49 protein-coding genes, 1 rRNA gene and 1 riboswitch (1 of these 51 cut by a window edge) are annotated in these 53,994 nt (G+C 56.2%); of the genes, 26 read left to right on the forward strand and 24 right to left on the reverse strand.

Annotated elements, in window-relative coordinates; genetic code table 11:
* Positions 1 to 37, forward strand: the 3' end of a protein-coding gene (gene rhaR, locus ACOTX4_RS21720) for an HTH-type transcriptional activator RhaR (protein WP_003861996.1). 812 nt of this gene lie to the left of the window's left edge; only the last 37 of its 849 coding nucleotides appear in the window; its start codon lies beyond the left edge, outside the window; the stop codon is at positions 35 to 37.
* On the opposite strand, the gene rhaT is transcribed toward rhaR, so the two are convergent.
* Positions 38 to 1,072, reverse strand: a complete 1,035-nt coding sequence (gene rhaT / locus ACOTX4_RS21725; RefSeq protein ID WP_022652066.1) for an L-rhamnose/proton symporter RhaT — start codon at positions 1,070 to 1,072, stop codon at positions 38 to 40.
* A gap of 288 nt (positions 1,073 to 1,360) precedes the next feature.
* Here rhaT and sodA point away from each other — a divergent pair, with 288 nt between their 5' ends.
* Together sodA and yiiM are read left to right on the forward strand one after the other, a co-directional pair.
* Positions 1,361 to 1,981 carry a superoxide dismutase [Mn] gene (gene sodA / locus ACOTX4_RS21730; RefSeq protein WP_003861999.1) on the forward strand — a complete coding sequence of 207 codons (621 nt, stop codon included), beginning with the start codon at positions 1,361 to 1,363 and terminating at the stop codon, positions 1,979 to 1,981.
* Between the two features lie 66 nt (positions 1,982 to 2,047).
* Positions 2,048 to 2,722 carry a 6-hydroxyaminopurine reductase gene (gene yiiM / locus ACOTX4_RS21735; RefSeq protein ID WP_003862001.1) on the forward strand — a complete coding sequence of 225 codons (675 nt, stop codon included), beginning with the start codon at positions 2,048 to 2,050 and terminating at the stop codon, positions 2,720 to 2,722.
* Positions 2,723 to 2,774: 52 nt separating this feature from the next.
* On the opposite strand, the gene cpxA is transcribed toward yiiM, so the two are convergent.
* Positions 2,775 to 4,148: an envelope stress sensor histidine kinase CpxA gene (gene cpxA / locus ACOTX4_RS21740; protein ID WP_003862003.1), complete on the reverse strand. Its 1,374-nt coding sequence runs from the start codon at positions 4,146 to 4,148 to the stop codon at positions 2,775 to 2,777.
* Complete coding sequence (cpxR, locus tag ACOTX4_RS21745) at positions 4,145 to 4,843, reverse strand: envelope stress response regulator transcription factor CpxR (RefSeq protein WP_003862004.1); 699 nt, start codon at positions 4,841 to 4,843, stop codon at positions 4,145 to 4,147. Before cpxR ends, cpxA begins: the two co-directional genes overlap by 4 nt.
* Positions 4,844 to 4,993: 150 nt before the next feature.
* Between cpxR and cpxP the strand changes: the two genes are divergently transcribed.
* From cpxP to ACOTX4_RS21775, 6 genes are all read left to right on the forward strand, one after another.
* A complete protein-coding gene (gene cpxP, locus ACOTX4_RS21750) occupies positions 4,994 to 5,500 on the forward strand; it encodes a cell-envelope stress modulator CpxP (RefSeq protein WP_003862006.1) in 507 nt (168 codons plus the stop codon).
* Between the two features lie 153 nt (positions 5,501 to 5,653).
* Positions 5,654 to 6,538, forward strand: a complete 885-nt coding sequence (gene fieF, locus ACOTX4_RS21755) for a CDF family cation-efflux transporter FieF (RefSeq protein WP_022652064.1) — start codon at positions 5,654 to 5,656, stop codon at positions 6,536 to 6,538.
* A gap of 184 nt (positions 6,539 to 6,722) precedes the next feature.
* Positions 6,723 to 7,685, forward strand: a complete 963-nt coding sequence (gene pfkA, locus ACOTX4_RS21760) for a 6-phosphofructokinase (protein ID WP_003862009.1) — start codon at positions 6,723 to 6,725, stop codon at positions 7,683 to 7,685.
* 230 nt (positions 7,686 to 7,915) lie between these two features.
* Positions 7,916 to 8,905: a sulfate ABC transporter substrate-binding protein gene (locus ACOTX4_RS21765; protein WP_003862012.1), complete on the forward strand. Its 990-nt coding sequence runs from the start codon at positions 7,916 to 7,918 to the stop codon at positions 8,903 to 8,905.
* A 110-nt stretch (positions 8,906 to 9,015) separates the two neighbouring features.
* Positions 9,016 to 9,759: a CDP-diacylglycerol diphosphatase gene (locus ACOTX4_RS21770; RefSeq protein WP_003862014.1), complete on the forward strand. Its 744-nt coding sequence runs from the start codon at positions 9,016 to 9,018 to the stop codon at positions 9,757 to 9,759.
* Between the two features lie 73 nt (positions 9,760 to 9,832).
* Positions 9,833 to 11,137 (forward strand): SLC13 family permease, encoded by a 1,305-nt coding sequence (locus ACOTX4_RS21775; protein WP_045331518.1) that lies wholly within the window; start codon positions 9,833 to 9,835, stop codon positions 11,135 to 11,137.
* 47 nt (positions 11,138 to 11,184) lie between these two features.
* On the opposite strand, the gene tpiA is transcribed toward ACOTX4_RS21775, so the two are convergent.
* Both tpiA and ACOTX4_RS21785 read right to left on the reverse strand, forming a co-directional pair.
* Entirely contained in the window at positions 11,185 to 11,952 is a 768-nt protein-coding gene (gene tpiA / locus ACOTX4_RS21780) for a triose-phosphate isomerase (protein WP_003862019.1), read from the reverse strand.
* Between the two features lie 111 nt (positions 11,953 to 12,063).
* Positions 12,064 to 12,660 carry a DUF1454 family protein gene (locus ACOTX4_RS21785; protein ID WP_003862020.1) on the reverse strand — a complete coding sequence of 199 codons (597 nt, stop codon included), beginning with the start codon at positions 12,658 to 12,660 and terminating at the stop codon, positions 12,064 to 12,066.
* A gap of 112 nt (positions 12,661 to 12,772) precedes the next feature.
* Between ACOTX4_RS21785 and ACOTX4_RS21790 the strand changes: the two genes are divergently transcribed.
* Complete coding sequence (locus ACOTX4_RS21790) at positions 12,773 to 13,192, forward strand: DUF805 domain-containing protein (RefSeq protein WP_003862022.1); 420 nt, start codon at positions 12,773 to 12,775, stop codon at positions 13,190 to 13,192.
* On the opposite strand, the gene fpr is transcribed toward ACOTX4_RS21790, so the two are convergent.
* The 4 genes from fpr to ACOTX4_RS21810 all read right to left on the reverse strand — a co-directional run bounded on the left by fpr (position 13,193) and on the right by ACOTX4_RS21810 (position 17,545).
* Positions 13,193 to 13,939: a ferredoxin--NADP(+) reductase gene (fpr, locus tag ACOTX4_RS21795; protein ID WP_003862024.1), complete on the reverse strand. Its 747-nt coding sequence runs from the start codon at positions 13,937 to 13,939 to the stop codon at positions 13,193 to 13,195.
* A gap of 96 nt (positions 13,940 to 14,035) precedes the next feature.
* Entirely contained in the window at positions 14,036 to 15,046 is a 1,011-nt protein-coding gene (gene glpX / locus ACOTX4_RS21800; protein ID WP_023315041.1) for a class II fructose-bisphosphatase, read from the reverse strand.
* Positions 15,047 to 15,169: 123 nt separating this feature from the next.
* Complete coding sequence (gene glpK / locus ACOTX4_RS21805) at positions 15,170 to 16,678, reverse strand: glycerol kinase GlpK (protein ID WP_003862028.1); 1,509 nt, start codon at positions 16,676 to 16,678, stop codon at positions 15,170 to 15,172.
* A 21-nt stretch (positions 16,679 to 16,699) separates the two neighbouring features.
* On the reverse strand, positions 16,700 to 17,545 hold the full coding sequence (locus ACOTX4_RS21810) for an MIP/aquaporin family protein (RefSeq protein WP_003862030.1): 846 nt from the start codon (positions 17,543 to 17,545) through the stop codon (positions 16,700 to 16,702).
* A gap of 399 nt (positions 17,546 to 17,944) precedes the next feature.
* Between ACOTX4_RS21810 and zapB the strand changes: the two genes are divergently transcribed.
* Positions 17,945 to 18,184, forward strand: a complete 240-nt coding sequence (zapB, locus tag ACOTX4_RS21815; RefSeq protein WP_003862031.1) for a septal ring assembly protein ZapB — start codon at positions 17,945 to 17,947, stop codon at positions 18,182 to 18,184.
* A gap of 80 nt (positions 18,185 to 18,264) precedes the next feature.
* On the opposite strand, the gene rraA is transcribed toward zapB, so the two are convergent.
* The 7 genes from rraA to priA form a co-directional block, all read right to left on the reverse strand.
* Entirely contained in the window at positions 18,265 to 18,750 is a 486-nt protein-coding gene (gene rraA, locus ACOTX4_RS21820) for a ribonuclease E activity regulator RraA (protein WP_003862032.1), read from the reverse strand.
* 92 nt (positions 18,751 to 18,842) lie between these two features.
* The gene (gene menA / locus ACOTX4_RS21825) at positions 18,843 to 19,763 is read right to left on the reverse strand and encodes a 1,4-dihydroxy-2-naphthoate polyprenyltransferase (RefSeq protein ID WP_022652060.1); all 921 of its coding nucleotides are present in this window, start codon (positions 19,761 to 19,763) and stop codon (positions 18,843 to 18,845) included.
* 68 nt (positions 19,764 to 19,831) lie between these two features.
* Positions 19,832 to 21,163, reverse strand: a complete 1,332-nt coding sequence (gene hslU, locus ACOTX4_RS21830; protein ID WP_003862035.1) for an HslU--HslV peptidase ATPase subunit — start codon at positions 21,161 to 21,163, stop codon at positions 19,832 to 19,834.
* 9 nt (positions 21,164 to 21,172) lie between these two features.
* Positions 21,173 to 21,703, reverse strand: a complete 531-nt coding sequence (gene hslV / locus ACOTX4_RS21835; RefSeq protein ID WP_003862036.1) for an ATP-dependent protease subunit HslV — start codon at positions 21,701 to 21,703, stop codon at positions 21,173 to 21,175.
* 94 nt (positions 21,704 to 21,797) lie between these two features.
* Positions 21,798 to 22,766, reverse strand: coding sequence for a cell division protein FtsN (gene ftsN, locus ACOTX4_RS21840; protein WP_003862037.1), 969 nt, complete (start codon positions 22,764 to 22,766; stop codon positions 21,798 to 21,800).
* Between the two features lie 92 nt (positions 22,767 to 22,858).
* The gene (gene cytR, locus ACOTX4_RS21845; RefSeq protein ID WP_003862038.1) at positions 22,859 to 23,884 is read right to left on the reverse strand and encodes a DNA-binding transcriptional regulator CytR; all 1,026 of its coding nucleotides are present in this window, start codon (positions 23,882 to 23,884) and stop codon (positions 22,859 to 22,861) included.
* A 119-nt stretch (positions 23,885 to 24,003) separates the two neighbouring features.
* Positions 24,004 to 26,199, reverse strand: a complete 2,196-nt coding sequence (gene priA, locus ACOTX4_RS21850; RefSeq protein ID WP_023323887.1) for a primosomal protein N' — start codon at positions 26,197 to 26,199, stop codon at positions 24,004 to 24,006.
* Positions 26,200 to 26,399: 200 nt separating this feature from the next.
* Between priA and rpmE the strand changes: the two genes are divergently transcribed.
* Positions 26,400 to 26,612: a 50S ribosomal protein L31 gene (rpmE, locus tag ACOTX4_RS21855; RefSeq protein WP_003862040.1), complete on the forward strand. Its 213-nt coding sequence runs from the start codon at positions 26,400 to 26,402 to the stop codon at positions 26,610 to 26,612.
* A gap of 320 nt (positions 26,613 to 26,932) precedes the next feature.
* Positions 26,933 to 27,613: an oligogalacturonate-specific porin KdgM family protein gene (locus tag ACOTX4_RS21860; RefSeq protein WP_032608106.1), complete on the forward strand. Its 681-nt coding sequence runs from the start codon at positions 26,933 to 26,935 to the stop codon at positions 27,611 to 27,613.
* A gap of 42 nt (positions 27,614 to 27,655) precedes the next feature.
* Here ACOTX4_RS21860 and metJ read toward each other — a convergent pair whose 3' ends face one another.
* Positions 27,656 to 27,973, reverse strand: coding sequence for a met regulon transcriptional regulator MetJ (gene metJ / locus ACOTX4_RS21865; RefSeq protein WP_003862042.1), 318 nt, complete (start codon positions 27,971 to 27,973; stop codon positions 27,656 to 27,658).
* 275 nt (positions 27,974 to 28,248) lie between these two features.
* On the opposite strand from metJ, the gene metB reads away from it, so the two are divergent.
* The 4 genes from metB (at position 28,249) to katG (ending at position 35,286) form a co-directional block, all read left to right on the forward strand.
* Entirely contained in the window at positions 28,249 to 29,409 is a 1,161-nt protein-coding gene (gene metB, locus ACOTX4_RS21870; RefSeq protein ID WP_017383102.1) for a cystathionine gamma-synthase, read from the forward strand.
* A 2-nt stretch (positions 29,410 to 29,411) separates the two neighbouring features.
* Positions 29,412 to 31,844, forward strand: a complete 2,433-nt coding sequence (locus ACOTX4_RS21875; protein ID WP_003862044.1) for a bifunctional aspartate kinase/homoserine dehydrogenase II — start codon at positions 29,412 to 29,414, stop codon at positions 31,842 to 31,844.
* A 226-nt stretch (positions 31,845 to 32,070) separates the two neighbouring features.
* Positions 32,071 to 32,961, forward strand: a complete 891-nt coding sequence (metF, locus tag ACOTX4_RS21880; protein WP_003862045.1) for a methylenetetrahydrofolate reductase — start codon at positions 32,071 to 32,073, stop codon at positions 32,959 to 32,961.
* A 144-nt stretch (positions 32,962 to 33,105) separates the two neighbouring features.
* Positions 33,106 to 35,286 (forward strand): catalase/peroxidase HPI, encoded by a 2,181-nt coding sequence (katG, locus tag ACOTX4_RS21885; protein WP_003862046.1) that lies wholly within the window; start codon positions 33,106 to 33,108, stop codon positions 35,284 to 35,286.
* A gap of 92 nt (positions 35,287 to 35,378) precedes the next feature.
* On the opposite strand, the gene gldA is transcribed toward katG, so the two are convergent.
* The 5 genes from gldA to argE all read right to left on the reverse strand — a co-directional run bounded on the left by gldA (position 35,379) and on the right by argE (position 42,182).
* On the reverse strand, positions 35,379 to 36,482 hold the full coding sequence (gldA, locus tag ACOTX4_RS21890) for a bifunctional L-1,2-propanediol dehydrogenase/glycerol dehydrogenase (RefSeq protein ID WP_045331529.1): 1,104 nt from the start codon (positions 36,480 to 36,482) through the stop codon (positions 35,379 to 35,381).
* A gap of 12 nt (positions 36,483 to 36,494) precedes the next feature.
* Positions 36,495 to 37,157 carry a fructose-6-phosphate aldolase gene (fsa, locus tag ACOTX4_RS21895; RefSeq protein ID WP_421635427.1) on the reverse strand — a complete coding sequence of 221 codons (663 nt, stop codon included), beginning with the start codon at positions 37,155 to 37,157 and terminating at the stop codon, positions 36,495 to 36,497.
* A gap of 128 nt (positions 37,158 to 37,285) precedes the next feature.
* Entirely contained in the window at positions 37,286 to 38,050 is a 765-nt protein-coding gene (locus tag ACOTX4_RS21900) for a helix-turn-helix transcriptional regulator (RefSeq protein ID WP_023323885.1), read from the reverse strand.
* 57 nt (positions 38,051 to 38,107) lie between these two features.
* A complete protein-coding gene (ppc, locus tag ACOTX4_RS21905) occupies positions 38,108 to 40,759 on the reverse strand; it encodes a phosphoenolpyruvate carboxylase (RefSeq protein WP_045331531.1) in 2,652 nt (883 codons plus the stop codon).
* 271 nt (positions 40,760 to 41,030) lie between these two features.
* Positions 41,031 to 42,182, reverse strand: coding sequence for an acetylornithine deacetylase (argE, locus tag ACOTX4_RS21910; protein ID WP_003862050.1), 1,152 nt, complete (start codon positions 42,180 to 42,182; stop codon positions 41,031 to 41,033).
* Between the two features lie 88 nt (positions 42,183 to 42,270).
* Between argE and argC the strand changes: the two genes are divergently transcribed.
* The 4 genes from argC (at position 42,271) to oxyR (ending at position 46,760) form a co-directional block, all read left to right on the forward strand.
* Positions 42,271 to 43,275, forward strand: a complete 1,005-nt coding sequence (gene argC / locus ACOTX4_RS21915) for an N-acetyl-gamma-glutamyl-phosphate reductase (protein WP_022652055.1) — start codon at positions 42,271 to 42,273, stop codon at positions 43,273 to 43,275.
* A gap of 6 nt (positions 43,276 to 43,281) precedes the next feature.
* A complete protein-coding gene (argB, locus tag ACOTX4_RS21920; RefSeq protein ID WP_086527949.1) occupies positions 43,282 to 44,058 on the forward strand; it encodes an acetylglutamate kinase in 777 nt (258 codons plus the stop codon).
* 105 nt (positions 44,059 to 44,163) lie between these two features.
* Complete coding sequence (argH, locus tag ACOTX4_RS21925) at positions 44,164 to 45,537, forward strand: argininosuccinate lyase (RefSeq protein WP_003862053.1); 1,374 nt, start codon at positions 44,164 to 44,166, stop codon at positions 45,535 to 45,537.
* Positions 45,538 to 45,842: 305 nt separating this feature from the next.
* Positions 45,843 to 46,760, forward strand: a complete 918-nt coding sequence (oxyR, locus tag ACOTX4_RS21930; protein ID WP_008501786.1) for a DNA-binding transcriptional regulator OxyR — start codon at positions 45,843 to 45,845, stop codon at positions 46,758 to 46,760.
* On the opposite strand, the gene sthA is transcribed toward oxyR, so the two are convergent.
* The gene (gene sthA / locus ACOTX4_RS21935; RefSeq protein ID WP_003862057.1) at positions 46,743 to 48,143 is read right to left on the reverse strand and encodes a Si-specific NAD(P)(+) transhydrogenase; all 1,401 of its coding nucleotides are present in this window, start codon (positions 48,141 to 48,143) and stop codon (positions 46,743 to 46,745) included. The genes oxyR and sthA overlap by 18 nt on opposite strands.
* Positions 48,144 to 48,339: 196 nt before the next feature.
* Here sthA and fabR point away from each other — a divergent pair, with 196 nt between their 5' ends.
* Together fabR and ACOTX4_RS21945 are read left to right on the forward strand one after the other, a co-directional pair.
* Positions 48,340 to 48,978, forward strand: a complete 639-nt coding sequence (gene fabR, locus ACOTX4_RS21940; RefSeq protein WP_003862059.1) for an HTH-type transcriptional repressor FabR — start codon at positions 48,340 to 48,342, stop codon at positions 48,976 to 48,978.
* Positions 48,979 to 48,987: 9 nt separating this feature from the next.
* Positions 48,988 to 49,347 carry a YijD family membrane protein gene (locus ACOTX4_RS21945; RefSeq protein ID WP_003862061.1) on the forward strand — a complete coding sequence of 120 codons (360 nt, stop codon included), beginning with the start codon at positions 48,988 to 48,990 and terminating at the stop codon, positions 49,345 to 49,347.
* A 90-nt stretch (positions 49,348 to 49,437) separates the two neighbouring features.
* Here the strand turns inward: ACOTX4_RS21945 and trmA are convergent, their stop codons facing one another.
* A complete protein-coding gene (trmA, locus tag ACOTX4_RS21950) occupies positions 49,438 to 50,538 on the reverse strand; it encodes a tRNA (uridine(54)-C5)-methyltransferase TrmA (RefSeq protein ID WP_045331533.1) in 1,101 nt (366 codons plus the stop codon).
* Positions 50,539 to 50,642: 104 nt separating this feature from the next.
* A riboswitch (cobalamin riboswitch) is annotated at positions 50,643 to 50,818 on the forward strand.
* Positions 50,819 to 50,884: 66 nt separating this feature from the next.
* Between trmA and btuB the strand changes: the two genes are divergently transcribed.
* The 3 genes from btuB to ACOTX4_RS21965 all read left to right on the forward strand — a co-directional run.
* A complete protein-coding gene (btuB, locus tag ACOTX4_RS21955; RefSeq protein WP_003862065.1) occupies positions 50,885 to 52,735 on the forward strand; it encodes a TonB-dependent vitamin B12 receptor BtuB in 1,851 nt (616 codons plus the stop codon).
* Positions 52,680 to 53,531, forward strand: a complete 852-nt coding sequence (murI, locus tag ACOTX4_RS21960) for a glutamate racemase (RefSeq protein ID WP_032660764.1) — start codon at positions 52,680 to 52,682, stop codon at positions 53,529 to 53,531. The genes btuB and murI overlap by 56 nt, the downstream gene beginning before the upstream one ends.
* Positions 53,532 to 53,914: 383 nt before the next feature.
* Positions 53,915 to 53,994 (forward strand): 16S ribosomal RNA (locus tag ACOTX4_RS21965); the annotation flags it as partial.

Here is a 53,994-nt window from a genome sequence, read left to right on the forward strand (position 1 = left end):
GGTTCAGTGGCGTCATCGCAGTCGAAAGGCAGCGTAATCAGTTCGCCATGCCGAGGCCGACGATATTGGCCGCAATGATAATCACCACGCAGCCCAGGCTCAGCACGCCAACCGGACGACGCCCGGCGTTGTTCCACTCTTTCAGCACCAGCCCAACCAGCCCGCCGCACAGCACGTAGAAGCTCATGTGCAGCATCCAGCTCATGTAGTCATACTGCGCCGGAATACTGGCGTGACCCCAGGCGTAGAAGAAGAATTGCAGATACCACATCAGGCCGCCAAGGGCGGAGAGCAGGACGTTAGTGACGATCAGCGGTTTTGCCAGCGAGAAGTCGGCTTTTACCGACAGGTTGTTCACTTTTGCCAGACGAATAAAGCAGAAGCCGAGGTTTACCAGCGCGCCGCCGCCCATGATCACCACGTAGCTTGGCAGGGCAACGTACAGCGGATCGACGCCCAGCGCCGCAGCGGCGTCGTGCATCGGTTTGGCGGCATTCATGGCGAACGACATGCCCGCCGAGAAGACGCCGCACATCACCGCCAGCAGCAGCCCTTTCTTCAGGTTGAACTCTTCGGCTTTGATGCCCATCTTGCGTTCTTTCAGCTGGCCCGCGCGGGTGACGATGCCCACGCCGATCACCGCCACCAGCACGCCCAGCAGGGTCATTCGCCCTCCCTGGGTGTTGATCAGCACATCGAAGTTGCCGTTGAGGATTGGCGTCATCAGGGTGCCAACAATCAACGTTATGCCAATCGCGATGCCAATCCCCATCGACATGCCGAGGTAGCGCATGGTGAGGCCGTAGTTGATATTACCGATGCCCCACATCGCGCCGAACAGGAATACCGGCAGCAGGGTGGAGGCGTTGAAGGAGGAGAAGTAGCCCCAGAAATCGGGCAGCAGCATGGCGCTGATTGTCCAGGGCAAAATCAGCCAGGACACGGTACCGCCAACGGACCACATGGTTTCCCATGACCAGCCTTTCACCTTTTTAAACGGGGCATAGAAACAGGCTGCACTGGCCGCGCCTATCAAATGCCAGAAGATACCCATCGTAATCGCATGATTCATTTTTACATCCTCATCGTTTTTATAGCCGGAGGCTTCCCGCCGACTTGATGAGTGTAAAAATGAGGCGGTTTGGGAACCTTCAGAAGGTTGCCGCACTTTTGTTCAGGATGGCAATCAGCACGTTAAACACGTGAGCAGACTCACAATTTTGTCATTTATCAAAAACCGAATAACCTTATAAAAACTACGGCATTGATAATCATTTTCAATATCATTTAATTAACTATAATGAACCAACTGCTTACGCGGCATTAACAGCTGTGCCGCCCGACAATAATGGAGAGGATTATGAGTTATACACTGCCATCCCTGCCGTATGCCTACGACGCACTGGAACCGCATTTCGACAAGCAGACGATGGAAATCCATCACACTAAACACCACCAGACCTACGTGAACAACGCGAATGCTGCGCTGGAAAGCCTGCCAGAGTTCGCTAATCTGCCTGTTGAAGAGCTGATCACCAAACTGGACCAGCTGCCGGCAGACAAGAAAACCGTGCTGCGCAACAACGCGGGCGGTCACGCTAACCACAGCCTGTTCTGGAAAGGCCTGAAAACCGGCACCACCCTTCAGGGCGACCTGAAAGCGGCTATCGAGCGTGACTTCGGTTCCGTTGACAACTTCAAAGCGGAATTCGAAAAAGCCGCTGCAACCCGTTTCGGCTCTGGCTGGGCGTGGCTGGTCCTGAAAGGTGACAAACTGGCGGTCGTTTCTACCGCTAACCAGGACTCCCCGCTGATGGGTGAAGCTATCTCTGGCGCATCCGGCTTCCCAATTCTGGGTCTGGACGTGTGGGAACACGCTTACTACCTGAAGTTCCAGAACCGTCGCCCTGACTACATCAAAGCCTTCTGGGACGTGGTGAACTGGGACGAAGCAGCAGCGCGTTTCGCCGCTAAAAAATAAGGTTGCATTGACGCCTGTGAGAAGCGAGTCTGATGACTCGCTTTTTTTGTATCTGAAGGAGTGGAGATGCATTACCCGGTGAATGTGTTTACAGGCAAGGTAAGGGAGTACGAAGGCAGCCGCCCGAGTGCCATCGCCAAAGTGCAGGTCGACGGTGAGCTGACGTTGACCGATCTCGGGCTTGCGGGTGACCAGCAGGCTGAAAAGAAAATCCACGGCGGGCCCGATCGCGCGCTGTGCCATTATCCGCGCGAGCACTATCAGCACTGGAAAACCGAATTTCCTGAACAGGCTGACCTCTTCGTCGCCCCCGCGTTTGGCGAAAATCTCTCAACGGAGGGGCTGACGGAGAAGAACGTCTTTATCGGCGATATTTACCGCTGGGGCGATGCTTTGATTCAGGTCACCCAGCCGCGCTCACCGTGCTTTAAGCTTAATTACCATTTCGGCATTCAGGATATGTCGGCCCAGTTGCAAAACGCGGGTAAAACCGGCTGGCTGTATCGCGTTGTGCAGGCGGGACAGGTTTCGGCGGATGCGCCGCTTGAGCTGGCTTCGCGTTTGAGTGAGGTGTCGGTGTACGAGGCCTGCGCAATTGCCTGGCATATGCCGTTTGATGACGATCAGTATCACCGTCTGCTGTCAGCGGCGGGATTATCCACCAGCTGGACCAGAACGATGCAGAAGCGGCGGATAAGCGGCAAGATCGAGAGCAGTTCGCGGAGATTATGGGGGAAATAGTTCCCGCAGAAAGTAGGCCGGGTAAGGCGAAGCCGCCACCCGGCACATACGGTTACGAACGCTTATACAGCGGCAGCCACAGCGTTAACCTGAGCCCGCCCAGCGGGCTGTCATCGGCTTTCACCCAGCCACGGTGCTGTTGCATGGCGGTTTCCACAATCGCCAGCCCCAGTCCCGTACCGCCCGATTCCCGGTCGCGCGCCTCGTCGGTGCGGTAGAACGGACGGAATATCTGCTCGCGGTCTTCCGGGCTGACGCCAGGACCGTCGTCGTCGACGATGACGGTGATCCCGTCTTTATCCACCGAGAACGCCACCTCAATCTTCGTGTGCGAGTAGCGCAGGGCGTTACGCACGATATTTTCCAGCGCGCTTTCCAGCGCGTTGGGGTTACCGTACAGCGGCCATGGCCCCGGCGGGAAGTTAACGGTGAAGGATTTGCCCATCTGCTCCGCTTCAAACGCCGCGTTGTCCAGCACCTCATGCCACAGATGATTGGCTTTCACCGTTTCGCTCACCAGCGCGTTTTTCTGCTGATTGCGCGACATGACCAGCAGATCGTTGATCATGCTGTCCAGACGATGCGCTTCGGTTTCGATGCGCTCCAGCTCTTTGCTTTCTCCGCTGCGGCGACGCAGCAGGGCGGTACCCAGCTGTAAGCGCGTGAGCGGGGTACGCAGTTCGTGCGAGATATCCGACAGCAGGCGCTGCTGGGCCGTCATCATGCGATCGAGCGCGCTCACCATCTGGTTAAAACTGGTCCCGGCGGCCAGGAACTCCTGCGGCCCGGATTCCAGCTCCGGATGCTGCCTCAGGTTGCCCTGCGCCACTTCGTCCGCCGCATTTTTCAGCTTACGCGCCGGTTTCGCCAGGCTCCACGCCAGCCATAACAGCAGCGGGGAACTGACCAGCATCGTGACAATCAACAGCAAAAGCGGACGGTCAAACAGCAGGTTGATGAAGTCGGACTGGGAACTGCTCGCAGGGCGAATCAGGTAGAGCTGATAATTGTCTTCCCCGTCCCGAACCGAGAAAGGACCAACCATCTCTACCCGACCATATTTCTTTTTCTGTGGGTGATCGGCGTTATCCGCCTGGCCAATAAAGTTGCGGATAATCTGCATTTCATTGCGATCGGCCCCAATCACGCGGCCTTCACTGGTGACCAGTAAAAGACGTTGTCCGGGGGGCGCCCACTTGTCGATAGCGCGAAACAACCTGCGCCACCACATTAAATCGTTCGGCGGATCGTTTGCCAGCTCCGCTTCCACGTGCTGCTCGATCATCACGCCCTGACGTTGCTCGCTGTCTAGTAGCTCCGTCATCTGGCGTGAGTCGAGTTTTGGCAACATCAAAACGAGCATTAAAACCAGTGCCAGCGTCAGCCAGAAGATGGCGAAGATGCGGGCGGTTAAGCTGCCTATCATGAAGCGGAAACCATCAGATAACCACGACCACGCAGGGTTTTGAACCAGGGATGACCGTCTTTACGCTCCGGCAGCTTACGGCGCAGGTTCGAGATATGCATGTCGATGGCGCGGTCAAACGGGGTGAGGCGTTTGCCCAGCACTTCCTGGCTTAAGTGTTCACGCGACACCACCTGGCCGAGATGCTGCGCCAGCAGATACAGCAGGGTGAACTCGGTGCCGGTTAGCTCCAGCGTTTCACCGTCGAAGCTCGCTTCCTGTCGGCCCGGGTTCAGGCTCAGGGAGTCCACTTCCAGCGTAGGTGAGCTGTTGTCGGTATTCTGCTGCTGCTCGCTCCAGTGAGAGCGGCGCAGGATCGCGCGAATACGGGCCACCAGTTCACGGTCGTTGAACGGCTTAGGTAAATAGTCATCCGCACCCAGCTCAAGGCCGAGTACGCGGTCAAGCTCGCTGCCGCGTGCGGTCAGCATAATGACGGGGGTCTGGTGTGTCTGGCGAAGCTCTTTCAACGTATCAATACCGTTTTTCTTCGGCATCATGACGTCGAGCAAAAGTAAATCGATGCTGTCGTCAAGGAGACTCAGCGCCTGCTCGCCATCATGGGCAACCAGGACGTTGAAACCTTCCATGTCGAGCAACTCCTTTAAAAGAGATGTGAGCTCTCGGTCATCATCAACTAACAGGATTTTATTCATTGTTTAAATACCTCCGAGGCAGAAATTACGACATCAAGGCTATCTAATCCATGACTTTACGTTGTTTTACACCCCCTGACGCATGTTTGCAGCCTGAATCGTAGACTGTCTCTCGTTGAATCGCGACACGAAAGATTTTGGGAGCAAGTGATGCGCAAAGTTACCGCTGCCGTCATGGCCTCAACGCTGGCCTTCAGTGCGTTTAGCCAGGCTGCTGTAGCTATCATCAGTGATAACGGTTCCTCAGCAGAGGGCGCAACGCAGCACAGCAGCCAAAGCCATATGTTTGACGGCATAAGTTTAACCGAACATCAGCGTCAACAGATGCGAGATCTGATGCAGAGGGCAAGACACGACCAGCCCCCTGTTAATGTTAGCGAAATGGAGACAATGCATCGCCTTGTCACCGCAGAAAATTTTGACGAAAGCGCTGTACGCGCTCAGGCCGAAAAAATGGCGCAGGAACAGGTTGCCCGCCAGGTAGAGATGGCGAAGGTTCGCAACCAGATGTTCCACCTGCTAACGCCCGAGCAGCAAGCGGTTTTGAATACCAAACATCAGCAACGTATGAACCAGTTGCGTGAGGTTGCACGGATGCAGCGAAGCTCAGATATGACGCTTTTCAGTAGCAATAGCAGTACCCGTAGTAACCAGTAAACCCTGTTTTCCTTGCCATAGACACCATCCCTGTCTTCCCCCACATGATGTGGGGGTTTTTTTTGCCCATCGTTCCGGTTTGTTAACGCTTTATTCATCCTTTCACTCCACCACCATCCGTTATACTAGCGCCATGGCATGACAGGAGTGTTTATGAATCAATCCTATGGACGGCTGGTAAGCCGGGCCGCAATAGCCGCGACGGTGATGGCGTCGTGTTTACTGATCATTAAAATTTTCGCGTGGTGGTACACCGGATCGGTCAGTATTCTGGCGGCGCTGGTGGACTCACTGGTGGATATTGCCGCCTCGCTGACCAACCTGCTGGTGGTGCGCTACTCGCTGCAACCGGCGGATGAAGAGCATACGTTTGGCCACGGCAAAGCGGAATCGCTGGCCGCGCTGGCACAAAGCATGTTTATTTCGGGCTCTGCGCTTTTCCTGTTTTTGACAGGCATTCAGCATCTTGTTTCGCCGTCACCGATGAACGATCCGGGCGTTGGCGTGGTCGTAACGGTAGTTGCACTTATAAGCACACTTGTTCTTGTAACGTTCCAGCGCTGGGTTGTACGCAAAACACAAAGCCAGGCTGTACGGGCCGATATGCTTCATTATCAGTCTGATGTTATGATGAATGGGGCTATTCTTATTGCGCTTGGTCTGGCCTGGTATGGCTGGCATCGGGCCGATGCGTTGTTTGCGTTAGGGATAGGGATCTATATTTTATACAGCGCCTTGCGGATGGGGTATGACGCGGTACAGTCGCTTCTTGACCGTGCGCTTCCGGATGCAGAACGTGATGAAATTTATGCCATCGTGACCAACTGGCCCGGCGTCAGTGGTGCTCACGATCTTCGTACGCGGCAGTCAGGGCCGACCCGCTTTATTCAGATTCATTTGGAAATGGAAGACAACCTGCCACTGGTTCAGGCGCATATGGTCGCTGAACAGGTGGAGCAGGCGATTTTGCAGCGTTTCCCTGGGTCAGACGTCATTATTCACCAGGACCCATGCTCTGTCGTACCCAGGGCGTTTTGAGCTTTCGTAATTCGTTGTAAAAAAGTGAGCCAGAGCAGCATTTTGTGGATAAATTACCACCATATGGCCTGACCTGAATCAATTCAGCTGGAAGGGATTGATATACTATTTGCAGTATTCGACGGTTGAACAGTTTCTTCCGGCAGCAGATTTCAATTTTGCATTCCTAAGTTCAGAGGTAGTCATGATTAAGAAAATCGGTGTGTTGACAAGCGGCGGTGATGCGCCGGGCATGAACGCGGCAATCCGTGGGGTTGTCCGTGCAGCGCTGACGGAAGGTCTGGAAGTTTTTGGTATCTATGACGGTTACCTGGGTCTGTATGAAGACCGCATGGTTCAGCTCGACCGCTACAGCGTGTCTGACATGATCAACCGTGGCGGTACTTTCCTCGGTTCTGCACGCTTCCCGGAATTCCGTGACGAACACATCCGTGAAGTGGCTATCGAAAACATGAAAAAACGGGGTCTGGATGCGCTGGTGGTTATCGGCGGCGACGGCTCCTACATGGGTGCAAAACGTCTGACTGAAATGGGCTTCCCGTGCATCGGCCTGCCTGGCACCATCGACAACGACATTAAAGGCACCGACTACACCATCGGTTACTTCACCGCGCTGGGTACCGTTGTGGAAGCGATTGACCGCCTGCGTGACACCTCTTCCTCTCACCAGCGTATTTCCATTGTTGAAGTGATGGGCCGTTACTGCGGTGACCTGACTCTGGCGGCGGCAATTGCCGGTGGCTGTGAGTTCGTGGTGGTGCCGGAAGTGGAATTCAGCCGTGAAGATCTGGTCGCTGAAATCAAAGCTGGTATCGCGAAAGGCAAAAAACATGCGATCGTTGCCATCACCGAGCACATCTGTGACGTTGACGAGCTGGCGAAGTACATCGAAACCGAAACCAAACGCGAAACCCGCGCGACCGTTCTGGGTCACATTCAGCGTGGCGGTTCCCCAGGCCCGTACGACCGTATCCTGGCGTCCCGCATGGGCGCGTACGCGATCGAGCTGCTGCTACAGGGCCACGGCGGCCGCTGCGTCGGTATCCAGAACGAGAAACTGGTTCACCATGACATCATCGACGCCATTGAAAACATGAAGCGTCCGTTCAAAGGTGACTGGCTGGACTGCGCGAAAAAACTGTACTGATTGGCTCTGTTGCCCGGTGGCGGCAAGGTAAATGCAAAACGGTAACCCTTGGGTTACCGTTTTTTATGGTTGCTCCCTCTCCCGTGGGAGAGGGTTGGGGTGAGGGCATCAGGCCGCTCATTCATTTTTTTATTCCTTCACGTTATAGCCAATCTTTTTTTATTCTTTAATCATCGATTAGCTTTCTGGCACGCTGCATTCATCAAAACACTACACAAGAGAGCTGGGCGATGAATAAATGGGGCGTGGGGTTAACATTATTGCTGGCATCAACCAGCGTTCTGGCAAAGGACATTCAGTTACTGAATGTGTCGTACGATCCGACTCGTGAACTGTACGACCAGTACAACAAAGCTTTCGCGGCGCACTGGAAACAGGAAACCGGCGATAACGTGGTGGTTCGCCAGTCTCACGGCGGTTCCGGTAAGCAGGCGACATCGGTGATCAACGGTATCGAAGCCGACGTGGTGACCCTGGCGCTGGCTTATGACGTGGATGCGATCGCGGAGCGTGGCCGTATCGACAAAAACTGGATCAAGCGCCTGCCGGACAACTCTGCGCCATACACCTCGACCATCGTCTTCCTGGTGCGCAAAGGCAACCCGAAACAGATTAAAGACTGGAACGACCTGATTAAGCCGGGCGTGTCTGTCATCACCCCGAACCCGAAAAGCTCCGGCGGCGCACGCTGGAACTACCTGGCGGCCTGGGGCTACGCGCTGCACCACAACAACGGCGATCAGGCCAAAGCACAGGACTTCGTCAAAGCACTGTTTAAAAACGTCGAAGTGCTGGACTCCGGCGCGCGCGGCGCAACCAACACCTTCGTCGAGCGCGGCATCGGCGACGTGCTGATCGCCTGGGAAAACGAAGCCCTGCTGGCGACCAACGAGCTGGGTAAAGACAAGTTCGAGATCGTCACCCCGAGCGAATCCATCCTCGCTGAGCCGACCGTCTCCGTCGTCGATAAGGTTGTTGATAAGAAGGGCACCAAAGCGGTGGCGGAAGCCTACCTGAAGTACCTCTACTCACCGGAAGGGCAGGAAATTGCGGCGAAAAACTTCTACCGCCCACGCGATGAGGCCGTCGCGAAGAAATACGAAAACGCCTTCCCGAAACTGAAGCTGTTTACTATCGATGATGTTTTTGGCGGCTGGACCAAAGCGCAGAAAGAGCACTTCTCTAACGGCGGCACCTTCGACCAGATCAGCAAGCGCTAAGCGTTTTACAAAGAACAACACGGTAACCCGGTGTGAGAAATCCGCCGGGTTTTTATTTGGTCATCATTTTGCGTTACTCTTTTGCCTCTATTGAAAACAGGGAACGCGTTGTGAAAAAAATTATCTTACTGATTCTGATCGTTATCGCCCTTGCCGCAGGCGGCGTGTACTGGATGAAAGCGGGTAATCCGAATGCGTTGCGTCATATCGTTCTCGACCAGTGTGTGCCCAACCAGCTGCATAACCGTAACCCGGCACCGTGCGCGCAGGTGAAGCCAGATGCGGGCTACGTGGTGTTCAAAGACCGCAACGGACCGCTGCAATACCTGCTGATGCCTACGTACCGTATCAACGGCACTGAAAGCCCGCTGCTGACAGAGCCGCAGACACCGAATTTCTTCTGGCTGGCATGGCAGTCTCGTCATTTTATGAGCATGAAACGAGGGGCCGACGTGCCTGACAGCGCCGTTTCGCTAACCATCAACTCCCCGACCGGGCGCACGCAAAACCATTTTCATATCCACATCTCCTGTCTGCGCCCAGACGTGCGCGAGAAGCTGAACGCGTCGCAGGGGCAAATCAGCACCCAGTGGTTACCGCTTCCGGGCGGGCTGGAAGGGCATGAATACCTTGCCCGTCGGGTGACGGAGAACGAACTGGTGCAGCGCAGCCCGTTTATGATGCTGGCGGAAGAGCTGCCAGAAGCGCGCGACCATATGGGACGCTTCGCGCTGGCGATGGCGCAGCAGTCAGACGGCTCGTTTGTATTGCTGGCGACAGAGCGTAATTTGCTTACCTTTAACCGCGCGTCAGCTGAGGAATTGCAGGATCATCAATGCGATATCCTGAAGTGACCCCACCATAAATAGCGTTTACTCGCCCTGCCTGTCGCCGTAGACTTGCTGAAAAATTCTACAGGAGACAGGTATGTCGCTCTGGTTAACGCATCCTCTGCTGCTTCCCTCGCTGATCGTCGGCGTCACCATCGTGCTGTGGGCGACGTCGCTGTTGCCCGAATTTATCACCGCGCTGTTGTTTTTCACGGCGGCGATGACCGCCAGAATCGCCCCGCCGGAAGTAATCTTCGGCGGCTTCGCCTCGTCTGCCTTCTGGCTGGTGTTCAGCGGCTTTGTGCTGGGTGTGGCGATTCGGAAAACCGGCCTGGCGGACAGGGCCGCCCGGGCGCTGTCGGCAAAGCTTACCGACTCCTGGGTGCTGATGGTGGCAAGCGTTGTGCTACTGAGCTATGCCCTGGCATTCGTGATGCCGTCGAACATGGGACGTATTGCGCTGCTGATGCCGATTGTCGCCGCGATGGCGAAGCGGGCCGGCATTCCTGATGGCTCGCGGGCCTGGTTTGGCCTGGCGCTGGCGGTCGGGTTTGGCACCTTCCAGCTCTCGGCCACTATTTTGCCCGCCAACGTGCCCAACCTGGTGATGAGCGGCGCGGCGGAAGGCTCATACGGCATCCACCTGAACTATGTTCCGTATCTGCTGCTGCACACCCCGGTGCTGGGTATTCTCAAAGGCCTGATTCTGATTGGCCTGATCTGCTGGCTGTTCCCCGGCAACCCGAAACCGGCGAAGGATCTCGCGCCATCGGAACCGATGGGGCGTGACGAAAAACGGCTCGCCTGGCTGCTGGCGGTGGTGTTGACGATGTGGGTGACGGAGAGCTGGCACGGCGTGGGCCCAGCGTGGACAGGGCTGGCGGCCTCAGTCGTCGTTATGCTGCCGCGTATAGGTTTTATCACCGGGGAGGAGTTCTCGGCGGGGGTGAATATGCGTACCTGTATTTACGTCGCGGGTATACTCGGGCTGGCCATTACGGTGACGCAGACCGGTATCGGTGCGGCCGTAGGCGAGGCGTTGCTCCATATCATGCCGCTGGATGCAGATCGCCCGTTTACCAGCTTCCTGGCGCTGACGGGGATCACCACGGCGCTCAACTTCATTATGACCGCCAATGGCGTTCCGGCGCTGTACACCACGCTGGCGCAGAGCTTCTCGGACGCGACCGGCTTCCCGCTGCTGTCGGTGATCATGATTCAGGTGCTGGGGTATTCCACGCCGTTGCTGCCGTATCAGGCGTCGCCGATTGTGGTGGCGATGGGCTTAGGGAAAGTGCCTGCGAAGGCGGGGATGCTGCTCTGCCTGGCGCTGGCGATTGCGACGTATCTGGTGCTGCTGCCGCTGGATTATTTGTGGTTTAGCGTATTAGGACGTTTGTAGTGGTTTTGTAGGGCGGGTTAGCGAAGCGCCACCCGCCCCAAAGGCAATTACGCCTGCTTAGCCGCTTCTGCCGCTTTAACGATCACCGCGAAAGCGTCTGCTTTCAGGGATGCGCCGCCAACCAGCGCGCCATCGATGTCTGGCTGGGTGAACAGCTCAGCTGCGTTTGATGCGTTAACGGAACCGCCGTACTGGATGATGACCTGCTCCGCCACTTTCGCGTCTGCTTTTGCAATGTGGTCACGAATGAACTTGTGCACCGCCTGTGCCTGCGCTGGAGTTGCAGATTTGCCGGTACCGATCGCCCAGACTGGCTCGTAAGCGATAACCGCGCCTTCGAACGCTGCCGCGCCCTGGGTTTTCAGCACAGCGTCGATCTGACGTGCGCACACTTCTTCGGTTTTACCCGCTTCGTTTTCTGCTTCGGTTTCACCGATGCACAGAACCGGGATCAGACCCTGCTCTTTCAGCACAGCGAATTTCTTCGCGATGAACTCGTCAGATTCTTTGTGGTAGGTGCGACGCTCAGAGTGGCCGATGATGATGTATTTCGCGCCGATGTCTTTCAGCATTTCAGCGGAGGTTTCACCAGTAAACGCGCCAGACAGGTTAACGTCAACGTTCTGCGCGCCCAGAATGATGTGGCTGCCGTCAGCGGCACGTTTAGCCAGATCCAGGTACATATCCGGCGGAGCGATAGCAACCGCGCAGCCGGTCACGCCAGCCAGCTCTTTACGCAGGTTAGCAACCAGTTCGTTTACCATGTGGCGGCTGCCGTTCAGTTTCCAGTTACCCATCACTAAAGGATGTCGCATTTCAATTCTCCACGCTCAATAAGCGAATTAAGGAATATGGCCACCCTTAAGGGCAGCATGGTCTGTGAATCAGTATAGAGATTTTCCCTCGAAAGGCTTTGCTTTTTGTCATTAATTCGCCCCCTCGAGTGCGTCTGATAGGGCCAGCTTAATCGGTTCAACCGCGAAGGTCAGCCCCTTTTCGCCGTTATCTGCGACGACATAGCGAACGGCACCTTCCGTATCGGCGTAATAGCGTTTGTTTTTCCCCGCGGTAAGTAGTTTTTGCAGCTTTTGCTGGCTTTGTGCTTTCGTGAAGGTGGGGGTAAAGGCGCGCAGAATAGCGCTCATGTACTCCAGCGCTTTCGCTTTCGCCGCTTTCTGCTCTGGGCCCTGAATCGGCAGCCAGGTGATCTGCATGCTTTTGATTTTTAACGTTCCGCGCTCAAGGGCGGTAGAGGCATACAGATTCTCGTTAATTTTGCTGGCCGCGCGGGTCAGGGTCGGCGTATCGCGGGCGCTGTCAATCGCTCGGAACTCTCCCAACGGAAGTGAGGGGTTTTCTTTGTTGAAGGCTTCGCGGAACTGGCTGATAGATTGATCGAAAGAGGGAGCGCCCGCCAGAAGATAGGGGGCGGTGACCGGGGAAGCCGTTTCCGTGGCGTACAGGGAAAAACTGGCGCTCAGCATCGCTAAACACAAATAAAGAGAGTGTGCCGAACTTTTCATCAACATTGCCCCTGGCCGTCATTGCCCATGATTAAAACGATATCTGGTCGGCTTGTCAAAAGGTCACAACTCCAGGGTAAAATGCGGGCTAAACAATAATAAGGAACCTTACATGACCATACAGCAGTGGCTGTTTTCATTCAAAGGGCGTATTGGGCGCCGTGACTTCTGGATCTGGATTGCAACGTGGGTTGTCGCCATGCTGCTTCTGTTTTTTGTTGCCTACAACGCATGGCTGAGCACGCAAACCGCGGCATTTGCGCTGGTCTGTTTACTGTGGCCAACCGCCGCCGTGGTGGTGAAACGTCTGCACGATCGTGGCCGCTCCGGCGCATGGGCTTTCCTGATTATTCTGGCGTGGATGCTGGTGGCGGGGAACTGGTCATTGCTGCCCTCAATCCTCCCATGGGTGGTGGGCAGACTGCTGCCGACGGTTATCTTTGTAATGATGGTTGTCGAACTGGGCGCGTTTATCGGCACCCAGAGCGAGAACAAATATGGAAAAGATACCCTTGAGGTGAAGTACCGCTGATCACCAGTAGTGTTCGGCGGTCATGTGGCCCGGCCGACGGCGAAGGTGCTTCGTCATCTGCCGGGTATCCTTCAGCAACTGCTGCGTATCGCGCACCATCTGCGGGTTGCCGCACAGCATCACGTGGCTGGTTTCGGTATTCATCGGTAAACCCACCGCCTCTTCCAGCGCGCCGCTTTCAATCAACGCCGGAACGCGACCGGTTAACGAGCCAGCTGCGGTTTCGCGGCTGACCACCGTCTGAATTTTTAACTTTCCGCCATATCGCTGTTCCAGCGCCTGCATCTGCGGCAAATAGCTCAGGTCTGCGGCGTAGCGCGCGGCGTGAACCAGCACGATATTTTTAAAGCGCTCCAGATCTTTGCCGTATTGCAGAATGGAAAGATACGGGCCGATGGCCGTGCCGGTCGCCAGCATCCAGAGCGTGTCACAGTCGGGGATTTCATCCAGCACGAAGAACCCCGCCGCGTCGGAGACAATCTGCACTTCATCGCCTGGCTTCAGCGCGGCGAGGCGCGGGCTGAGCTTACCGTCCGGGACGGTGACCAGATAGAACTCAAGGTCCGGGTTATCAGGCGCATTAACGTAAGAGTAGGCGCGCTGTACGCGTTCACCGTCGATATCCAGCCCGAGTTTGGCAAACTGCCCGGCAGTAAACGGATGAACGGGAGCGTGCAGAGTGAGGCTAAATAGCGCATCGGTCCAGAACTGTACCTTTGTGACTTTACCTGTTACCCAGTCCGCCATGATCTTCTCCTGTGCTGTTTCTCTCTTCTATCTTCCGTACTTGTGGGAAACATTTCCAGCCCATTCGGGCCGGAAAGCTCTATCGATCAAACGGTTTTACAGAATGTGCGTCTGTACGTCCGGATCTTTACGATCGAGATAATGAATGGACTTAATGCGGCGAATAGTGCGGGATTTACCGCGGATCAGCAGGGTTTCAGTGGTGGCCATGTTGCCCTTGCGGGTGATGCCGTCCAGCAGATCGCCTTTGGTGATGCCGGTTGCGGAGAAGACCACGTTATCGCTGCGGGCCATCTCGTTTAGCGCGAGCACTTTATTGGCCTCGATGCCCATCGCCGCGCAGCGCGCCAGTTCGTCTGCACCAATGCGAAGGTTCTCGTCGCTGTCGCCTTTGACCTCATGGCGTGGCAGCAGACGCGCCTGCATATCGCCGTCCAGCGCGCGGATCACTGCCGCAGAGACCACACCCTCCGGCGCGCCGCCGATGCCGTAAAGCACGTCGACTTCGCTGTCAGGCATGCAGGTAAGAATAGAGGCGGCAACGTCGCCATCCGGAATAGCAAATACGCGCACGCCAAGCGTTTGCAGGTACGCGATGGTGGCGTCGTGGCGCGGTTTCGCCAGAATGGTCACGGTGAGTTCGCTGAGCGCTTTACCCAGCGCCGCAGCGATATTGCGCAGGTTGGCGTCCAGCGGCAGACTAAGGTCGATAGCGCCTTTAGCGCCAGGACCGACGATCAGCTTTTCCATGTACATATCGGGCGCGTTGAGGAAGCAGCCCTTATCGCCCACCGCCAGTACCGCCAGCGCGTTGGCCTGGCCCATCGCCGTCATGCGCGTGCCTTCGATCGGGTCGACCGCGATATCCACCGCATCGCCTTTGCCGGTCCCGACCTTTTCACCGATGTAGAGCATCGGCGCTTCGTCGATCTCGCCTTCACCGATGACGATAGTGCCGTCGATGTTGACCTGGTTAAGCACAATGCGCATGGCGTGGACGGCTGCGCCGTCTGCGGTATTTTTGTCGCCACGGCCCAGCCACTTGTAGCCTGCGAGGGCGGCAGCTTCGGTGACGCGGGAAAACTCGATAGCAAGTTCACGTTTCATGAGGTACTCGTACAATCAAAAGGAATTGCACGAAGTTTATCACAGAGTGGGGAGGGGCGAGGGGACCGGTGCGGTTGGAGCCCCTCACCCTAACCCTCTCCCCAGGGGAGAGGGAATATAGGCTTACTCGTCGTGCTCTTCCCACGCCAGGGCACGTTTCACCGCTTTCTTCCAGCCGCTGTAGCGGTAGTTGCGCTCGGTGGTTTCGATGCCAGGACGGAATTCGCGTTCGATAACCGCTTTTTCCTGAAGCTCGTCGAGGTTTTGCCAGAAGCCAACCGCCAGACCTGCCAGATACGCCGCGCCCAGCGCCGTCACTTCTCGCACCTCAGGACGTTCAACGCGAGTGCCCAGAATGTCGGACTGGAACTGCATCAGAAAGTTGTTGGCTACTGCACCGCCGTCCACGCGCAGGGCGTGCAGACGAATGCCAGAGTCAGCCTGCATCGCTTCCAGCACGTCGCGCGTCTGGTAGGCGATGGATTCCAGCGTCGCGCGAATGATGTGGTTTGAGTTCACGCCGCGCGTCAGGCCGAAAATCGCGCCGCGGGCGTACGGATCCCAGTACGGTGCGCCCAGACCGGTGAACGCTGGCACCACGTACACGCCGTTGGTGTCTTTCACTTTGGTCGCGAAGTATTCGGAGTCAAACGCGTCGCTAATCAGCTTCATCTCGTCGCGCAGCCACTGAATGGAGGCACCCGCCATGAATACCGCGCCTTCCAGAGCATAGTTCACTTCGCCGCGCGGGCCGCAGGCGATGGTGGTCAGCAGACCGTTTTCTGATTTCACCGCTTTCTCGCCCGTGTTCATCAGCATAAAGCAGCCGGTGCCGTAGGTGTTCTTCGCCATCCCTTCTTTTACGCACAGCTGGCCGAACAGGGCTGCCTGCTGGTCACCGGCGATACCGGCGATAGGAATACGCGTGCCGCCTTTACCGCCAATGTTGGTCTGGCCGTACACTTCTGAAGATTTACGCACGTCTGGAAGCATCGCTCGCGGAATGTCCAGCGCGTCCAGCATCTTGTCATCCCACTCCAGAGTGTTGATGTTGAACAGCATGGTGCGCGAGGCGTTGGTGTAGTCGGTGACGTGAACGCGTCCCTGAGTCATCTTCCAGATAAGCCAGGTATCGACGGTACCGAAGAGCAGCTCGCCACGACGTGCGCGCTCGCGTGAACCTTCCACGTGGTCGAGGATCCACTTCACTTTGGTGCCGGAGAAATAGGGGTCAACCACCAGGCCGGTGGCGCTGCGCACGTACTCTTCCATCCCGTCGCGCTTCAGCTGTTCGCAGATCTCTGACGTACGGCGGCACTGCCAGACGATGGCGTTGTAGATGGGCTTACCGGTTTCGCGCTCCCAGACCACAGTCGTTTCACGCTGGTTGGTGATACCGATAGCGGCAATCTGGTCAGAACTGATGTCGGCTTTCGCCAGCACTTCCACCAGCGTGGAGCTTTGTGACGCCCAGATCTCCATCGGGTCGTGTTCAACCCAGCCTGGACGCGGATAAATTTGCTCAAATTCGCGTTGAGACACGCTGACAATGTTCGCGTCATGATCCATTACGACAGCGCGGGAGCTGGTAGTGCCCTGGTCGAGCGCAACGATATATTTTTTTTCGGTCATGGTATGTGTCCCGTAGTCAGATTACAGCGAAGCTTTTTGTTGTGTGGTGGAAGTTGTCTCTTTTTCCTCTTCCACACAGGTGTCGCACGGTAAGTGGCGACCAATTAATTTGCGATAGCCGAATGCGCCCAGTGCCGCCCCTACAATTGGCCCGAACAGCGGAACCAGGAAGTAAGGAATGTCTTTGCCGCCCGTGAAGGCGACATCGCCCCATCCCGCAAAGAAGGCGAAGGTTTTTGGACCCAGGTCACGCGCCGGATTCATCGCAAAACCGGTCAGCGGACCCATGGATGCGCCAATCACCGCAATCAGAAGGCCAATCAGAAGTGGTGCCAGCGGGCCGCGCGGAATGCCGTTTCCGTCGTCGCCCAGCGCCATAATGACGCCCATCAGAATAGCGGTAATCACCATTTCAACTGCGAACGCCTGCACAAAATTGATATGCGGATTCGGATACGTTGAGAAAATGCCTGCCAGATCCAGACTTTCGACACTGCCACGCACCATATGATGCGTCTGTTCGAAGTCGATGAAAAGATTGTAATAAAGCCCGTAAACTAACGCCGCTGCGCAAAAGGCGCCGGCAAATTGCGAAATGATGAAAGGAACAACTTTGCGTCCGTCAAAGCACGCGAATAGCCACAACGCGATGGTCACCGCCGGGTTAAGATGTGCGCCGGAAACCCCTGCGGTCAGGTAGATGGCCATCGCCACGCCCAGACCCCAGATAATACTGATTTCCCACTGACCAAAACTGGCACCCGCCACTTTCAGTGCAGCGACACAGCCTACTCCGAAGAATATCAACAACCCGGTACCCAGGAACTCGGCAATGCACTGGCCTTTTAAGGTTGATGTCTGACTCATAATCGGAATCCTGCAAAAGAGTAATGTTTATTGTTTGCGTGACCGCCCGTGACAGTCACGATGCCCTGTAGACATAGTGTTAATTTATCGTTAACGAGCACAAACGAGAAATATCGAAATCGAAATGTGTGGTCTGTGTCAATAAAATGAGCGTTTTCGCGCCATAAGGCGCGTTTTTGCATCAGGTAATGATTGTGGGTTGAATCATTTCTTTAACTTATGGGTTAACAACTTAGGGGTATATGCGGCGAACGCACCAGGACGAGGCCGAAAAGTGTTGCAAACCGCGATCTGCGTGGCATGCCGCTGGACAGGGGCGACGGCGCTCCATACAATCGGAACATATGTTGTGCGCGTTTACGTTAAAGCGTCGCCTTGCAATTCAGGAGAGGTAGGATCATGTCTTTAGAAGTGTTTGAGAAACTGGAATCGAAAGTACAGCAGGCGATTGACACCATCACGCTGCTGCAAATGGAAATTGAAGAGCTGAAAGAGAAGAACAACTCCCTGTCTCAGGAAGTTCAGAACGCTCAGCACAGCCGCGAAGAACTGGAGCGCGAAAACAACCAGCTGCGCGAACAGCAGAACGGCTGGCAGGAACGCTTGCAGGCGCTGCTGGGACGTATGGAAGAAGTCTGATTTCCTTGGGAATGAATTGAACAGGCCGGGTAAGGCGTAGCCGCCACCCGGCTTTTTTATGCATCTCGCTTACCGATTAACTACTCAATATCCAGCGCATCCTCAGAAAGGATAATGCCGGTATTGTCAGCATAAAGGTGGTCACCCGAGAAGAAGGTCACGCCGCCGAAGTTAACGCGCACGTCGCTTTCGCCGATGCCTTCACCCGCTGCGCCAACCGGAATGGCGGCAATGGCCTGAATACCGATATCCAGATCTTCCAGATCGTCCACCTGGCGCACGGAGCCGTAGACCACAATCCCTTCCCACTCGTTTTGCACCGCAAGGCGAGCGAGGTCCGCATCGATCAGTGCACGGCGCACTGAACCGCCACCATCCACCAGCAGAACGCGGCCACGACCGTTCTCTTCGAGCAGATCGTACAGCAACCCGTTGTCCTCGAAACATTTCACCGTGATGATTTGTCCGCCAAACGACGACCGTCCACCAAAGTTGGAGAACAGGGGTTCAACGACGTTGACATCTTCCTGGTAGATGTCACAAAGCTCGGAGGTATCGTATTTCATAGGTTTAACGCTCTGTTGCTGCGAATGTGTTCAGTATATCGTGCGAAATGCGTTGTTGGCAAAATCATCAATTGTTAATTGATATTTGTCAGCTAACTCAGCGTCTGGCTTAAGACAATCCCGATGACGAACAGCAGGTTAGTCAGTAACGCGCCTTTTACCGTACGTTCCAGCATCGGTGGCATGGCGGCCGGGCTGCGTTCACGCATGACATAGCGGGCCTGCTTAATCAGCAGCGGTGCGGCGAGCACAAACAGCCAGCCCCACAGGCTGTGCAGAGAGATCAGATTGAACAGTGCCAGGCAGACCAGCGCGCCGATGAGCAGGAAGGCGTGATAGCGGCGTGCATTTACAGGACCCAGACGCACGGCCAGCGTGTTTTTACCGTTCTCGCGGTCGCTGTCGATGTCGCGCAGGTTATTGATATTCAGCACCGCCGTCGCCAGCAGACCGCAGGCGGTCGCCGGCAGGAACAGGGCAGGTATCACCGTATGCGCCTGCAAGTACCAGCTTCCCATCACGCTCAGCCAGCCGAAGAACACCAGCACGGAGATGTCGCCCAGACCAATATACCCGTAAGGACGCGTCCCGACGGTATAGGTAATGGCTGCAATAATGGCAAGCAAGCCCAGCACCAGGAAGCCAATGAAATCACTGGTGGTTTTCGACGCGACCGTCACCAGCGCCAGCCCGGACAGGCAAATCAATACCACGGTGATAATCAGCGCCCGTTTCATCTGTGCCTGGGTAATCACCCCTTTTTGCATCCCGCGCAGCGGCCCGATACGGTCAGGCTTGTCGCTGCCCTTTACCGCATCGCCGTAATCATTGGCGAGATTAGAGAGGATTTGCAGCAGCCCGGCGGTGACAAGCGCCAGGCCTGCTACCAGCGGATCGAAATGACCCTGCCACCAGGCAAGCGTGGTACCGACAATAATGGCGGCAAAAGCCAGAGGAAGCGTTTTAGGGCGCAGACTTTCGAGCCACGCCTGTGTACGGCTGATATCAGTCATAGTTATTTAGCCAATAAAAATGGGGGCCATAGCCCCCATCAACAGTGATGAAAATGCATTGAACGCGATTATAGAATAAAACGGCTCAGATCTTCATCTGCCACTAACGCATCCAGGTGTTTGCCCACATAGTCTGCGTCAATGGTAATGCTTTGACCGTTAAGGTCGCTCGCATCATAAGAGATGTCTTCCATCAGGCGTTCCAGCACGGTGTGCAGACGACGCGCACCGATGTTCTCGGTGGTTTCGTTGACCTGCCACGCGGCCTGGGCGATGCGCTTGATACCGTCATCGGTAAATTCAATGTTCACGCCTTCGGTCGCCATCAGCGCTTTGTACTGTACGGTCACAGAAGCGTTTGGCTCAGTCAGGATACGTTCGAAATCTTCGGTGGTCAGCGCCTGCAACTCAACGCGGATTGGCAGACGACCCTGGAGTTCCGGGATCAGGTCAGACGGGCTGGCAATCTGGAACGCACCGGAGGCGATAAACAGAATGTGGTCAGTTTTAACCATGCCGTGCTTGGTGGAGACGGTGCATCCTTCCACCAGCGGCAGCAGGTCGCGCTGAACGCCTTCGCGGGAGACATCCGGGCCGGACGCGTTGCCGCGCTTACAGATTTTGTCGATTTCGTCGATAAACACGATACCGTGCTGCTCAACCGCGTCGATAGCGTCCTGTTTCAGCTCCTCCGGGTTAACCAGCTTCGCGGCTTCTTCTTCAATCAGCAGCTTCATCGCGTCTTTGATTTTCAGCTTACGCGCTTTCTGCTTCTGCCCGCCCAGGTTCTGGAACATGGACTGCAACTGGCTGGTCATCTCTTCCATGCCCGGAGGCGCCATAATTTCCACGCCCATTGGCGCGGCAGCGAGATCGATCTCAATCTCTTTATCGTCCAGCTCGCCTTCGCGCAGTTTTTTGCGGAATGCCTGACGCGCAGCAGAAGGTTCAGACTGCTGTTCAGCCTGTCCCCAGTTGTTTTTTGCCGGTGGGATCAGCACGTCGAGAATACGCTCTTCGGCCATCTCTTCGGCGCGATAGCGGTTTTTCTCAATCGCCTGGACGCGCACCATCTTAATCGCCGAATCGGTCAGATCGCGGATGATGGAGTCCACTTCTTTGCCCACATAGCCCACTTCGGTGAACTTAGTGGCTTCAACTTTGATGAACGGCGCGTTAGCCAGTTTGGCCAGACGACGGGCGATTTCGGTTTTACCCACACCGGTCGGGCCGATCATCAGAATATTTTTTGGCGTCACTTCGTGGCGAAGCTCTTCGTCGAGCTGCATGCGACGCCAGCGGTTACGCAGTGCGATAGCCACGGAGCGCTTGGCATTGTCCTGGCCGATAATGTGTTTGTTCAGTTCGCTGACAATTTCGCGTGGGGTCATTTCAGACATGGGCGATCCTTACGCTTTAGACGGTAATTCTTCGATGGTGTGATTGTGGTTGGTATAGATGCAGATATCACCTGCAATATCCAACGCTTTCACCGCGATATCGCGCGCGTTCATGTCGGTATTTTCCAACAGCGCACGGGCTGCGGCCTGGGCGTACGGGCCGCCAGAGCCGATGGCAATCAGGTCGTTTTCAGGCTGAACTACGTCGCCGTTACCGGTGATGATCAGCGAGGCGTTTTCGTCAGCCACGGCCAGCAGCGCTTCGAGCTTGCGTAGCATGCGGTCGGTACGCCAGTCTTTTGCCAGCTCAACGGCGGCTTTCACCAGATGACCCTGATGCATTTCCAGTTTGCGTTCAAACAGTTCAAACAGCGTGAAGGCATCAGCCGTGCCGCCTGCGAAACCGGCGATCACTTTGTCGTTATAAAGACGACGTACTTTCTTCACGTTGCCTTTCATGACGGTATTACCCAGCGTGGCCTGGCCATCACCGGCAATTACCACCTGGCCGTTACGGCGTACACTTACTATTGTTGTCACGAGCAGACCCCCTGGTTACAGATTCGGGAAACAGAAGCCCTGAGCCTGTGCTCAGGGCTGAATTAAATGATAGATGGGGGGGATTTTGGGGGTTTCAACCCCCGGAGGCGAGTCGAATGCAGTTTGTGTGGCCAGCCACTTTCAAACGGGAAATGGTGCCATCGGCATTTTCTTTGCCTTTGACCGGTCCAATCACTACGCGATTCCAGCCGTTATTGGTGGTAATGCGTGAGTCAAATCCTTCAAATGCCAGCTGAGCACGCACCGTTTCTGCCTGTTCGGCGCCTTTAAACGAACCGCACTGAACCATCCAGCGGCGTTCATCTTTTTTCTCAGCCGTCTGCTTCGGCACCTCGGTCTCTTTGGTGACCGGCGCAGCCTGCTGCGTTTTTGGCTGTTGCGCAGTGGTATGCGCAGGCGTCTGCAACAGATCCTGATACGGCTGTGCCGTTTGCTTCTGCGGCTGCGCCTTCGGTTGCTGCTGGACAGGCTGAGTTTGTACGGTACGCGTCTGCTGCTGCGGTTGTGAACGCGGCTGCTGTACCGGCTGCGTCTGCGTCCACTGCTGCTGTTGCGTTTGCTGCTGAGCCTGACGCTGGCGCTGCAATGTTTGCTGACGCTGCGCCGGGGTTTGTTCGTTCCACGGCACTTCGTTCAACTGCGTAGGCTGCTGGCGCATGTCCGCCTGCATCTGAGCGAGCAATTGACGCTGTTCGTCCGTCAGCTGATCGGCATTCTTCACTTCACCCCCGGCAGAAGGCTCGGTAGGCGCACGTACGCCAGGCTGGCGGCTTTCCAGCTCTTTAATGTAGCGCCAGCGCTCTTCAGGCTTAGGAGGAAGGCCGTTGCCGACGACCTTGTTACCCTGAAGGGCTTCAGACTCTTCTTTTTTATGATGCGTAATGAAGTAGAGGCCGCCAATAAAGGCCACCAGCACGGCCGCAGCAATGGCGACCATGGCTGGGGAGACAGCAGACAGGCTACGTTGCTTGCTTTTTGAACTACTCTTTTTGCGTCGCGAAGGTGCCGGCTGGCCGCGACGTACATAATCTCGTTGTGCCACTATCGTTTCGCTGTATTTATTCGTTCGTCAGCCCGCCATGTTACTTAAGCGACGGGGCTTTGACCAGATAAGGGTGTCGAAAGGTATTTACTTTAAGTTAATGCCTGGGTAGAGCCGCGCACAATTAGCTCACAATCCAGTAGCCGTGACCCACTGCTAACTGTTTGACCGTGCAGCTGATCCAGCAAAAGCAGCATCGCTTCCCGGCCAATGTCATACCGCGGCTGTGCAACGGTCGAAAGCGGCGGATCGCAAAACTCCGAAAGCGAAATATTATCAAAACCGATTATCGACAGGTCCTGCGGCACACGCAGGCCGTGACGTTTGGCGTAGGATAACGCCCCTAGCGCCATCACGTCGCTGTGGCAGAAGACCGCGGTAGGCGGTTCTGGCAAGGCCAGCAATTTTTCCAGCGCCTGCCCGCCCGCTTCAAAGGTGAAATCACCGCGCGCAATGTAGTGCGGATCGACGATAGCCCCGGTACGGCGCAGCGCCTGAACGTAGCCCTGCAAGCGGTAATGACACAGCGGCATCTCTTCTGGTCCGGCGATACAACCGATGCGCTTATGCCCCAGTTCCTGAAGATAGTTCACGGCGTTGAACGCGGCGGTGAGGTTATCGATATGAACGGTTGGCAGCTCCAGCTCCGGCGCGAATTCGTTCGCCATGACCATCGGCGGTAAATTGCGCTGTTCTTCAATGCTGGCATCAAACGGCAGGCGTGAGCCAAGCAGCAGCATGCCATCAATCTGCTTGGTGATGATCAGGTCGATGAACGTTTTTTCCTGCTGGTTCTGGTGGGCACAATCGCCAATCAGCACCAGATAGCCCTGGGCGGCGGCCGTGACTTCAATGCCGCGGATGATTTCGCTGAAGAAGGGATCGCAGATGTCCGGCACGATCACCAGGATGGTGCGGGATTCGTTGCGTTTTACGTTACGCCCCATGGCTTGCGGAAAATAACCGACCTCAAGCGCCGCCTTTTCAACCCGGTTTCGGGTCGCCTGGGAGACTTTGTCAGGGTTCATCAATGCGCGGGACACGGTTGCTGTTGAGACTTGTGCTTTCTCGGCAACGTCTTTCATGGTCGCCGAGGCAACCTCTTTCCTGGACTTCAACGTCTTCTCCTCGCCTGAACACCGAACTGCGGACCGCACCATTTTTACAGATAGTTAATGGAATCGGTTACAGAATTTTCATAAAAAGTGTGAGGCGCATTAAATTTTTCGATCCGTCTTCAGCCTTCAATCGGATCGACGTCCAGAACCCACTTCACTTTTCGCGCTTCCGGCAGGGTATTGATCAGCGCCAGCGTGCCGCTGACGATCTGCTGTAAACGGATACGCGAGGGGTGCTGAAGTAAGAGTTGCCAGCGGAAACGGCCGCCGCGTTTCGGGGCGAGCGCGGGTACCGGGCCTAAAATCCACAGCTGATTATCCACCAGTGGGCTGGCTTGCAGGAGGTTTCTCAGCTGTTGCAGGAACAGCGGCGCCTGCTGGTTATTATGGTCTTCCGCACGGATGATAACGTGGCTGGTCCACGGGGGAAGCTGCATCGTCTGACGTTCGGCCAGCGCCTGGTCCGCGAAGGCGTCATAGCCTTTGTGCAGCAGGGTTTGCAGCAGCGGATGTTCAGGGTGGTGCGTTTGCAGCACCACCTCGCCCTGCTTACCCGCTCGACCAGCGCGACCGGCAACCTGGGTATAAAGCTGGGCGAAACGCTCGGCGGAGCGAAAATCCGCGGAGAACAGCGCGCCGTCGACGTCCAGCAGGGCGACCAGCGTCACGTCCGGGAAGTGGTGCCCTTTCGCCAGCATCTGAGTACCAATCAGGATACGCGCGCCGCCACGATGTACTTCCGCCAGTTGCTGCTCCAGCGCCCCTTTACGGCTGGTGGTATCCCTGTCGATACGGGAGATGGGCACATCCGGGAAGAAGGGCGCGAGCGCCTGTTCAAGCTGTTCCGTTCCCAGACCGACCGGCACGATGTGCGTTGAGCCGCAGGACGGGCACTGACGGGGGACCGGACGCTGGCTGTCGCAGTGGTGGCAGCGCAAATGGCGCTGAGCCTGGTGGAAGGTGTAGTAGTGATCGCAGCGCGGGCACTCCGCGATCCAGCCGCAGTCGTGGCACAGCAGCGCAGGCGCAAAGCCGCGGCGGTTCAGGAACAGGATCACCTGGTTGCCCGCCTGCAAATGCTGACGCATGCGGCTAATCAGCGCAGGCGCTAACCCGGCCTGCACCTGCTGACCTTTCAGATCCAGCACATGCTGAATGGCCGGGCGGGCATTTCCCGCGCGGCGCGTCAGGCGCAGCATGTGGTATTTACGCTGGCGAACGTTGTGCAGCGTTTCAAGCGCGGGGGTGGCAGACCCGAGAATAATGGGGATTTGCTCGCTGTGGGCGCGGTACACGGCTAAGTCGCGGGCGTGATAGCGCCAGCCTTCCTGCTGTTTATAGGAGCTGTCATGCTCTTCATCGATCACGATAACGCCGAGATTTTTAAACGGCGTAAACAGCGATGAACGGGTGCCGATCACAATCGCCGCTTCGCCGTTTTTCGCTTTCAGCCAGGCGCTGAGGCGCTCGCTGTCGTTCAGGCCGGAGTGCAGAACCTCAACGGGCGCATTAAAACGTTCACGGAAACGCGCGATGGTTTGCGGCGTCAGGCCGATTTCCGGCACCATCACCAGCGCCTGTTTGCCCTGCGCGAGCACGTTTTCCAGCACGCTCAGATACACTTCGGTTTTACCGGAGCCGGTGACGCCCGCCAGCAGCCAGGCGGAAAAACGATCGGCAGCGCTGTGAATCGCGCCTACGGCGGTGGCCTGCTCGGTATTCAGACGCAGACGATCGCCCGAGACGGAAAAGCCGTCGCGCCAGTCGTGAAGGGCAGGTGCTTCACTGGCCAGCTCGCTCAGCCCTTTCTTCCTTAATGCCTGCAACGCGGTTTCGCTTACCTCAAGCTCGTCGACCTGATGGCGCCAGATTTTTCCCTGGCGCAGCGCGGCCAACGCCTGCTGCTGTTTTTGCGAGCGCTTCAGGCTGTTAATGTCCACCGCCTGGCCCTGCTCGGTGGCAAACCAGTACCACATTGGCGCGTGGCTGGCGCTCTTACCCTGGCGCAGCATAATGGGCAGGGCATGGAACAGGACGTCGCCAATCGGATGATGATAATAATCTGCCGCCCACAGCAGCAGTCGCCAGGTGCTGGTGGAGTAAACCGGCTCGCTGTCCAGCACCTCAACAACCGATTTCAGCTCGTTAAGCGGCAGTTCGCTTTTGTCGCTGACGGACACCACGATCCCCACGCGCTGCTGTTTGCCAAACGGCACGGTCACGCGACAGCCCGCTTTGGCGCTCATGCTGTCGGGCAGCAGGTAGTCAAAGGTGCGGGGAAGCGGAACGGGCAGGGCAACGTGAGCGACGGGCATCGAATCTTCCTGACTTGAAAAGTGGCGCGTTAGTATACACATTAGTGAAAGCGGCGTGCGGATCAGTTTGCATACGTTGGTCAAATTCTGTATGATTCGCCGCCTTTGGTGTATTTTACGCCAAAGAACTTACATTCAACATCGCGTGGTGTCTGGCGTTAGGGCTGGAAGAGCGACGCGGCCTTAACTGAGGTTCTCCCATGAAAAAAGATATTCACCCGAAATACGAAATGATTACTGCAAACTGCTCTTGCGGTAACTCTATCCAGATCCGCTCTACCGTGGGTCACGATCTGAACCTGGACGTGTGCGGCAAATGCCACCCGTTCTACACTGGTAAGCAGCGTGATGTTGCAACCGGTGGCCGTGTTGACCGCTTCAACAAGCGTTTCAGCATCCCGGGCGCTAAATAAGCATCCAGAAGAAACCGCCTCCGGGCGGTTTTTTTGTGCCTGTAATATCTCTCCTGAATTAATTCTGTATTTATATTTTCTCTTCAAATATATATTTTAATTTTTCCGAAAAATAATCACCGTGTCTTAATATATTCCTATTTATACGGATAGTGAGCTTTATCTCTGTATTCTTGGCCTGTTTGCCATTTTATTGCCGGATATGGCAATAAATAAAAGGTTTCCCTCTGGGTGTAAAATTACACTGCGCTCGACATAAATTCTTATTTGCCATTTCAACAGCGATGGCTTTCAGGGTGTATTTACTTTGAGGGAAAAGGATGAAACTGAAGCAACTTTTATTCGTGCTTCCATTACTATCGTGCGCGGCGCAGGCGGGATATGTTGATTACCGACACGAGTATTACGACGATGGACGTAACTATGACCGTGTATACATGTCACACCGTTTCGGGACGGGCTTTGGTGTGGCCGTAGAGGCCGTCTCACGCTCAGACGAAAAGCAATCTAATGATGCGCTCAATAATATGGAGAGTAACAGCAACGAATATACTGCCAGCTACCAGTTTACCTGGCAGGGATTTATCTGGCAGCCGGGTGTCGCGGTTGAAATGGGTGACGACATGGCTATTTATAAACCCTATTTACGCGTACAGTATAATATTAATGACAGCTGGTGGACGGCGTTCCGTTATCGTACCGAATATACCCGCCGTAATGCAGACGGTAAAGATGACAGACTGGTATATCGCCCGGAAATGTGGCTGGGATATAATATTGATAACTGGATGTTTGAGCTGAACGGAATTTATAAATTCGCCGACAACGAAGATCTGTATAACAACAAAAAAGAGGATTACGAATATAACTTCCGCGTGGCGTATAACATCGATTCGTGGGTGCCATTCGTGGAGGTGGGTAATGTCTCTTCCGGCTATAACACTGCTACCACTGACGACCGACAAACGCGTCTGCGTGTCGGCTTAGGTTACAACTTCTGAGAAACCATCCCGCTGAGCACCCTCAGCGGGACCGCATCGCTGTTAGTATTCCCAGGTCTCCGGGTCGATACCCAGTTCACGCATGATCACCTTCGCCTCTTCCGGGATTTCGTCACTGCGTTCTTTACGCAGATCGTCATCGTTCGGCAACGGTTGGCCGGTAAACGCATGCAGGAACGCTTCGCACAGCAGTTCGCTGTTGGTGGCGTGACGCAGGTTGTTAACCTGACGACGCGTACGTTCATCGGTGAGGATCTTCAACACCTTCAGAGGAATGGACACCGTGATTTTCTTGACTTGCTCACTCTTCTTACCGTGCTCAGCGTATGGGCTGATATATTCGCCGCTCCATTCAGCCATGAGATACCTTTAATCCTCTCAGTCATTAATCTAAAGGTGCAAAACCCGTAACCATCAGTTTTGAACCGTAATCTTGCGTAGTTTACCGTAGAGACGATACCGAGGCACGGATATTGCCGCTGTAGCGTGTCCTAAAGCATATAATTTTAACGGCTATTTGCGCATTGCTCAATCTATACGCAAAGAAGTTTAGATGTCCAGATGTATTGACGTCCATACTTTCAATGTTTACTCTGGTGCCTAACTTTTCACCTCATTCGCCAGGAAGCCTCACCATGACGCGTAAACAGGCCACCATCGCAGTGCGTAGCGGATTGAATGATGACGAGCAGTACGGCTGCGTTGTCCCGCCAATTCATCTCTCCAGTACCTATAATTTCACCGGATTTAATGAACCTCGCGCGCATGACTACTCGCGTCGCGGCAATCCTACGCGCGACGTCACCCAGCGCGCGCTGGCGGAACTGGAAGGCGGCGCAGGGGCGGTATTAACCAATACCGGCATGTCTGCCATTCACCTGGTAACCACAGTGTTCCTGAAACCTGGCGATCTGCTGGTGGCGCCACACGACTGTTACGGCGGCAGCTATCGTCTGTTTGATAGCCTGGCGAAACGTGGCTGCTACCGTGTGCTGTTTGTCGATCAAAACGACGAACAGGCGCTGAAACAGGCGCTTGCCGAGCAGCCGAAGCTGGTTCTGGTGGAAAGTCCAAGCAATCCATTGTTGCGCGTAGTCGATATTGCGAAAATTTGTCAGCTCGCAAGGGATGCGGGAGCGATAAGTGTAGTGGATAATACGTTCCTCAGTCCGGCCCTTCAGAACCCACTGGCACTGGGTGCCGATCTGGTGTTGCATTCATGCACGAAATATCTGAACGGCCATTCTGACGTGGTGGCGGGCGTGGTGATTGCCAAAGATCCCGACGTTGTCACCGAACTGGCATGGTGGGCCAATAACATTGGCGTCACCGCGGGCGCGTTCGACAGCTATTTGCTGCTGCGCGGTATTCGCACGCTATCACCGCGTATGGACGTGGCGCAGCGTAATGCCCAGGCGATCGTGGATTTCCTGAAAACCCAGCCGCTGGTGAAAAAGCTTTATCACCCGTCGCTGCCGGAAAACCAGGGGCACGAGATTGCCGCGCGCCAACAGAAAGGATTTGGCGCGATGTTAAGTTTTGAACTGGACGGTGACGAGCAAACGCTGCGTCGCTTCCTGAGCGGGTTGTCATTGTTTACGCTGGCGGAATCCTTAGGGGGAGTAGAAAGCTTGATCTCCCACGCCGCAACTATGACGCACGCAGGTATGGCACCCGAAGCACGTGCCGCCGCCGGGATTTCCGAGACGCTGCTGCGTATCTCGACCGGTATTGAAGATTCTGAAGATTTAATTGCCGATCTGGAAAATGGCTTCCGGGTCGCAGCCAAGGGGTAATCATGAGTGTGATAGCGCAGGCAGGGGCGAAGGGTCGTCAGCTGCACAAGTTTGGTGGTAGTAGTCTTGCTGATGTGAAATGTTACCTGCGTGTCGCAGGGATCATGACCGAGTATTCACAGCCGGGGGACATGATGGTTGTCTCTGCGGCAGGCAGCACCACCAACCAGTTGATTAGCTGGCTGAAACTGAGCCAGACCGATCGCCTCTCTGCGCATCAGGTGCAACAGTCCTTACGTCGTTACCAGAGCGAACTGATTGCCGGTTTGCTGCCTGCGGACGTGGCGGACGGGCTGATTAGCGCTTTTACGCACGACCTTGAGCGTCTGGCCGCTCTGCTGGACAGCGGCATTACCGATGCGGTGTATGCCGAAGTGGTTGGCCACGGTGAAGTGTGGTCTGCGCGCCTGATGGCCGCCGTGCTGCAACACCTGGGTGTGGAAGCCGCCTGGCTCGACGCGCGTGATTTCCTGCGTGCCGAACGTGCCGCGCAGCCGCAGGTGGACGAAGGGTTGTCCTACCCACTGCTGCAACAGCTGCTGGTGCAACATCCCGGTAAACGTATTGTCGTCACCGGCTTTATCAGCCGCAGCAATGCCGGCGAAACCGTTCTGCTGGGCCGTAACGGCTCTGACTACTCGGCAACACAGATTGGTGCCCTGGCGGGCGTGTCCCGCGTCACCATCTGGAGCGACGTGGCCGGTGTGTACAGCGCGGACCCGCGCAAAGTGAAAGATGCCTGCCTGCTGCCGCTGCTGCGTCTCGACGAAGCGAGCGAGCTGGCGCGTCTGGCGGCCCCGGTGCTGCACGCGCGCACGCTACAGCCGGTTTCCGGCAGCGACATCGACCTGCAACTACGCTGTAGCTACACGCCGGATCAGGGTTCCACCCGCATCGAGCGCGTGCTGGCATCCGGTACGGGCGCGCGCATTGTCACCAGCCACGATGACATCTGCCTGATTGAGTTCCAGGTGCCTGCGGGCCAGGATTTCAAACTGGCGCACAAAGATATCGACACCATCCTGAAACGTGCCCAGGTGCGTCCGCTGGCCGTTGGCGTACATAACGATCGCCAGCTGTTGCAGTTCTGCTATACCGCCGAAGTGGTGGACAGCGCCCTGAAAATTCTGGATGAAGCGGGCCTGCCGGGCGAGCTTCGCCTGCGTCAGGGGCTGGCGCTGGTGGCGATGGTGGGCGCGGGCGTCACCCGTAACCCGCTCCACTGCCACCGCTTCTGGCAGCAGCTGAAAGGCCAGCCGGTTGAGTTTACCTGGCAGTCGGAAGAGGGCATCAGCCTGGTTGCCGTTCTGCGTAAAGGGCCAACCGAAAGCCTGATTCAGGGCCTGCATACCTCCCTGTTCCGTGCGGAAAAACGCATCGGCCTGGTGCTGTTTGGTAAAGGCAACATCGGTTCCCGCTGGCTGGAGCTGTTCGCCCGCGAACAGGTCACGCTCTCGGCGCGTACCGGGTTCGAATTCATTCTCGCAGGCGTGGTGGACAGCCGCCGCAGCCTGCTGAACTACGAAGGGCTGGATGCCAGCCGCGCGCTGGCCTTCTTTAATGATGAAGCCGTCGAGCAAGATGAAGAGTCGCTGTTCCTGTGGATGCGTGCGCACCCGTATGACGATCTGGTAGTGCTGGATGTGACCGCCAGCGAGCAGCTGGCCGATCAGTATCTGGATTTCGCCAGCCACGGGTTCCACGTCATCAGCGCCAACAAGCTGGCGGGCGCGAGCAGCACTGATAAATATCGCCAGATCCACGACGCGTTCGAAAAAACGGGTCGTCACTGGCTGTATAACGCCACCGTTGGCGCAGGTCTGCCGGTTAACCATACCGTGCGCGATCTGATTGAAAGCGGCGACAGCATTCTGGCGCTGAGCGGGATCTTCTCCGGCACGCTCTCCTGGCTGTTCCTGCAATTTGACGGCACCGTGCCGTTCACCGACCTGGTGGATCAGGCGTGGCAGCAGGGTTTAACCGAGCCGGATCCGCGCGTTGACCTTGCCGGTAAAGACGTGATGCGCAAGCTGGTGATCCTGGCGCGTGAAGCCGGCTACGACATTGAGCCGGGTCAGGTACGCGTTGAGTCGCTGGTGCCTGCGGGCTGCGAGGAAGGGTCCGTCGATCACTTCTTCGAGAACGGCGACGAGCTGAACGAGCAGATGGTGCAACGTCTGGAAGCGGCTAACGAGATGGGGCTGGTGCTGCGTTACGTGGCGCGCTTCGAGGCGAACGGTAAAGCGCGCGTGGGCGTGGAGGCGGTGCGTCCTGAACATCCGCTGGCGGCGCTCCTGCCATGCGACAACGTCTTCGCCATCGAAAGCCGCTGGTACCGCGATAACCCGCTGGTAATCCGTGGCCCGGGCGCGGGACGCGATGTCACCGCCGGAGCCATTCAGTCCGACATTAATCGTCTGGCTAAGCTGCTGTAACGTCTGCATTTCCCTCTCCCTGTGGGAGAGGGTCGGGGTGAGGGTATCAGACCGCACTCACCCCCATCATGAATGCCCTTCATCTTCCCTGAACAAACCTCACCGTTAATGTTGATTATTTCTGTTGACGTCATCCCGCTTTTCCGTCATTTTTACATCTGGACGTCTAAACGTATAGAAGTTCACAACACAACAGACAATGACACGCGATTGATAGGGGTAGGGTATGAGCTTTTTTCACGCCAACCAGCGGGAAGCACTGAACCAGAGCCTGGCCGAAGTAAACGGCCAGATTAACGTCTCTTTTGAATTTTTCCCGCCGCGCACCAGTGAAATGGAGCAAACCCTGTGGAGCTCTATCGATCGCCTGAGCAGCCTCAAGCCGAAGTTCGTCTCCGTGACCTACGGCGCCAACTCCGGTGAGCGTGACCGCACGCACAGCATCATTAAGGGCATTAAAGACCGAACCGGTCTGGAAGCGGCGCCGCACCTGACCTGTATCGACGCCACCCGTGATGAACTGCGCGCCATTGCCCAGGACTACTGGAATAACGGCATTCGCCACATTGTGGCCCTGCGCGGCGACCTCCCGCCAGGCAGCGGTAAGCCAGAGATGTTTGCCGCCGATCTGGTCGGCCTGCTGAAAGACGTTGCCGACTTTGATATCTCCGTGGCCGCCTACCCTGAAGTTCACCCGGAAGCCAAAAGTGCCCAGGCGGATCTGCTCAACCTGAAGCGTAAAGTGGAGGCTGGTGCTAACCGTGCGATTACTCAGTTCTTCTTTGACGTTGAAAGCTACCTGCGCTTTCGTGACCGCTGCGTCTCGGCAGGTATTGATGTCGAAATCATCCCTGGTATTCTGCCGGTCTCGAACTTCAAACAGGCGAAGAAATTCGCGGATATGACCAACGTGCGCATTCCGCTGTGGATGTCCAAAATGTATGAAGGGCTGGACGACGACCCGGAAACCCGCAAGCTGGTGGGGGCCAATATCGCGATGGACATGGTGAAGATTTTAAGCCGCGAAGGGGTGAAAGATTTCCATTTCTATACCCTGAATCGCGCGGAAATGAGCTATGCCATTTGCCATACGCTCGGTGTTCGCCCGGCGCTGTAAAGTAAAAAGCCCTCATAAAACGAGGGCTTTTTAATCGAACAGAGAGTTAAAAGGTATTAGCTATCGAATCTGTGGATTAATTCAACTATCTCTTATCGCTAGTGGTGTATATCGTAACGGTAACACTGTAAAGGGAGCATAGCGATGAGCATGTCAGACGAGACCAATAACGCGGCATCCGCCGGCAAATGTCCGTTCCACCAGGGCGGCGTCGATCACAGCGCGGGTGCAGGTACCGGCAGCAAAGATTGGTGGCCTAAACAACTCCGCATCGATCTTCTAAACCAACATTCCAACCGTTCGAACCCGCTGGGTGAAGACTTCGACTACCGCAAAGAATTCAGCAAGCTCGACTATTCCGCCCTTAAGGGCGATCTCAAAGCCCTTTTAACCGACTCACAACCGTGGTGGCCTGCCGACTGGGGAAGCTATGCGGGCCTGTTTATTCGTATGGCCTGGCACGGTGCGGGTACCTATCGCTCCGTTGACGGTCGCGGCGGCGCGGGGCGCGGCCAGCAACGTTTTGCGCCGCTGAACTCCTGGCCTGATAACGTCAGCCTGGATAAGGCTCGCCGTCTGCTGTGGCCAGTTAAGCAAAAATACGGACAAAAAATCTCCTGGGCCGACCTGTTTATCCTCGCGGGTAACGTGGCGCTGGAGAACTCCGGCTTCCGCACTTTTGGTTTCGGTGCCGGGCGTGAAGACGTCTGGGAACCGGATCTGGACGTGAACTGGGGCGATGAAAAAGCCTGGCTGACCCACCGTGACCCGGAAGCGCTGGCGAAGCGCCCGCTTGCGGCCACTGAAATGGGCCTGATTTACGTTAACCCCGAAGGGCCAAACGCCAGCGGTGAACCGCTGTCTGCGGCGGCGGCGATCCGCGCTACCTTTGGCAACATGGGCATGAACGACGAAGAGACCGTCGCGCTGATTGCAGGCGGCCATACGCTCGGTAAAACGCACGGCGCAGGCGAAGCCACGCATGTGGGCACTGACCCGGAAGCGTCACCGATTGAAGCGCAGGGCCTGGGCTGGGCCAGCACGCACGGCACCGGTATTGGCGCTGACGCCATCACCTCCGGGCTGGAAGTTATCTGGTCTCAAACCCCGACCCAGTGGAGCAACTACTTCTTCGAGAACCTGTTCAAATACGAATGGGTGCAGACGCGTAGCCCGGCGGGCGCCATTCAGTTTGAAGCCGTGGATGCGCCGGAAATTATGCCTGACCCGTTTGACCCGTCGAAAAAACGCAAGCCAACCATGCTGGTCACCGACCTGACGCTGCGTTTTGATCCGGAATTCGAGAAAATTTCCCGTCGCTTCCTGAACGATCCGCAGGCCTTCAACGAAGCCTTTGCGCGCGCGTGGTTCAAGCTGACCCACCGCGATATGGGGCCAAAAGCGCGGTACATTGGCCCGGAAGTGCCGAAAGAAGATTTGATTTGGCAGGATCCGCTGCCTCAGCCGGTGTTCCATCCGACGCAGGAAGATATTGAAAGCCTGAAAGCGGAAATCGCGGCCTCTGGTCTCTCCGTGAGCGAGCTGGTTTCCGTGGCCTGGGCGTCGGCATCGACCTTCCGCGGCGGCGACAAGCGTGGCGGCGCTAACGGCGCGCGTCTGGCGCTGGCGCCTCAGCGCGACTGGGATGTGAACGCCGCGGCGGTACGGGCGTTACCGGCTCTGGAAGCTATTCAGCGCACCACTAATAAAGCCTCACTGGCCGATATCATCGTGCTGGCAGGTGTTGTGGGCGTTGAGCAGGCGGCGAAAGCGGCAGGCGTTTACGTCAACGTACCGTTTACCCCAGGCCGCGTAGATGCGCGTCAGGACCAGACGGACATCGAGATGTTTAACCTGCTCGAACCGGTTGCCGACGGTTTCCGCAACTACCGTGCGCAGGTGGATGTGTCCACCACCGAGTCGCTGCTGATCGACAAAGCCCAGCAGCTGACCCTGACCGCGCCGGAACTGACGGTGCTAATCGGCGGTCTGCGCGTACTGGGTGCAAACTTCGATGGCAGCAAGAATGGCGTGTTTACCAACCGCGAGGGCGTGCTGAGCAACGACTTCTTCGTTAATCTGCTGGATATGAACACCCAGTGGAAAGCGACCGATGACTCAAACGAGCTGTTTGCCGGTAGCGATCGCGCCAGCGGAGAAGTGAAATACACCGCCACCCGCGCCGATCTGGTCTTCGGTTCAAACGCCGTCCTGCGTGCGCTGGCCGAAGTTTACGCCAGCAGTGATGCACACGAGAAGTTCGTCCGTGATTTTGTTGCCGCGTGGGCGCGAGTGATGGATTTGGACCGGTTTGACGTGAAGTAACCCATGTGCCGGGTGGCGGCTACGCCTTACCCGGCCTACAAATTAAAGTGCCATGTAGGCCGGGTAAGCGCAGCGCCACCCGGCTTTTTTCGTTACTCCCACTCCTGTAAGAATCGCTGTCCATACTGGTCGGCCACCAGCAGCGCCGCATAGACCTGATCCGGCGTGACGCCGCCAGGCATGTTGTGAATGGTTTCACCTTCGGCGCAGGACGCTTCCGCGATCAGCCGCATTTTGGCCGGAATATCCTCTTTGATGTTCAGCTGCGCCAGGGTGATCGGCAGCCCAACGCTGTGGCAAAGCGCGGCGACGGTCTCAATTTCTTCAACAGGCGCGTTCTCCAGTACCAGCTGTGTCAGCGTGCCGAACGCGACTTTTTCACCATGGTAAAAATGATGCGCATCCGGCACCGCCGTCATGCCGTTGTGAATGGCATGCGCCGCCGCCAGCCCGCCGCTTTCAAAGCCCACCCCGCTGAGATAGGTGTTGGCTTCGATAATGCGTTCCAGCGCCGGTGTGACCACGTGCTGCTCTGCCGCCAGCATCGCTTTCTCGCCCTCTTCAACCAGCGTGTTGTAGCACAGCTCTGCCAGCGCTAACGCTGCCTGCGTGCACTTGCCACCCGCCATGGTCGTGGCGCCGCTGCGCGAACAGGCGCGCGCTTCAAACCAGGTTGCCAGTGCATCGCCAATCCCGGCGGCCAGCAGGCGCGCAGGTGCGCCTGCCACCACTTTGGTATCGACAATCACCATGTTCGGGTTGTGCGGCAGCATCAGGTAGCGATCGAACTCACCGCTGTCGGTATAAATCACGGAGAGGGCGCTGCACGGCGCATCGGTGGAGGCAATGGTCGGGGCAATGGCCACCGGCACGTCCATAAAGTGGGCCAGCGCTTTGGCGGTATCCAGCGTTTTTCCGCCACCGATACCCAGCACCGCCAGGCAGTCGGCGCTGTCGGCCAGTTTTTTCAGCCGATCGATTTCATTTTGCGAACATTCGCCACCAAACGGTGCAATTTCGGCATGGAGTCTGGCTTTTTTAAAACTCTGACGCAGGGTTTCTTCAGCAAAACCCAGCACAAATTTATCGCCCACCACCAGCCAGCGATTCGCCAGCGGCTTCAGGTAGTCGCCGAGGCGAGTAAGAACATCTGCACCCTGGATGTATTTCCCCGGCGATTGAATAATACGGTCCATAACAGTTCTCCCTTAGAGGTTGAGGTTACCAAACGCGTTTTTCCAGTCCTGCTCGAACTTCTCTATGGCTGACTCTACCGCTGGTGTGTCGAGCATTTGTTGCGCTACGTCTAAGGGAAGCGTGATTGCCTCACATCCTGCCAACAGGCAATCCAGCGCCTGGCGCGGCGTTTTAAAGCTGGCAGCCAGCACCATGCTTTCCGGCGCATGCAGTTCCAGCAGGGACTGCAGCTCCTGTACCATGCCAATATCGTCGCCGCCCTGTGCGTCGACGCGGTTGACGTACGGCGCAACGTATTTCGCGCCTGCCAGCGCGGCCAGTAAACCCTGAGCGGCGCTGTAAACGGCGGTGCCCAGCGTGGTAATTCCCTCTTTCTTCAGCGCCTTAATCGCGATGAGCCCCTGTGCAGTGACGGGAATTTTTACCACGATGTCCGGCAGGGCATTGTTCAGCCGTTTTGCTTCCGCCACCATTTCTTCGGCATCGCGGCTCATGGTTTGAGCAAACAGCGTGCCTTCCGGCCCGATGGCTTGTTGCAGGCGCGGCAGCACGTCCCAGATGGATTCACGGCTGGCGGCAATGATGCTTGGGTTGGTGGTGACGCCCGCGATGGGGAAGATGCGTGCAAGGCGTTCAACTTCCGCCACGTTGGCGGTATCCAGATACAGTTCCATTATTTTTCCTTAAGTCAGAAAGGTTGAATAAAGGGTAAGGCCCGGCTGAGTGCGGCGGATACAGGTCAATTTTGCCAAATACTGGACAAATGTAATGTCCTTAGCGAAGTGCGATAGCGATCACAATGCTATTTTTGGGCGATAAGCTGGCTGTGATACTGGCGACGATATTCGGAAGGGGAACGCTCGGTGTGCTTGCGAAAGAGGCGACAAAAGTAGTTGCTGTCAGGAAATCCGCAGCGTGCGGCAATATCTTTAATTTTGAGATCGTAGCCTTTCAGCAACTGGCGTGCATGTTCCAGCCGCGTTTGTGTCAGATACTCGTTGAACCCCACGTGGCCGATCTTCTGAAAGAGATGGGAAAGATAGTTCGGCGAGATGTAGAACGCCTGTGCCACGGATTCGCGCGTTAACGAAGAGGCGTAATTTTCTTCGATATAGCTACGAACGGCTTCGAATAGCGCCCGGCTGCGGTTAGCGGTGTGGATGTCACTCCCAAGCAGATCCCGGCAGTGGCTGAGCAAGCTTAATACCACCAGCATGGCTGTGTCTTGCTCGTCTGGCTGCATCTGTAATTCGGTGAGCGCTTGCAGAAGAAAAGCACCCGTTCTCGGGCCACGCCGGGGAACCTGCAGCTGCTGCAAAAGCGCGTTGTCACGCTGTAAATCGAGAGTCAGCTGCTGCTTACCGAAATGTATGCTCAGGGCGTTAGGCGGTGGAAGCGTGATGTGTCCAAAGGATGAAAATATCGCCTCACAGGGGGGAGCAAGGGTAATGACGAGGCAGGGAGATGTTCGGGGATGCTGTTCAGCCAGCGCTGAGAAATGAATCTGGCCCAGCGGTAACGTTCGGTTCACCAGGTCAGTCAAAATTCGGGTGATATCGGAATACATGAGAAGACTACCGAAACGTGCCGGGCGGCGCTAAAAACGCCTGCCCGGCATAAAGCATTACCCAGTGTTACGCATGCCCGCCGCAACGCCCGCAATCGTCACCATCAGCGCCTGTTCAACGCGTGGATCCGGCTCTTTACCTTCCTCTTCCGCCAGACGCGAACGGTGCAGCAGTTCAGCCTGTAAAACGTTCAGCGGGTCGGTGTAGATGTTACGCAGCTGGATAGACTCGGCGATCCACGGCAGGTCTTCCATCAGGTGGGAGTCATTGGCGATATCCAGCACCACTTTGATGTCGCCTTCCAGCAGTTCGCGCAGCTCTTTGCCCAGCGCCCACAGCTCCGGCTTCACCAGGCGCTGATCGTAGTATTCCGCCAGCCACAGGTCGGCCTTCGAGAAGACCATCTCCAGCATTCCCAGACGGGTAGAGAAGAATGGCCAGTCGCGGCACATGGTTTCCAGTTCGCTCTGCTTACCGTCTTCCACCACTTTTTGCAGCGCCGCACCGGCACCCAGCCAGGCTGGCAGCATTAAGCGGTTTTGCGTCCAGGCGAAGATCCATGGAATGGCGCGCAGGGATTCAACACCGCCGGTCGGACGACGCTTGGCCGGGCGCGAACCCAGCGGCAGTTTACCCAGCTCCTGTTCAGGCGTGGCCGAGCGGAAGTAAGGGACAAAGTCTTTGTTTTCACGCACGTAGCCGCGGTACAGATCGCAGGAGATGTCAGACAGTTCGTCCATAATCCGGCACCAGGATTCTTTTGGCTCCGGCGGCGGCAGCAGGTTGGCTTCGAGGATCGCGCTGGTATAAAGCGACAGGCTGCTGATGGTCACTTCCGGCAGGCCGTACTTGAAGCGGATCATCTCGCCCTGCTCGGTCACGCGCAGGCCGCCTTTCAGGCTTCCTGGTGGTTGAGAGAGCAGCGCCGCGTGTGCAGGCGCACCGCCACGACCAATTGAGCCACCGCGTCCGTGGAACAGGGTCAGCTCGATACCGGCTTTCTCACAGGTTTTGATCAGTGCATCCTGCGCCTGATACTGCGCCCAGGAGGCTGCCATCACCCCCGCATCTTTCGCGGAGTCGGAATAGCCGATCATCACCATCTGTTTGCCCTGAATAAAGCCGCGATACCAGTCGATGTTCAGCAGCTGGGTCATCACGTCGTTAGCGTTGTTCAGGTCGTCGAGAGTCTCAAACAGCGGTGCTACCGGCAGAGCATAGTCAATGCCCGCTTCTTTCAGTAGAAGGTGAACGCCCAGCACGTCGGACGGGGTCTTCGCCATGGAGATCACGTAGGCGGCCACCGATCCTTTCGGCGCATCGACGATCGCTTTACAGGTGTTGAGCACTTCGCGGGTGTCATTGCTTGGCTCCCAGTTGCGCGGCAGCAGCGGGCGCTTGGAGTTCAGCTCGCGGATCAGGAACGCCTGTTTGTCGGCTTCTGACCAGCTTTCATAGTCGCCGATGCCGAGGTAGCGGGTCAGCTCGCCCAGCGCTTCGGTATGACGGGTACTTTCCTGACGAACGTCGATACGCACCAGCGGCACGCCGAAACACTTCACGCGGCGCAGGGTGTCGAGCAGTTCGCCGTTGGCAATGATGCCCATCCCACAAGCCTGGAGCGATTTATAGCAGGCGTATAGAGGCTCCCAGAGCTGTTCGTTCTGGCTCAGCAGACCTTCCGGCTTCGGCAGGCGCTGGCCTTTCAGGCGCGCTTCCAGCCAGGCCTGAGTGGCCATCAGCTGACCGCGCAGCTTTTTCATCAGGAAGCGGTACGGCTCGCTGGCGCCTTCTGAACCGGCCAGCGCGCGCAGTTCCGGCGTCGCTTCCACCATCGACAGCTCGGAGATCAGCACCTGAATATCTTTCAGGAACAGGTCGGTTGCTTTCCAGCGGCTCAGCAGCAGGACGTGACGGGTGATTTCCGCCGTCACGTTCGGGTTGCCGTCGCGGTCGCCGCCCATCCAGGAGGTGAAGCGAACCGGCACAAAGTCGACCGGCAGGCGATAGCCCAGATTTTCTTCCAGCTGTTCGTTCAGCTCGCGCAGGTAGTTGGGTACCCCTTCCCACAGGCTGTTTTCCACCACCGCAAAGCCCCACTTGGCTTCGTCGACCGGGCTTGGGCGATGCTTACGAATTTCATCGGTGTGCCAGGACTGGGCAATCAGCTGGCGCAGGCGGCGCATAAGCTGGTTACGTTCGTAGTCGGCGATGTCTTTGTTATCCAACTGCTTCAGACAGTTGTTCACTTCCACCATTTTGTGGATCAGCGTACGACGGGTGATTTCGGTTGGGTGTGCGGTCAGCACCAGCTCCAGCGAAAGGGATTCCACCGCTTTTTTGATGGTCGCTTCGTTGAGGTCGGGCTGGTCTTTGAGTTTACGAAGGGTGCGGGCAATGACTTCCGGGTTGCTGGCCGCTTCGCCTTTTGGCGAAATGCTGTGGTATTGCTCAGCGGTGTTTGCCAGGTTTAGGAACTGGCTGAAGGCGCGGGCAACGGGCAGCAGCTCATCGTTGGAGAGGTTCTGCAAGGTGGTAAGCAGCTCCTGACGGTTGGCCTCATTACCGGCGCGGGAAGATTTGGACAGCTTGCGGATGGTTTCAACGCGGTCGAGGATGTTCTCCCCCAGTGCGTCTTTGATGGTATCTCCAAGCACTTTGCCGAGCATACTGACATTACTACGCAACGCGGAATATTGTTCGTTCATAAAAACCCAGTCACCCCATCATTTTTGTTTATGCCCAGGCGAAAATCTTCTGGACATTATTTTGTCATCTCCCTTTATAAAGCCACGTAAAACCCCCGTCGTCAATTGCTGCGAAAACGGTTCAGCAGACGAATAAATGCGGGCAATTTACGAAATTTAATTCGCATTGCGTCAGATAAGAGATGCTTATGGAAATGTGACGGTGATCATGCGATTTGTTGCCCTCACCCTAACCCTCTCCCACAGGGAGAGGGGACTTTTCGGTGCGGTTTTAATGCCAGCAGAAGTGATGCACAACCTGGGTAATGAGTTCGCGGGTGGGCTTGATGAAGCGGGTTTCGAGATATTCGTCCGGCTGGTGTGCCTGGTTGATGGAGCCAGGGCCCAGAACCAGCGTCGGGCACAGCGTCTGAATAAACGGCGCTTCGGTGCAGTAGTTCACCACGTCGGTTTTCTCGCCAAGCAGTTTTTCCACCACCTGAACCAGCTGGTGGTCAGGCGGGCATTCGTAGCCTGGAATCGGCGGATGCAGTTCGGAGACCGTCAGACGGCCCGGCCAGCGCTCGCTGACCGGTGCCAGCGCTTCGTTCAGTAAGCCATCCAGATCGCTCAGCGTCATACCCGGCAGAGGACGGATATCCATATGCAGTTCGCAGCAGGCGCAGATACGGTTGGACGCATCACCACCGTGCAGGCTGCCGAGGTTAAGCGTTGGGTAAGGCACGGTGAACGCCTCGTAGTGATAGCGCTCTTTCAGATCGTCGCGCAGGGTCATGATGCGGCCAATCGCGTCATGCATCAGCTCAATGGCGTTCACGCCGCGCGCCGGATCGCTGGAGTGGCCAGACTGGCCCAGTACGCGCACCGCGGTAGAAATATGGCCTTTGTGCGCCCGAATCGGTTGCAGAGAGGTTGGTTCGCCGATGATCGCGCAGTCAGGACGAATCGATGTGTTTTCAGAGAAATAACGTGCGCCCGCCATGCTGGTCTCTTCATCGGCGGTCGCCAGAATGTAGAGCGGTTTTTTCAGCTTCGTCACGTCCACGTCACGCAGCGCGTCGAGGATAAAGGCGAAGAAGCCTTTCATGTCGGCGGTGCCCAGACCATAAAGCTTGTTGTCATGTTCGGTCAGCGTGAACGGATCGCGCGTCCAGCGGCCATCATCAAACGGCACGGTGTCAGTGTGCCCAGCCAGCAGCAGGCCGCCCGCGCCATGTCCGGTACTGGCGAGCAGGTTAAATTTGTGGCGTGTTCCGGGGACGGGCTGAACCTCAACGTTAAACCCAAGATCGCTAAACCAACCCGCCAGCAGATTGATTAAAGACTCATTGCTCTGATCCAGGGCTTCTTCCGTCGCGCTGATGGAGGGTGTGGCGATCAGGGCGCGGTAAATCTCGATAAATGGCGGTAAGTTCATTTTCATTGTTGACACACCTTAGGTCGTGATAGTATCAATATTCATGCAATAAATGTGAATAAAAATACATTAACGTTGAGCATAAAGGAACCCGATGTTGAATACGCTGATTGTAGGCGCTAGCGGTTATGCGGGCGCAGAGCTTGTAAGCTACGTAAATCGCCACCCTCATATGACCATAACCGCTTTGACCGTGTCAGCGCAAAGCAATGATGCCGGAAAGTTAATTTCCGATTTGCATCCACAACTTAAGGGCGTGGTTGATTTGCCTTTGCAGCCCATGTCTGACATCAGCGAGTTTACCGACGGCGTTGACGTGGTGTTTTTAGCCACCGCACACGAGGTCAGTCACGACCTGGCGCCGCAGTTCCTGGCAGCCGGATGCGTGGTGTTCGATCTCTCCGGCGCGTTCCGCGTTAACGACGGCGCGTTCTACGAAAAATATTACGGTTTCACCCACCAGCATCCGGATCTGCTTGAAAAAGCGGTGTACGGCCTGGCGGAGTGGAGCGCAGATAAACTGAAAGAAGCGAACCTGATTGCCGTTCCGGGATGCTACCCGACGGCGGCGCAGCTTTCCCTGAAGCCGCTGATCGACGCCGGGTTGCTGGATCTGAACCAGTGGCCGGTGATCAACGCCACCAGTGGCGTGAGCGGCGCCGGGCGCAAAGCGGCAATCTCCAACAGCTTCTGCGAAGTGAGCCTTCAGCCGTATGGCGTGTTTAACCACCGTCATCATCCTGAAATCACGACGCATCTGGGCGCGGACGTCATTTTCACCCCGCATCTGGGCAGCTTCCCGCGCGGGATCCTCGAAACCATTACCTGCCGCCTGAAGCCGGGTGTGACCAAAGAACAGGTGAACGAGGTCTTCACGCAGGCGTATGCGGATAAACCGCTGGTGCGCCTGTACGACAAAGGCGTGCCGGCGCTGAAAAATGTGGTCGGCCTGCCGTTCTGCGATATCGGCTTTGCCGTGCAGGGTGAGCATCTCATCGTGGTGGCAGCAGAAGATAACCTACTCAAAGGCGCTGCCGCACAGGCAATGCAGTGTGCAAATATTCGTTTCGGCTTCCCTGAAACGCAGGCTCTTATTTAAGGTGTGATGATGAACCCATTAATTATCAAACTCGGTGGTGTACTGCTGGACAGCGAAGAAGCGCTGGAGCGCCTGTTTAACGCACTGGTGAACTATCGTGAATCACACCAACGTCCGCTGGTGATTGTGCACGGCGGCGGCTGTGTGGTGGATGAGCTGATGAAAGGGCTCAACCTGCCGGTGAAAAAGAAAAATGGCCTGCGCGTGACGCCTGCCGACCAGATTGACATCATTACCGGCGCGCTGGCGGGCACAGCGAACAAAACGCTGCTGGCGTGGGCGAAGAAACACCATATCGCCTCCGTTGGCCTCTGTCTGGGCGATGGCGATAGCGTGAAAGTGACCCAGCTCGACGAAGAGCTTGGCCATGTTGGACTGGCGCAGCCGGGTTCGCCTAAGCTGATTAACACCCTGCTGGAAGGCGGTTTCCTGCCGGTGGTGAGCTCAATCGGCGTGACCGAAGAGGGCGAGCTGATGAACGTTAACGCTGACCAGGCGGCAACCGCGCTGGCGGCCACGCTGGGCGCAGACCTGATCCTGCTCTCCGACGTGAGCGGCATACTGGACGGCAAAGGCCAGCGTATTGCGGAAATGACCGCCGCCAAAGCCGAGCAGCTGATCGATCAAGGCATTATCACCGACGGCATGATTGTTAAAGTGAATGCGGCGCTGGATGCGGCCCGCACGTTGGGTCGCCCGGTGGATATCGCCTCCTGGCGGCACGCGGAGCAACTCCCGGCGCTGTTTAACGGTACGCCGATTGGTACGCGTATTCTGGCTTAAGTTTCTGTGCCGGATGGCGCTTTGCTTATCCGGCCTACGTGAATTTTGTAGGCCCGGTAAGCGCAGCGCCACCGGGCAAAAATATCATCATTAAGGAAATTCGTTATGGCACTTTGGGGTGGGCGTTTTACACAGGCAGCGGATCAGCGGTTCAAACAGTTCAACGACTCTTTGCGCTTCGACTACCGCCTGGCCGAACAGGATATTGTCGGCTCTGTGGCCTGGTCCAAAGCGCTGGTGACCGTTGGCGTGCTGACCGCAGACGAACAGCAGCAGCTGGAAGAGGCGCTGAACAATCTGCTGGAAGAGGTGCGTCTGGATCCGCAGCAAATCCTCCAGAGCGATGCTGAAGATATTCACAGCTGGGTGGAAGGCAAACTGATCGACAAAGTCGGCCAGTTGGGTAAAAAGCTCCATACCGGGCGTAGCCGTAATGACCAGGTGGCGACCGACCTGAAGCTGTGGTGCAAAGAGACCGTCGGCGAACTGCTGGCGGCGAATCGTCAGTTGCAGGGCGCGCTGGTGGACACCGCGCAGAACAATCAGGACGCGGTGATGCCGGGTTATACCCACCTGCAACGCGCGCAGCCGGTGACGTTCGCGCACTGGTGTCTGGCCTATGTTGAGATGCTGGCGCGTGATGAGAGCCGTTTACAGGATACCTTAAAGCGTCTGGACGTGAGCCCGCTGGGCAGCGGCGCGCTTGCCGGCACGGCTTATGAAATTGACCGTGAGCAGCTGGCAGGCTGGCTGGGCTTTGCCTCCGCCACCCGCAATAGTCTGGACAGCGTCTCTGACCGTGACCACGTGCTGGAACTGCTCTCAAATGCGTCTATCGGGATGGTGCACCTGTCGCGCTTTGCCGAAGACCTGATCTTCTTTAACTCTGGCGAAGCCGGGTTTGTGGAGCTGTCCGACCGTGTGACGTCCGGCTCCTCCCTGATGCCGCAGAAGAAAAACCCGGACGCGCTGGAGCTGATCCGCGGGAAATGTGGCCGCGTGCAGGGTGCGCTGACCGGTATGATGATGACCCTGAAAGGGCTGCCGCTGGCGTACAACAAAGACATGCAGGAAGACAAAGAGGGGCTGTTCGACGCGCTCGACACCTGGCTGGACTGTCTGCATATGGGCGCGCTGGTGCTGGACGGCATTCAGGTGAAACGTCCGCGCTGCCAGGAAGCGGCGCAGCAGGGGTATGCTAACTCTACCGAACTGGCGGACTACCTGGTGGCGAAAGGCGTACCGTTCCGCGAGGCGCACCATATTGTGGGTGAAGCGGTAGTGGAAGCGATTCGTCAGGGTAAAGCCCTTGAAGAGCTGGCGCTTGCCGACCTGCAAAAATTCAGCGCGGTTATCGGGGATGATGTCTACCCGATTCTGGCCCTGCAATCCTGCCTGGATAAGCGTGCAGCGAAAGGCGGCGTGTCACCGAAGCAGGTAGCGCAGGCGATTGCGGATGCGAAAAACCGGTTGGTTTAAACCGTGCGGGCTGGTGCCCTCACCCCGTCCCTCTCCCACTGGGAGAGGGAGAAAAACGGAGCCTGGCTTAGTGCTGGGCTTTTTTTTACGCAAAAAAAAGCGGACCACGGGGTCCGCAAAAGTTCACGTTGGCTTTAGTTTTTCGAGTTTTGAGAGAAACTCGCTGACGGTGCGGGGACGTCAAGGGTCAAACACGTGCCGCCTCGTCTATGTGATGTATTATTCAACAGAATGCTTGATAGGGATAATCGTTCGTTGCTATGCTATCTATCGCCATGAACTATCGTGGCGACGGAGGATGAATAATGAATATTCGTGATCTTGAATACCTGGTAGCGTTAGCTGAGCATCGCCATTTTCGCCGCGCGGCAGACTCCTGCCATGTCAGCCAGCCAACGCTGAGCGGTCAGATCCGCAAGCTGGAAGATGAGCTGGGCGTGATGCTGCTGGAGCGCACCAGTCGTAAAGTACTGTTCACGCAGGCAGGTCTGCTGCTGGTGGATCAGGCGCGCACCGTACTGCGCGAGGTCAAAGTGCTCAAGGAAATGGCAAGCCAGCAGGGGGAAGCGATGTCCGGCCCGCTGCATATTGGCCTGATCCCAACCGTTGGCCCGTACCTGTTGCCGCACATCATTCCGATGCTGCACCAGACGTTCCCGAAACTCGAAATGTACCTGCATGAAGCGCAAACCCATCAGCTGCTGGCGCAGTTAGACAGCGGTAAGCTCGACTGTGCGATTCTGGCGCTCGTTAAAGAGAGTGAAGCGTTTATTGAAGTACCGCTGTTCGATGAGCCGATGATGCTGGCGATCTATGAAGATCACCCGTGGGCGAACCGCGATCGCGTACCGATGGCCGATCTGGCCGGTGAAAAACTGCTGATGCTGGAAGACGGCCACTGTCTGCGCGATCAGGCGATGGGCTTCTGCTTCGAAGCGGGTGCCGATGAAGATACCCATTTCCGCGCAACCAGCCTGGAAACGCTGCGTAATATGGTGGCGGCGGGAAGCGGTATTACGCTGTTGCCGGCGCTGGCGGTGCCGCACGAGCGTAAACGTGATGGCGTGGTCTATCTGCCGTGTATTAAGCCGGAGCCGCGTCGCACCATTGGTCTGGTTTATCGTCCGGGGTCACCGCTGCGCAGCCGCTATGAGCAGCTGGCAGAGGCCATCCGCGGTGCGATGGATGGCCATTTTGACAGCGCGTTAAAACAGGCGGTTTAAGCCGTTCAGCGCAGCGACCCGATAAGCTTCCGCCATGGTCGGGTAGTTAAAGGTGGTGTTAACGAAGTACTCAATGGTGTTGCCACCACCTTTTTGCTCCATGATCGCCTGGCCGATATGAATGATTTCCGCCGCGCGTTCACCGAAGCAGTGAATACCGAGGATCTCTTTCGTCTCGCGATGGAACAGGATCTTCAGTGTACCCACGCTCATTCCCACGATTTGCGCCCGCGCCAGATGTTTAAACTGGGCACGACCCACCTCGTAAGGCACCTTCATGGCCGTAAGCTGCTGCTCGGTTTTGCCGACAGAACTGATTTCCGGAATGGTGTAGATCCCTGTCGGGATATCTTCAATCAGATGCGCCGTCGCTTCACCTTTCACCAGCGCCTGTGCGGCGATGCGGCCCTGATCGTAAGCGGCGGAGGCCAGGCTTGGGTAACCAATCACGTCGCCCACCGCGTAAACGTGCGGCAGCGCAGTCTGGTACATGCTGTTGACCTTGAGCTGACCGCGGCTGTCGGTTTCAAGCCCGATATTCTCCAGCTGCAATGAATCCGTGTTGCCGGTACGGCCGTTGGCATACAGCAGGCAGTCGGCTTTCAGCTTCTTACCGGATTTCAGGTGCATGATCACACCGTCATCGCAGCCTTCGATTTTCTCGTACTCTTCGTTGTGGCGAATCACCACGCCACTGTTCCAGAAGTGGTAGGAGAGGGAATCTGACATCTCCTGATCGAGGAACGCCAGCAGCCGGTCGCGGGTGTTGATCAAATCAACTTTGACCTCCATTCCGCGGAAGATCGACGCATATTCACAGCCAATCACCCCCGCACCATAAATGATCACATGGCGTGGCTCGTGGTGCAGGCTGAGGATGGAGTCGCTGTCGTAAATGCGCGGGTGCGAGAAATCCACGTCTGCCGGATGGTAAGGACGGGAGCCGCAGGCGATCACAAATTTTTCAGCGGTGAGCGTCTCAACCGAACCGTCGTGGCACTCCAGCGCCAGGGTGTGTTCATCCACAAAATGCGCGTTCCCTTGCAGAATTTCACAGTGGTTGCGCTCATAGAAACCCTGACGCATGCGCGTCTGCTGGTTAATGACCGTGTCTGCGTGATTCAGGATATCGGCAAAGGAGGAGCGAAGAAGTCGGGAGTGGTCGCTGTAAAGAGGGTTCTGGTTAAATTCGATAATGCGGCTAACGGCGTGGCGGAGGGCTTTCGAAGGGATGGTGCCCCAGTGGGTGCAACCGCCGCCGACATTATGGTAGCGCTCAATAACCGCTACTCTGGCTCCCTGTTTTACCAGACCCATAGCAGCACCTTCGCCGCCGGGGCCGGAACCAATAACTATTGCGTCGTAATCGTAGGAATGTGGCATGGCAAGGCTTACCTGTTCTTATACATAAAAGCAACAGAATCATAACATCATTGCCAGGGTAACCCAATTATCGTTGTGCTTTTTTCGGGCAGTGGAGCACAAACCGCGCGTAAACAATCATTCACAAAGTCAGGTAAACAGATTAATTTTATTCTCTGGTATAGTGCCAACGGGCCTTTGGAAGGATTCAACTATCGTGATGGGCGTAAGAGCACAACAAAAAGAGAAAACCCGGCGTTCGCTGGTGGAAGCCGCATTCAGTCAACTGAGTGCTGAGCGGAGTTTTGCCAGTTTGAGCCTGCGTGAAGTGGCGCGCGAGGCCGGGATTGCGCCAACGTCCTTCTATCGTCATTTCCGTGATGTGGATGAACTGGGCCTGACCATGGTCGACGAGAGCGGTTTGATGCTGCGCCAGCTTATGCGTCAGGCGCGTCAGCGTATCGCCAAGGGCGGCAGCGTGATCCGCACTTCCGTGTCGACATTTATGGAATTTATCGGCAATAACCCTAACGCGTTTCGCCTGCTGTTGCGTGAGCGTTCCGGAACGTCAGCCGCGTTTCGTGCCGCCGTCGCGCGTGAAATTCAGCATTTCATCGCGGAACTTGCCGACTATCTTGAACTCGAAAACCATATGCCGCGTGCGTTTACTGAAGCACAGGCTGAGGCGATGGTGACGATTGTGTTCAGCGCGGGTGCTGAAGCGCTGGATGTCAGCATTGAACAACGTAAGCAACTCGAAGAGCGACTGGTATTGCAGCTGCGGATGATTTCTAAAGGCGCGTACTACTGGTATCGCCGTGAACAAGAGAAGTTGGCACATCAAAACGATGAGTGAAGGTGAGTAATGAAACAGTCAGGTCAGGATAAAGGAACGCTGTTGCTGGCATTGATCGCTGGCTTATCCATTAATGGTACGTTTGCGGCGGTTTTCAGCTCAATTGTACCGTTCTCGATTTTCCCGATTATCGCGCTGGTGCTGACGGTGTACTGCCTGCATCAACGTTATCTGAACCGCACGATGCCAGTTGGGTTACCGGGACTGGCCGCAGCCTGTTTTATTCTGGGTGTATTGCTTTATAGCACGGTGGTGCGCGCGGAGTATCCGGATATTGGCTCTAACTTCCTGCCTGCGGTACTGTCTGTGGCGCTGGTGTTCTGGATTGGCTCTCGCATGCGTAGCCGCAAGAGCGAGTTGCCGGAGTAGAGAAGGGTTTTGTAGTCGTTGTAGGGCAGGTAAGCGAAGCGCCACCTGCCAAAAAATGCCGGATGGCGCTACGCTTATCCGGCCTAAAGATTATCGTGCAGTAAGCAGTACGCCGCACTCCATATGGTGCGTATACGGGAACTGATCGAACAGCGCCAGACGTTCAACCTTGTGCGTCTGGCTCAATGTTTCCAGATTCTTGCACAGCGTCTCCGGGTTACAGGAGATGTACAAAATACGCGGGTACGCCTGCACCATCTTCTCGGTTTCGCTGTCCAGGCCACTGCGCGGCGGATCGACAAAAATTGTCTCACACTGGTAGCTCTTCAAATCAATCCCTTGCAGGCGGTTAAACTCGCGTACGCCGTTCATCGCCTGGGTAAACTCTTCTGCCGCCATACGAATAATTTGTACGTTATCAATATGGTTAGCGGCGATGTTGTACTGCGCGGCTGCCACCGACGGTTTGGCGATTTCCGTCGCCAGCACGCGTTCGAAGTTACGCGCCAGCGCCAGCGAGAAGTTGCCGTTACCGCAGTAGAGTTCCAGCAGATCGCCCTTAGACCCTTCCGTCGCCTTCAACGCCCACTCCAGCATCTGCACGTTCATGGCGGCATTCGGCTGGGTGAAGCTGTTCTCCACCTGACGGTAAACCATCTCTTTTCCTGCCACCGGCAGACGCTCGTCGATGTAATCCTGGTCCAGCATGATTTTGGTTTTGGTCGCGCGGCCAATCAGGTGCACGTTGATATTCTGCGCGCGCAGCGCATCGCGCAGGGCTTCTGCCTGCTCGCGCCACTCGTCAGTCAGTGCTTTGTGATAGAGCAGAGAAACAATGGCCTGATTGCTTTGGGTGGTCAGGTAGTCAATCTGGAACAGCTTGTTGCGCAGTACCGTATTGTTGCGCACACCGTCGATCATCAGCGTCATCAGCTGGTTGATAAGCTCACTCGCCGCCGGAAAACTGTCTACGCGAATACGGGATTTCGTCTGCTGATCGAAAATGATGTGGTACAGGTCATCGCCATCGTGCCAGATGCGGAACTCAGCGCGCATACGGTAGTGGCTGACCGGAGAACGAAACACCTCGGGAACGGGCGCGTTGAAAGGCGTCATCATACTTTGCAGGCGGACAACTTTTTCTGCCAGCTGTGCGTCGTACTGTTCTGTCGGGAGGTGTTCGGGGGTCATGATGCGTCCTGAGTGATAAAGAATTACGCGGGGATTGTAGGGATTGTGCAGTGGATGTCCAGATTTAATGGCTAATAGCTATCTGGACATCTATACGTGTCTAATTGTAGCATTCTGTTTCCGGTCTCCTGAGAGTGAAAAGGGAATCCAGTGCAAATCTGGAGCTGACGCGCAGCGGTAAAGACTGGCGGGATGAGAGTTGCAGACACTGTGAAAATGGGAAGTCTTCATCCGTATAACGCCACCCAGCCCGAAGACCTGCCGGGATCACGTCGCATTTGGTTTCATCATCGCGTGCTATCGGTGAGGCCTGCGGCATCCTTCTTATATTGTGGATGCTTTAACAATGATTAAAAAAGTATCGCTGTTGACGGTGTTTTCCGTCACGGCATTTTCGGGCTGGGCGCAGGAAAGTGCCGACTCGTTGGTGGTGACAGCAAACCGTTTCGAACAACCAGCAAAAACCGTTCTGGCTCCGACCTCCGTCGTGACGCGTGAGGATATTGAACGCTGGCAGGCAACGAGTGTTGTGGAAATCATGTCACGCCTGCCGGGTGTGGACATCGCACAAAGCGGCGGGATGGGGTCGACCTCTTCAACGTTTATTCGCGGTACGGAATCCCGCCATGTTCTGGTACTGATTGATGGTATCCCTCTGAATAATGCCGGGATCAGCAACGTTCCCGATTTAAGCCAAATTCCGACGTCGCTGATTCAGCGTATTGAGTACATTCGCGGCCCACGTTCGGCGCTGTATGGCTCCGACGCGATTGGCGGTGTGATTAACATCATTACCGGGCGCGACAAGCCGGGTGCGGAAATTTCTGCGGGTGTCGGTTCAAAGGGGTATCAAAACTATAACGGTGCCTTCCAGCAGGTGTTCGATAAAACCAAAATCACCATGGCCGGTGATTATACCTATACCCGTGGTTTTGATATTGCCGCAAAAGATGCCCCGCGCCAGCCAGACCGCGATGGTTTTATGAGTAAATCGCTGTTTGGCTCGGTGGAGCAGCAGTTTACCGACAGCGTCAGCGGATTCGTCCGTGGCTTTGGCTACGATAACCGCTCCGCGTATGACGGTTACGATCACTATGGCGCGACCGGCATTGATGGGCGGCCGGACACGCGTCAGGTTTACAGCCAGAACTGGGACACCGGGTTGCGCTATAACCAGGGTATTTTCCAGTCACAGCTGGTGGCAGGGTATGGCCGTAGCAAAGATCAGAACTATGATCCGAAAAAAGGCCGCTACGCTGACTCCGCAACCATGGATGACGTGAAGCAGTACACCACCCAGTGGCTGAATACGGTTGAAGTGGGGCACGGCAATATCGGCGCGGGTCTGGACTGGCAGAAGCAGAAAACCCAGGCGGGTACGGGCTATCTGGAAAAAGGTTACGAACAACGTAATACCGGCGTGTTCCTTTCGGCGATGCAGCAGTTCAACAGCGTGACGCTGGAAGCGGCGGCGCGTAATGACGATAACTCTAACTTTGGCAATCATGCCACCTGGCAGACCAGCGCCGCATGGGAGTTCATCGACGGGTATCGCATCATCGGTTCTTACGGCACAGCGTATAAAGCGCCGACCATGAGCCAGATCCACAGTAAGGATTACGGCAATCCGGACCTGAAGCCAGAAGAGAGTAAGCAGTGGGAAGGTGGTTTTGAAGGCCTGACGGGGCCGGTAAACTGGCGCGTGACGGGTTATCGTAATGATATTGATAACCTGATTAACAGCGACCCGCGGACCTACCGTTATTACAACGTGGATGAGGCTCGCATCAAAGGGATTGAGGTGACGGCGCAGTTCGATACCGGACCGGTAGGGCACCAAATTTCCTATGACTACGTTGACCCGCGCAATGCGAAAACCAACGAAGTCCTGGCACGTCGCTCAAAGCAGCAGGTTAAGTATCAGCTTGACTGGCAGGTGTGGGATCTCGACTGGAATCTGGCGTACCGTTATCTGGGCACTCGCTATGACGTTGCCGTTGATCCGAATACCTATGCAACAGAACGCGTGAAAATGGGCGGCGTCAGCCTGTGGGACGTCGCGGTTTCATATCCCGTCACCTCTCATCTCACAGTTCGTGGTAAAATAGCCAACCTGTTCGATAAAGATTACGAGACAGTTTATGGCTACCAAACTGCAGGACGGGAATACACCTTGTCTGGCAGCTACACCTTCTGATCCGCGTCCCACCGTGCTGGTGTTTGATTCCGGCGTCGGTGGGCTTTCGGTCTATGATGAGATTCGGCAGCTCCTGCCGGATCTCCATTACATCTACGCCTTCGATAACGTCGCGTTCCCGTATGGGGAAAAGAGTGAAGACTTTATTGTTGAGCGTGTGGTTGAAATCGTCACCGCGGTACAAAAGCGTTATCCTCTGGCGCTGGCGGTCATTGCCTGTAATACGGCAAGCACGGTCTCTCTTCCTGCCCTGCGCGAAAAATTCCCGTTCCCGGTTGTGGGCGTTGTGCCGGCAATTAAACCTGCTGCGCGTCTGACGGCGAACGGCATCGTGGGTTTGCTGGCGACGCGTGGTACGGTAAAACGTCCTTATACGCGCGAGCTTATTGAGCGCTTTGCCAATGAATGCCAGATCGCCATGCTCGGTTCCGCGGAGCTGGTGGAAATGGCGGAAGCGAAGCTGCACGGCGAGACGGTCTCGCTTGAAGAGCTGCGCCGCATTCTGCGTCCATGGCTGCGGATGCAGGAACCCCCGGATACGGTTGTTCTTGGATGTACCCATTTCCCGCTGTTACAGGAAGAGCTATTAAAGGTCCTGCCTGAAGGAACCCGGCTGGTGGATTCCGGTACGGCGATTGCGCGTCGGACGGCCTGGCTGCTGGAACACGAGGCGCCGGATGCGAAATCAGCGGAAGCGAACATCGCTTTCTGTATGGCGATAACAAAAGAAACTGAACAACTTTTACCCGTTTTACAGCGTTACGGCTTCGAAACGCTCGAAAAACTGGCGCTGTAGCACGGTTTTGAGCAAAAAAGAGACGGTTGAATGTTTTTTTTCAAAGAGGGGTTGTCAACGTCTGAGAACTCCCTATAATGCGCCTCCACTGACACGGAACAACGGCTTGCAAGCCGCCGGGGCAGCGGGGTTCAGAGATGAACGCCAACAGAGAAAAGTGAAAATAATTGCTTGACTCTGAATGAGGAAAACGTAATATACGGGACCTCGCAACGATGTGCTGAAAGCCGCGTTGCAACTGCTCTTTAACAATTTATCAGACAATCTGTGTGGGCACTCAAAGTGACATGGATTCTTAACGTCCTCGGACGAAAAATGAATGCCAAGTCTCTGAGTGAACACGTAATTCATTACGAAGTTTAATTCAAGAGCATCAAACTTTTAAATTGAAGAGTTTGATCATGGCTCAGATTGAACGCTGGCGGCAGGCCTAACACATGCAAGTCGAACGGTAACAGGAAGC

This window comes from Enterobacter cloacae complex sp. IR5459, assembly GCF_049238005.1.
Lineage (GTDB): Bacteria > Pseudomonadota > Gammaproteobacteria > Enterobacterales > Enterobacteriaceae > Enterobacter > Enterobacter hormaechei_C.

Coding starts and splice junctions, on each gene's coding strand:
- rhaT (WP_022652066.1), bottom strand. CDS start 1,072: ATGAATCATGCGATTACGATGGGTATCTTCTGGCATTTGATAGGCGCG.
- sodA (WP_003861999.1), top strand. CDS start 1,361: ATGAGTTATACACTGCCATCCCTGCCGTATGCCTACGACGCACTGGAA.
- yiiM (WP_003862001.1), top strand. CDS start 2,048: ATGCATTACCCGGTGAATGTGTTTACAGGCAAGGTAAGGGAGTACGAA.
- cpxA (WP_003862003.1), bottom strand. CDS start 4,148: ATGATAGGCAGCTTAACCGCCCGCATCTTCGCCATCTTCTGGCTGACG.
- cpxR (WP_003862004.1), bottom strand. CDS start 4,843: ATGAATAAAATCCTGTTAGTTGATGATGACCGAGAGCTCACATCTCTT.
- cpxP (WP_003862006.1), top strand. CDS start 4,994: ATGCGCAAAGTTACCGCTGCCGTCATGGCCTCAACGCTGGCCTTCAGT.
- fieF (WP_022652064.1), top strand. CDS start 5,654: ATGAATCAATCCTATGGACGGCTGGTAAGCCGGGCCGCAATAGCCGCG.
- pfkA (WP_003862009.1), top strand. CDS start 6,723: ATGATTAAGAAAATCGGTGTGTTGACAAGCGGCGGTGATGCGCCGGGC.
- ACOTX4_RS21765 (WP_003862012.1), top strand. CDS start 7,916: ATGAATAAATGGGGCGTGGGGTTAACATTATTGCTGGCATCAACCAGC.
- ACOTX4_RS21775 (WP_045331518.1), top strand. CDS start 9,833: ATGTCGCTCTGGTTAACGCATCCTCTGCTGCTTCCCTCGCTGATCGTC.
- tpiA (WP_003862019.1), bottom strand. CDS start 11,952: ATGCGACATCCTTTAGTGATGGGTAACTGGAAACTGAACGGCAGCCGC.
- ACOTX4_RS21785 (WP_003862020.1), bottom strand. CDS start 12,660: ATGAAAAGTTCGGCACACTCTCTTTATTTGTGTTTAGCGATGCTGAGC.
- ACOTX4_RS21790 (WP_003862022.1), top strand. CDS start 12,773: ATGACCATACAGCAGTGGCTGTTTTCATTCAAAGGGCGTATTGGGCGC.
- fpr (WP_003862024.1), bottom strand. CDS start 13,939: ATGGCGGACTGGGTAACAGGTAAAGTCACAAAGGTACAGTTCTGGACC.
- glpX (WP_023315041.1), bottom strand. CDS start 15,046: ATGAAACGTGAACTTGCTATCGAGTTTTCCCGCGTCACCGAAGCTGCC.
- glpK (WP_003862028.1), bottom strand. CDS start 16,678: ATGACCGAAAAAAAATATATCGTTGCGCTCGACCAGGGCACTACCAGC.
- ACOTX4_RS21810 (WP_003862030.1), bottom strand. CDS start 17,545: ATGAGTCAGACATCAACCTTAAAAGGCCAGTGCATTGCCGAGTTCCTG.
- zapB (WP_003862031.1), top strand. CDS start 17,945: ATGTCTTTAGAAGTGTTTGAGAAACTGGAATCGAAAGTACAGCAGGCG.
- rraA (WP_003862032.1), bottom strand. CDS start 18,750: ATGAAATACGATACCTCCGAGCTTTGTGACATCTACCAGGAAGATGTC.
- menA (WP_022652060.1), bottom strand. CDS start 19,763: ATGACTGATATCAGCCGTACACAGGCGTGGCTCGAAAGTCTGCGCCCT.
- hslU (WP_003862035.1), bottom strand. CDS start 21,163: ATGTCTGAAATGACCCCACGCGAAATTGTCAGCGAACTGAACAAACAC.
- priA (WP_023323887.1), bottom strand. CDS start 26,199: ATGCCCGTCGCTCACGTTGCCCTGCCCGTTCCGCTTCCCCGCACCTTT.
- rpmE (WP_003862040.1), top strand. CDS start 26,400: ATGAAAAAAGATATTCACCCGAAATACGAAATGATTACTGCAAACTGC.
- ACOTX4_RS21860 (WP_032608106.1), top strand. CDS start 26,933: ATGAAACTGAAGCAACTTTTATTCGTGCTTCCATTACTATCGTGCGCG.
- metJ (WP_003862042.1), bottom strand. CDS start 27,973: ATGGCTGAATGGAGCGGCGAATATATCAGCCCATACGCTGAGCACGGT.
- metB (WP_017383102.1), top strand. CDS start 28,249: ATGACGCGTAAACAGGCCACCATCGCAGTGCGTAGCGGATTGAATGAT.
- ACOTX4_RS21875 (WP_003862044.1), top strand. CDS start 29,412: ATGAGTGTGATAGCGCAGGCAGGGGCGAAGGGTCGTCAGCTGCACAAG.
- metF (WP_003862045.1), top strand. CDS start 32,071: ATGAGCTTTTTTCACGCCAACCAGCGGGAAGCACTGAACCAGAGCCTG.
- katG (WP_003862046.1), top strand. CDS start 33,106: ATGAGCATGTCAGACGAGACCAATAACGCGGCATCCGCCGGCAAATGT.
- gldA (WP_045331529.1), bottom strand. CDS start 36,482: ATGGACCGTATTATTCAATCGCCGGGGAAATACATCCAGGGTGCAGAT.
- fsa (WP_421635427.1), bottom strand. CDS start 37,157: ATGGAACTGTATCTGGATACCGCCAACGTGGCGGAAGTTGAACGCCTT.
- ACOTX4_RS21900 (WP_023323885.1), bottom strand. CDS start 38,050: ATGTATTCCGATATCACCCGAATTTTGACTGACCTGGTGAACCGAACG.
- ppc (WP_045331531.1), bottom strand. CDS start 40,759: ATGAACGAACAATATTCCGCGTTGCGTAGTAATGTCAGTATGCTCGGC.
- argE (WP_003862050.1), bottom strand. CDS start 42,182: ATGAAAATGAACTTACCGCCATTTATCGAGATTTACCGCGCCCTGATC.
- argC (WP_022652055.1), top strand. CDS start 42,271: ATGTTGAATACGCTGATTGTAGGCGCTAGCGGTTATGCGGGCGCAGAG.
- argB (WP_086527949.1), top strand. CDS start 43,282: ATGATGAACCCATTAATTATCAAACTCGGTGGTGTACTGCTGGACAGC.
- argH (WP_003862053.1), top strand. CDS start 44,164: ATGGCACTTTGGGGTGGGCGTTTTACACAGGCAGCGGATCAGCGGTTC.
- oxyR (WP_008501786.1), top strand. CDS start 45,843: ATGAATATTCGTGATCTTGAATACCTGGTAGCGTTAGCTGAGCATCGC.
- sthA (WP_003862057.1), bottom strand. CDS start 48,143: ATGCCACATTCCTACGATTACGACGCAATAGTTATTGGTTCCGGCCCC.
- ACOTX4_RS21945 (WP_003862061.1), top strand. CDS start 48,988: ATGAAACAGTCAGGTCAGGATAAAGGAACGCTGTTGCTGGCATTGATC.
- trmA (WP_045331533.1), bottom strand. CDS start 50,538: ATGACCCCCGAACACCTCCCGACAGAACAGTACGACGCACAGCTGGCA.
- btuB (WP_003862065.1), top strand. CDS start 50,885: ATGATTAAAAAAGTATCGCTGTTGACGGTGTTTTCCGTCACGGCATTT.
- murI (WP_032660764.1), top strand. CDS start 52,680: ATGGCTACCAAACTGCAGGACGGGAATACACCTTGTCTGGCAGCTACA.